Origin of the sequence: Microbacterium sp. 22215 (assembly GCF_052045655.1) — a bacterium.
GTDB classification, from domain to species: domain Bacteria; phylum Actinomycetota; class Actinomycetes; order Actinomycetales; family Microbacteriaceae; genus Microbacterium; species Microbacterium phyllosphaerae.
Genome location: NZ_JBQEPC010000013.1, coordinates 1 through 57,671 on the forward strand (window position 1 = coordinate 1; position 57,671 = coordinate 57,671).

Below are 57,671 nucleotides of genomic sequence, written 5' to 3' on the forward strand. Positions count from 1 at the left end.
GGCTTCACGCTGCAGTACCCGGTGCCCGCATCCGCGACTCCCGGCACCGGTTACACGGTGACGGCGAACGTGGGCACGCAGACCGCGACCGACACGACCGCGGTCACGGCCGCGGCGACGGTCGACGCAGACGCGACCGTCGAGGCGGGCACCGACCTCGCCGTCGCGGGCACCAACTGGCCCGCAGACACCGAGATCACGGTGCAGCTGACCGCGCCGGGTGGCGCGAACGTCGGTGCCGCACAGACGGTGACGACGGGTCCGCTCGGCGGATTCACGCTCGACTACCCGGTGCCGGCCGGCACCCCCGCGGGCACCGGCTACACGGTCACGGCGAGTGTGGGCACGCAGACGGCGACCGACACGACCGAGGTCACGGCGGCTCCGGTCGTCGTGGATGCGGCCGCGTCCGTCCCGGCGGGCGCCAACCTGGCCGTCACCGGTACGGGCTGGCCGGTGAACGCCTCGGTGTCGCTGCAGCTCACCGCCCCTGGTGGTGGCGCGGACGTCGGTGGTCCGGTGACCGCGACGACCGACGAGTTCGGCGCGTTCACCGAGAACTATCCGGTTCCGGCTGACGCAGTGCCCGGTACGGGCTACACGCTCACGGCCACCTCCGGTGCGTTCAGCGACACGGACACCACCGAGGTGACCGCGGGCGACCCGGGCGATGTCAACACGAACGCGGCGGCTTCGGCATCCGCCTCGGCTGACGCGACCGCAGACGGCGACCCGTCGGCGCAGGCGGCGGCAGAAGCGGCTGCACTCGCGGACGCGACATCCAGCGCCTCCGCGGCGGCGACGGCTGATGCGACGTCGGCGGCTGAGGCCGCGGCGACGACCGATGCGTCGACCACCGCATCCACCGACGTCACCTCGACGGCCAATGCCTCTGCGGCGGTGGCTGCTCAGGCGGCGGCGCAGGCGGATGCGTCGGACGACGTGAACGCGGATGCCTCGACGGCGGCGGACTCAAACTCGGCGGCATCGTCGGAGTCGGCGGCGACGGCGGACTCGTCGACGAACGCCTCCTCCGAGGCCTCGGCCAACACGAACGCGGCGGCTTCGGCATCCGCGTCCGCGAACGCCGATGCCTCGACCGATGCAGTCGCTGAAGCGGCGGCTCAGGCCTCCGCCTTCGCGGACGCCACGGCGGAGGGCTCGGCTGCGGCCGACCCGGCGGCAGAGGCTGCGGCGGAATCGGCGGCGACGGCGACATCGTCGACGGCCGCCACCGCGGATGCCACCTCCGAGGCGAACGCCGGTGCGGCGATCGCAGCTCAGGCGGCCGCTCTCGCTGACGCGACGACCGACACCGCGGCTGAGGCCTCGGCGACGTCGGACGCCAGCACGAGCGCCTCGTCGAACGCGAGCGCGGCGGCCATCGCCAACGCGTCGACCGATGCCTCGTCGGATGCGGTCGCCACGGCGGACGCCTCTGCGGCGGCTGACCCGTCGGCGGAGGTCAATACCAACGCCTCGGCGTCGGCTGCGGCATCGGCTCAGGCCGATGATGACAGCAACGCCTCGGTGGAGGCGGCGGCGGTCGCAGCGGCGCTCGCCGACGCGACGAGCACCGCCTCGGCGGCGGCGGATGTGACGGCGGATGCAGCGGCCTCGGCCGCCGCGACCGACGACGCGTCCACGGATGCCTCGACGACGGCCACCACCGATGCCAATGCCTCTGCGGCAGCGGCGGCCCAGGCGGCGGCGCAGACCGATGCGACCTCGACGAGCGCGGCTGACGCGTCGGCTTCGGCCGATGCCGACCCGAACGCGTCGGCGGCCGCGGCGGCCAACGCGTCATCGTCCGCCACGGCATCCGCGTCGGCAGCCGCGGATGCATCGGCAGAGGCCACGGCGGAAGCATCCGCGTCGGCGACGGCTGAGGCCTCGGCATCCGCGGATGCAGCGGCCGACCCGACCGGCGACATCGCGATCACGATCAAGGTCCCGGTTCTCGAGCGCGGTGCGAAGCAGACCGCGGTCGGCACCGGATTCGAGCCCGGCGAGGAGGTCACCGGTGTGATGACCTCGGCGCCGATCGCACTCGGCACCCAGGTCGCCGACGACGAGGGCACGGTCACCTTCACCTGGACGGTCCCGTCCGACACCGACCTCGGAACCCACACCGTGACCCTGACCGGAGCGAGCTCCGGCAGCGTGGCGGCCACGTTCCAGGTCGTGGCCTCGGGGCTCGCCACCACCGGTGGTCAAGTCCAGGGCGGATGGATCGCTCTGGCGGCCCTGCTGCTGATGCTCGGACTGGGGGCGACGCGGATCGCACGATCCCGCCGTCCGATGGTCGAGGCGGAGTAGAACGCAGTGCACGAACGCTGAGAGGTCGGAGTCGTCGCTGAGGCGGCTCCGACCTTCAGCGGTGAGAAGGATGTGAATGAGCACGATGACTGACACCTCACCGGAACAGCAGGCGGCTTCGGCTTCGGTCGCCCAGGCGCGACCCCGACCGACCTGGTGGGTGAAGCTCATCGCCTTCGCGGCGTGCCTGCTGACCCTGTGGCATGTGGGCGCGTCGTTCCTCTGGATCGCGCCGTATTCGGCGCTGCGCGAGATCCCCACGCAAGAGGTCCTCGCCGGATACATGCTGCCGATGTTCGGTCAGTCCTGGAGCGTCTTCGCGCCCGAGCCGATCAACGGCGACTACCACTTCAACGTCCGCGCCGTCATCGAGAAGGACGGCGAGGAGGTCGAGACAGGCTGGGTGAGCGCCACCGACGTCGAGCTCTCGATGATCCGCTACAACCTGATGCCGCCTCGCGCCGGCATCCAGTCCAGCGAGGTCGCCAGCGGTCAGATGAACGCGTTCAACAAGCTGAACGCGGATCAGAAGGCCGTGGCCGGACTCGACTTCGACGAGGGCGAGTGGGAGGAGTGGATGGTCCGCTCGTTCGACGAGCTCGAGGGAGACAACCCGTCGACCGAGGCCTATATGGCCGAGGAGCACCTCTCGACCGCGTACGCCACCCAGGTCGCCTATGCGATCTGGGGTGCTGACGCCGTCATCAAGGTGCAGTACCGCGTGAGCAGGCAGAACGTGGTTCCCTACGCGGATCGCAACGACCCGGGCGCGCAGCGCCCCGACCCGACGTTCTCGACGACGGGGTGGCGTCTGCCCATAGAAGAGGAAGGCCAGAGCCGCGAGAACTTCGCGGACACCTTCCGCGCACAGTTCGAGAGGATCCAGCCGTGAGCGCGCCGATCAAGACCTCGGCGCCCCGGGCGAACGCACCGAAGAAGGATGCCGCGAAGAAGGAGGCGCTGAAGAAGGAGGCGCTGAAGAAGGATCCGCAGACGCGGCCTTCGACGACGGTTCCCGCCCCGGCATCCGCTCCCTCCGCTCCGCTTCCGCCGTCGGCTCCGGCCGGAGCGCCGCCCCGCTCGTTCGTCACGCGCCTGCTGAGCTTCGCGTCGTCGATGATCGCGGGCCTCTGGTCGATGGTGCTCTCGGCCATCGACCGCATCTCGGCATTCGTCGGCGATTGGCTCTTCCACGGCAAGAAAGCCCTCTACGGGCTCGCGGTCACGCGCATCCTGTTCGGTGTCACGGCGATCGGCCTGCTCGCGGCGAACTTCGGCACTCGTCTCTACACGTTCGGCTCAGGGTCGGCGTGGAACGGCGAGATGGCCGAACCCGTCAGCGAGTTCCCGAAGATCTGGATCTTCAGTGCCTTCCACGCCGCGATGGGCAACGACGTCCTCTACACCGCGCTCTACCTGTTCCTGGGTGTGCTCGCGGTGCTGTTCGTCCTGGGGTGGCGCTTCCGCATCGTGCTGCCGATCTTCTTCTGCCTGTGGGTCGGCTTCGTCGAGGCCAACGACATGGTGGGCGATCAGGGCGACAACATGTTCCGCATCGCGCTGCTGCTGCTGTTCTTTGCCGATCCCGCAGCGCGCTGGTCGCTCGACGCGCGGCGCCGCGCGAAGCGAGGGGAGTGGTTCGCCGCGGACAGTCAGCCGGCACTGCTGGGCACGGTCTTCCACAACCTGGCGCTCGTCGCGCTCACCGCACAGGTCTGCTTCGTCTACGCCTCCGGTGCGCTCTACAAGGCAGGCGGCGCCCCGTGGGAAGAGGGGTACGCGGTCTACAACCCGTTGCAGACGGCGCGGTTCGGCACCTGGCCCGTGCTGAGCGACCTCGTCACGACGTGGGGGCCGATGGTCGTCGCGGCGACGTGGGGATCGATCATCCTGCAGGTGGCTTTCCCCCTCATGCTGCTCACGCGTCCGACGCGGCTGATCGGTCTGATCGGCATCCTCTCCTTCCACATCGGCATCGGCGTGCTCATGGGGCTGCCCTGGTTCTCGCTCACGATGATCGCGATCGACTCGATCTTCATCCGCGACCGCACCTGGGCCCGGCTGAGTGCAGGAACCAGGCGGCGGTGGGAGCAGACGAAGGCATCGCCTCCGACGGGAACGCCCGTCGCGCCCTGATCGCGGTCCGCCGCGTCGGACTGTGGTCTGACGACAATGCGGCGGGGCGACGTGCCCGCTCGGCATTGGAGGATGACCACAGGGCAGTTCGTCTCTGGTTGTGGCAGACCTACCATGGAAGCATCTTCACTCGCCTCTGAGAGGAATGCTCATGGTCGACGCCGCCGTCCGTCCGAAGACGACTCGCCCCCACACCGACAGTGCTGACGCGAACCTGACGTTCGACGTCGCCCGGGTCACCGATCTGCTGATGGGCACCTGGGCCGACACCCGCCGCGAGGCGCGCGAGATGATCAAGGATTCGGCGTTCTGGCGCAAGGACGAACTGGGCAAGGACGAGCACCGCGAGCGTGTGCTCAGCCAGCTGCATCTGCTCGTCGAGAACAAGGCCGTGCACCGCGCGTTCCCGAAGTCGCTGGGCGGCGAGGAGAACAACGGCGGCAACATCGCCGGTTTCGAGGAGCTCGTCGTCGCCGACCCGAGCCTGCAGATCAAGTCGGGCGTCCAGTGGGGACTGTTCGGCTCCGCGATCCTCCAGCTCGGCACGACGGAGCACCACGAGAAGTGGCTCCCCGGCGTGATGGATCTGTCGATCCCCGGCGCGTTCGCGATGACCGAGATCGGGCACGGATCCGACGTCGCCGCCGTCGGCACGACCGCGACCTACGACCCCGAGACCGAGGAGTTCGTGATCAACACGCCGTTCCGCGGCGCCACGAAGGAGTACCTCGGCAACGCGGCCCTGCACGGGATCGCGGCGACCGTGTTCGCGCAGCTCATCACGAACGGCGTCAACCACGGCGTGCACTGCTTCTACGTGCCGCTGCGCGGAGAGGACGGCGTCGACCTGCCGGGTATCGGCCGGGAGGACGACGGCCTCAAGGGCGGCCTCAACGGCATCGACAACGGGCGCCTGAGCTTCGACCACATTCGCATTCCCCGCACGAACCTGCTGAACAAGTACGGCGACGTCGCGGCAGACGGCACGTACTCGAGCGCGATCGACAGCCCTGGTCGTCGCTTCTTCACGATGCTCGGCACGCTGGTGCAGGGGCGGGTCTCGCTCGACGGCGCGGCCTGCTGGGCATCCGCTCTCGGGCTGAAGATCGCGATCACCTACGCCACCCAGCGCCGTCAGTTCGACGGAGCGGACGGACAGGAGGTCGTGCTTCTCGACTACGGCAAGCACCAGCGCCGCCTGTTCCCGCGTCTCGCGACGACGTACGCACAGATCTTCGCGCACGACGAGTTCCTGCAGAAGTTCGACGGAGTGTTCTCGGGTCGTACCGACACCCCCGCCGACCGCGAAGACCTCGAGACCCTGGCCGCGGCGCTCAAGCCGCTGTCGACCTGGCATGCGCTCGACACGCTGCAGGAGGCGCGCGAGGCCTGCGGCGGGGCGGGCTTCATGTTCGAGAACCGCCTCGTCGGACTCCGTGCCGACCTCGACATCTACGTCACGTTCGAGGGTGACAACAACGTTCTCCTCCAGCTCGTCGGCAAGCGTCTGCTCACCGACTATGCCAAGCAGTTCACGGGCAAGGATGCTGCGGCGCTGGCCAAGTTCGCCGTCGGGATGACCGCGGGCAAGGTGTTCCACGGTGCGGGTCTCCGTCAGTTCGGGCAGTCTGTCGTCGACCTGGGGCAGGTCGCTCGTTCGGTCGAGAACGGTCTGCGCGAGGAGCAGCAGCACCAGCTGCTCGCCGAGCGCGTGCAGCAGATGGTCGCCGACGTCGCGGGTCGCCTGCGTCCTGCGGGCAAGGACAAGGTGCTCGGCGCCCGGCTGTTCAACGAGAACCAGGCCGAACTCATCGAGGCTGCGCGGGCGCACGGCGAGCTGCTGCAGTGGGAGGCGTTCACCGACGCCGTCCACCGTGTCGACGACGCCGACACCAAGAAGGTGCTCACGTGGCTGCGCGACCTCTTCGGCCTGCAGCTCATCGAGAAGCACCTCGCGTGGCACCTCATCAACGGGCGCCTCTCGACACAGCGGGCCGCGGCGGTGTCTCGGTACATCGACCGGCTGTGCACGCGGCTGCGGCCGTACGCGCTCGACCTGGTCGACGCCTTCGGCTACGAGCCCGAGCACGTGCGCGCACCCATCGCGTCGGGTGCGGAACGCGCGCGTCAGGACGAGGCCCGCGACTACTACGCGGCGCTCGCGGCATCCGGAGACGCTCCGGTGCTCGAGAAGGTGCTGAAGAAGAACGCCAAGCGCTGACGAGGCGTTCAGCCGTTTGTGGAGCCGGTCGGGATCGTGAGGTCTCGGCCGGCTTCGTCAGTCTGGATCTGTGTGTCTGGTTCCGTCTGTCTGGCCCGGTCTGGCTCGTTCTGGCTGGGCCGGTCTGGCTCGTTCTGGCTGGGCCGGTCTGGCTCGTTCTGGCTGGCCCGGTCTCGTCCGCGCGGGCTGGATGCTCCGTGCCCTCACTGCCCGGGCTGGGGCGGGTACGGTGCGGGAGGCGGCTGTTGTCCGGCGGTCGGCGGGTACGGATGCTGCACGGGAGCCGGCGGGTATGGAGCATTCGGGTTCTGTGCATACCCGTGCGGTGCCGCGGGATACTGCGCCGCTGGGTACTGCGCCGCTGAATATTGACCCGGTGACGACGAGGAGTCGCCTGTACCCGCCGGACCTCCGCTCGCGAGTCGTGAGTGTGCGCGCACGCGCAGGAGCACGGCGGTGAAGGCGAGGTAGAGCACTCCGGCCGCCGCCCCGCCTCCGTAGAGGAGCACGGTCGGAACCACAGTGTTCATGCCGCGCGGCAGCTGGAGCAGTATCGGGAACACGGCGTCGGGAGCGGCGAGGAGCAGGATGCTGGCGACCAGCAGCACGACTGCCGGAAGGATGAGCGCGAAGGGCGACCATCTCGTCACGGCGATTCCCGCGACCACGAGCAGTGTGCCTGCGAACACCGCGAGGGACGCGCCGGGGCGGATGTCGAACTGGAACCTTTGCAGGGCGAAGAGCACCCCGTCGCCGATGCCCCAGACGATCGCCCAGGCGCCGCCGGCCAGCAGAACCGGTGCGGCGATGATGCCGATCACGCTCAGCGCAGCGCCCTTCGGCCGCGAATCCCGGCGGACCAGGGCGAGAACCAGACCCATCGTCCCGAGGATTGCGAGCACGACGAGGGGCACGCCGTAGATGAGACCGTCGCCCCACTCGCGCGGTGCGATCCGGATGAGCCATGACAGTGTCACCGGGAACACCGCGACGATGAGCGGGACGACGCTGAGGAGGCCCATGGCGATCAGGCCGGCGGAGCTCCAGATGCCCGTGAGTACGACGAGGACGAGCAGCACGAGCCCGAGCGTTTGCAGCAGCAGTGGCCCGACGAGAGGTGCGAAGTCGCCGTCGAATCCGTAGGCGAAGAAGGTGAGCGTCACCGTCTGTCCTCCGAGGGACAGGAGTATCAGGGCGACCGGCGTGAGTGCGAGAGCGATCACGATCGTGATCAGGCGGGCGGTCAAGGATGATCGGCGCATGGGACTTCCCCTCCGGAGTCGTAGCACCCACGGTATCGATCCGAGCGGTGGAACGGCACAGGTTCGCCCCGTAGTGTCGACGTGTTCCACCCGAATCGACCCGAGGAGTCTGTGATGACCCGTGTCCACGCTTACGCCGCACCCAGCGAAGCCGCGCCGCTCGAGAAGACCGTCATCGAGCGTCGAGAGCTCGGCCCGAACGACATCCTGATCGACATCGCCTTCGCAGGCATCTGCCACTCCGACATCCACACGGTGCGTGGTGACTGGGGCCCGCAGAGCTACCCCCTCGCGCCCGGGCATGAGATCGCCGGCACCGTGGCTGCCGTGGGCGCCGAGGTCACGAAGCACGCGGTCGGCGACCGCGTCGGCGTCGGATGCCTCGTCAACTCGTGCGGTGAGTGCCGCAACTGTCTGCGCGGCGACGAGCAGTTCTGCTCCAACGGCGCGATCTTCACCTACGGCAGCACCGACCGCGACGGCACCATCACCCAGGGTGGCTACTCCGAGCAGGTCGTCGTGACCGAGTCGTTCGCCGTGCGCATCCCCGATGCTCTCGCGCTCGACGTCGCCGCTCCGCTTCTCTGCGCCGGCATCACCACCTACTCGCCCCTGCGGCACTGGAACGTCGGACCCGGCACCCGCGTGGCTGTCGTCGGTCTCGGCGGCCTCGGGCACATGGGTGTCCAGATCGCGCACGCCCTGGGCGCAGAGGTGACCGTGCTGTCGCAGACGCTGAACAAGAAGGATGACGGCCTGCGCCTCGGCGCCGACCACTACTACGCGACGAGCGACCCCGAGACCTTCCGCTCGCTGAGCGGATCGTTCGACGTGATCCTGAACACGGTCAGTGCTGTCGTCGACCTGCGCTCGTACCTCGGACTGCTCGATGTGGGCGGATCGATGGTCTGCGTCGGCGCACCCGCGGAGCCGCTCGCCGTCAACGTCTCGTCGCTGATCGGTGGACGCCGCTCGCTCGCCGGATCGAACATCGGTGGCATCCGCGAGACGCAGGAGATGCTCGACTTCTGCGCCGAGCACGGCATCGCATCGGAGATCGAAGTGATCAGCGCCGCGCAGATCAACGAGGCGTACGAGCGCGTGCTCGCCTCGGATGTGCGCTACCGCTTCGTCATCGACGCGAAGACCATCGCGGACTGACGTCTCCGTGACCGTGTGATCGAAGTGGCCCCGCTCGTCGAGTGGGGCCACTTCGGTGTTCAGGGTGGCTCTTTCGTGCCGCCGTGCTGTTGTTCTGCCGGTGTTGTTGTTTTGTCGGTGTTGTCCTCCCGACGTTCTCCCGCGAACTTCGTCTGCGGTGGGCAACCTCGTGAGCTCGTCGACCGCGGGACGCTCTCGGGTTCGTGCTTCTCATCGGGACGCCTCCTCGGGACGCCTCGCGGGTACGCCTTGCCGGTACATGCTCCTGTCGCATCGGTGCTTTGGGCGCGCCCGCCTCCCTGCCATGGTGCGGCATTCCGGAAGGCTGGGATACGTGCTCTGATCTGGGGTAATTCGGGGCGGTTTTGGGGCTTCAATGTCGGTGGGGGCGGGTTGACTCAGGGGTATGAACAGCACTGTGGAGCTTCTGGATCGGGTCATCGCCGACCTCGACACGGTGCTGTCCGATGACGCGCTCGCGGGGCTGAGTGATGCGGACCGGATCACGGTGTTGCAGGGCGCGGGGGCCGCGTTCCGCCGGGTCGAAGCGGTGATCGTCGAAACGATCGCGACCGGTGATGCGGCCGACTTTCCGCATGCGGCGGGGTGCCGGGGTCTGAACGAGTTGGTGCAGCGGATGCTGCGGGTGGACGTGCGGGCTGCGTCGCGCGTCGACCGGGTCGTCGATCTGGTGCGGCGGCCGGTGAGTCTGGCGGGGGAGGGGATGCCGGCGCGGTGGGCGGAGCTGCGGCTCGCGTTGCTGGACGGGGTGGTCGGTGTGGCCGGGTTTCTCGCGGCGACGGGTCCGATCGAGAGGGTGTGGGATCGGCTCACGATCGATCAACGGTTGGCGGCGGATGTCGCGTTGGCGGGGTGTGCCCGCGGGCACGGGCTCGCGGCCGACGTGGGTGATGCCGATGGCCTGGACGCTGATGCGCCGGGTCCTGCGCCGACGGTGCAGGACTTGAAGGCTCTCGCCGAAGATCTCGCGTCGATGTTCGACCCCGATGGCGAAGAACCCAAGGATGAGGACGCGCGTCGGCGGCGAGGGATCACGATCGGCCGGTTGAAAGACGGCCTGCATGCGATCCGCGGGTACCTGACCCCGGATGCCGCCGCACAGCTGCACCTCATCCTGGACGCGATCCTCAACCCGAAAGGCGACGGCCCGCCGATGCCGGGCGTGCACTTCGCTCCGAGCGACGCTGCGGATGCCCGTCGTGGCGGTGGTGAGGCGGATGCCTATTGTGGCGGTGGTGAGGCTGGTGCGGATATGGGTTGGCCGCGCGTCGATGTCGACATTGATGTCGAAAGTGATGGTGATATCGGAAGCGACGCCGACGCCGGCGGTAGTGAGGCTGCGGCGGATGCCGGTTGGCAACGCGCAGATGTCGATACCGACTTCTATGTCGATGGTGATGGTGACGTCGGACCTGATGCCGACGACGTTGACCCGTTCAACTCTGACCCGCGCTGCGTGCTCGATGATCGCACCGCGGCGCAGAAGCGCCATGATGCTCTCGCGATGGTGTTCGGAATCGCTGCCCGTCACAAGGACATGCCCACTCTCGGTGGGTCGTCACCGGTCCTGGTCGTGAACGTCGATGCGAAGGACCTCGCCGCACACGGTGCCGCCTTCGGTGGCGCCTTCGGAGGCAACGGGTACGGAGCGAGCGGCGACCTCGGCAACGGCGGGTGGGCGACGATTCCCGGATCCGGCGCGCATCTCCCGGTGTCTGTTGCTGCGCAGGTTGCGTGCAGTGGGTTGATCCAACGAGTGCTCATGGACGAGGGGCGGATCATCGGGATCACGACCACCGATCGGGTCTTCACGGTGCATCAACGGCGGGCGATCATCGCTCGCGACAAGGAGTGCCTGATCCCCGGATGTCATGTGCCGGCGTCGTGGTGCGAGATCCATCATGTGACCGAGCATGCGAGGGGTGGGCCGACGCATACGGATAACGGTGTGCCGTTGTGCTGGTGGCATCACCGATCCCTCGGTTCCTCCGGGTGGGAGATCCGGATGGATGACGGCGTCCCACAGGTGCGGGGCCCGCGGTGGTGGGACCCCGACCAACGCTGGCGCGCCCCACGACTCAGCATCCCGAAAGAGTCTGGCCTGTTCGGCACTTCCCGCGTCCCCACGAACCTCGCTCGAACTGGGTAGTGCTTCGCTGCCGCCTCTTCTCATGGCCGCAGAGCTGCACCGCTCGTCTGTGTCTGTGTCTGTGTCTGTGTCTGTGTCTGCGTCTCCGGCCTCGCCGCGCACCAGCATGCCGCCGATCGATCGGATCCCGCTCAGTCGGACGGGTCTGACTCGCGGTAGAACTCGATGAAGTTGCTGCGGGTGGTCTCATGCAGTTCGTGGATGAGGTCACCGGCTCGTTCGCCGTCACGCTCCGCGAGCGCCGCGGTGATCGACCGGAGGAACTCCAATGCCTGCTGAGGTGTGCGCAGATTCTCTCGGGGGGTCAGGAATCGCACGAGCTGCAGCGACAGCGATTCGGCCTTCGCCCGCAGCACGGAGTTCGGCGTGGCGCGCACCAGCACGAGGAAGTACTCGCGGATGGTCCGTCCCAACGCCGCGGCATCGCCCTCGTGCGCTGCGGCCTCGACCTGCGTCATCCGTTCGGCGAACTCAGCGATCTGGGTATCGGTCAGGTCCGCCGCGCTGCTGCGCGCGATGTGCTCGTGGATCGCGCCCGTGACGAACAGGCCCTCGTTGATCGCGGCGACGTTGACAGGCGCGACCCGAGTATGACGATGCGGCACGAGTTCGACCACGTCCTCCTCGGCGAGACGGTTCAGCGCCTCGCGGATCGGGGTGCGCGAAGAGCCCAGCCACGTCATGAGCTCCTCATCATGGAGGATCTCACCGGGCTCGAGAGTGCCGTCCAGGATCGCGCCGAGGATGGTGTCGTAGACCTCATCGCGGAGCAGGCGTCGTGGCTGCGGGGCGTCTGTCGTGGGCATCACGCCACCTCGTTCTCAGTCGGCACGGCCGCAGTCGGCGTGGATGCAGTCGGGGTGGCCGCAGTCGGGGTGGCCGCAGTCGGGATGGCCGCAGTCAGTGCCGCGGTAGCCGGTGCAGCGGCAGCCGACGCGAACCCGGCTGCCGCGGATCCGTCGGCAGTGCCGCCGACCTCGGCAGCATCGCGTGCCGTGACGCTCGCCGCGCCCGCGGTGAAATAATCCCGCGTCGCGAGAGCCGCAGCATCCGCGTCTCCGGATGCCGCCGCCGCAGCGAGCGCGTCGAGTGCCGCAGACGTCTCGGTCGCGTCGAGCGCGCCCGGTCGAGCGGTGATCATGCGCGTCACGTGCGGCACCGACTTCTCGCGGATGCGCTGCACGAGGGTGTTGCGGTAGCGGTCGATGAACACGTTCATCAGCGCGTCGACGATGCGGGCTCGCTCGAGCGCGTCGGTGCTCTGACTCACCGCTCGGTGCAGATCGCGGATCTGTGCCCGGTCGGCATCCGTCAGAAGGGCCGTCGCCTCGCGCACCGTCGCCGAGTACACGACCCCGAGCATCTCCATCTCCTCTCGGAACCGGGTCGGATCCAGCGGGGCGATGCGGGTGCCTTTCTGGGGGAGGACCTCGATCAGCCCCATGCCTGCAAGGCGGTTCACGGCCTCGCGGATCGGAGTGCGAGACGCACCCAGCCACGTCTCCAACTGCTTGTCGGAGATCGGCTCGCCCGCTGCAAGATCACCGGCGACGATGGCATCCAGCAGCGTGTCGAAGATCTGGTCGCGCAGCAGCTTTCGAGGCATCCGCGCTGGTGTCTTGGGGACTGGCATGCCCCTGATGCTAATCGGAAATGCGCTAGATATCTAATATTTTGGGGTGCCGCGCCGAGGCGATGAGTGACATATCGCACGCGCTGAGAATCACCCCGTCGGCATCGCCTCTCAAGCATCAGACCGTCGCTCTCCCCGCGTCACGCGGCGAGGCCGTGGCTCGGTCGCGCACTGCGATCCGCGATGGCCGTCGCGAGGCGCGCGATTCTGGCGCTGGCGCTGCCGTCACCGTAGGGGCATGGGGCGCCGGAGAGATGATCGGATCCCTGGGAGATGAGACGATTCGCTGCCGCGGCGATGTCGAGCCCGGGGGTGACCAGCTCCGCGAAACCGGCGTCGATGGATTCGGGTCGCTCGGTGCTGCGGCGCACCACGAGCAGCGGCCGACCGAGCACCGTGCACTCCTCCTGAAGGCCTCCGGAGTCCGATACCAGGAGCGTGGCGCGCGATGCGAGTGTGAGGAACTCCTGGTGATCCGCGGACTCGGCGACGATGACCCTGTCGAGCAGATCAGCGAGGTCGAAGCGGGCGATCGCCGCACGGGTGCGCGGGTGCGCGAGCAGCAGCACCGGGGCGTCGATATCGCCCAACGCGCTCAGGACCCGGGCGAGCGCCTCTCGGGCGTCGGTGTTCTCCGGGCGGTGGATCGTCGCCAGGACGAACCGCTCGGGGACCCGCCCTTCCGGGAAGAACGCCTCCACGGGAGCGGGGCCGTGTCGCAGTGACTCGCGGGTCGCTTCGACGATCGTGTTGCCGGTGACGACGATCCGCTCTGCGGGGATGCCTTCGCGCCGCAGGTTCTCCGCGTTGTGCTCGGTCGCGGCGCAATGGACGTCGGCGAGCACGCCGACCACGAGGCGGTTGAGCTCTTCGGGCATGGCTCGGTCGTGTGACCGCAGCCCGGCTTCGACATGGATGACGGGGATGCCGGCGTAGTTGGCCGCCTGTGCGCCCGCCGACACCGCGTTCGTGTCGCCCTGCACGATGACCGCCCGTGGCGCCTGACGGGCGAAGAGTTCGGTGAGGGCGCTGATCGCGGTCGCGATCTGCGTGCCGCGGTCCCTCCCGCCGACGCCGTCGAGCACGACGTGCGGCTCGCCGATGCCGAACTGCTCGAAGAAGCGTCCCGACAGCTCTCGGTCGTAGTGCTGTCCGGTGTGCACGATCAGCGCTCGATCCCCCAGCTCCCTGATCACGGGGGCGAGCTTGATGATCTCGGGTCGGGTGCCGAGCACGATCGCGATGTCCTTCTTCGTCATGGCTTCTCTCAAATATTAGTGGATTTGTGATTACTACTTAAGTATGTCATCCTCTAATAATCCAATATGTTAGTTTGATGAGAGAGGCGAGATCATGTCGATGGGCTCCCTGGAAGAGCAGCTGCGCCCGCAGCTGCTCAGCGGTCTTGCCTACGAGCGGCTCCTGGAGGAGATCGTCAGCGGACGGCTTCCACGTGGGCATCGACTGCGCCTCGACCTGCTCGCGCACAGCTGGGCGGTGTCGCGCACTCCGGTCCGAGAAGCGCTCCAGCGCCTCGCCGACATGCGCTTCGTGCACGTGTCGCCCAACGCGGGCACGCGCGTCGCCGAGTGGTCGGCGATCGACATGATCGAGCGCGCTCGGATCGTCGGTCGGCTGCTCGCGGGGGAGTCGTCGTGCCTCTCCACCGCATCGGATCCGCAGCAGACGATCGTCACCCGCGCTCCCGCGTGCGAACTGCGGGGCTATCTCGATCTCGCCTCGCATCTGATCGAGCGCGAGTTCGGTCGACTCGGCCCGCGCATCGTGCGTGAATACGTCGAGCCGCTGCGTCTCTTCGTGGACCCCGACACCGCAGCCGCGCACGGCATCGATCTCGAACGCGGCCGCGACCGGCGACACGAGCTGCTGAACGCGGCTCGTGCGGCGCTCCACCGCGACGATCCGGCAGCGGCGCGGGATGCCCTCGCCGCGCTCTCCGCCCAGGTCATCGGTGCGCTCGAATCCTCCGCTCCTGCGCCCGAGCGATCGGGTGCTCCTCAATCCCCCCGGAAGAAAACGCACGACTCCGTGCACAAGTCCGCTCTCGGTGCCGCGCACCGCGAGCTCATGCGAAAGGCAACACCATGAACAAGACCATGAAGATCACCGCAGGGTTATTACTCGGCGGCGTCGCCCTCTTCGGCGCGGTCGCACCGGCGAGCGCTCAGACTCCCGAAACGGCGGTCGGCACCCTCGCACAGGGCGCGTTCACGCTCGACGCGTTCGTGCAGGGCGCGCAGCCGACGCTGAGCCCGACGGGCTCGGCCGTCGTCTCGATGCCGGCAGTGGGCGCCACCGGCACCATCAGCAGCGGTGGCCTGTGCCTCGACTACGCCGGCACCGGTGAGCCGATCGCGGCCGTGTGCAACGGCTCCGCGAACCAGCTGTTCAGCGCCGAGCGCAGCGCCGACGGCTCGACCTTCTCGCTCAACGCGGTCAACCGCCCTGTCGACACACGCCGCCTCACGCTCGGCTCCTCCGCCACCGAGGGCAAGCTCATCCTGCGCTCGTACACGACCGCCGGCACTCCGTGGCTGAAGAGCGGGCTCACCGCCAGCCACTCGTCGGTCTCGCTCGACGGCGCCTCGGGCGGCCTCAAGCCGACGTTCTCGGGCATCGGCGAGCCCGGCCTCACGGTCGAGGTCCGTGGGCAGGACGGCACGCTGCTCGTCACCGCCACGGTCGCGGCGAACGGCACGTGGAGCGCTCAGTCGACCGTCGACCTCCCCGAGCAGTCCTACACGGTCACGGCCGTGCAGAACGACGGCACCGACACCAGCACCGATGACCTGACCTTCACGGTGGTCGCCGCACCCGTGGCCGACCCGCTGCTCGCAGGCGGCGCCGGCATGCTGCTCGTCGTCGGCGCTGCGGCGGTCTACGCCGCGAAGCGTCGTCGCACCGCGCAGGTCACTTCCTGAGTGCCGGTCGCGCGGATGCCCGCTCACCGCACCGCATCCGCGCGACCCCATCCTGGCCGAGGATCGCTCAGATCCTGACCGTCTCGGCCACACCCTCCCGTGGCACTCGCCGAAACTCCCACTTCCCGAAAGAAAGAAAGAAAGAAAGGAACCCCTGCGCATGTACGGAGCGAATCCTCCCATCGTCGGCACCGCGCTCAGCGGCACGCTCGCCGCGACAGGTGCCGACCCCACCTGGCCCCTCATCATCGTCGCCGTGTGCCTGACCGCGGGTGCTCTCCTGATGATCCGCGAGTCCTATCTGCGCCGCTCGGCAGACTCGCTCGTCGACGCCTGACACGGCGAACCGACCCCATGAACGGGGCGTGCGGTGAACTCCCCTTCGCCGAACGCCGCCCTTCGATCGGCACCCCACATCGTCGATCGAGCGTCCGCAGCGCCGGTCCCGGCCGTGGCCGATCTCCCCATCGGCCCGGTCGAATCGCTGAGCGATCCCCTGACCGCCGCACAGGACATCGGGTGCGGGCGAGCACATGCTCGTCCGCACCTTTCACCACGACCTTTCACCACGACCTTCTCCTCGAGACGAGTACACCGATGACCACCGCACTGCCCGCCGTGTCCGCCCAGCCCCAGGGGCGGCGCCATCGCAGGCTCGCATCCTCCCCGCGACCACGGCCGCGATCGCGGGCCGTCGACCGCGCAGCCCGCATCGTCTTCGCCGCCGCTCTCGTGGGGGCGATCGTCTGGATGCTGCTCCAGGCCGACGTGGTTCGGGCGGGCGAGGCACACCTCGCCGCCCGGTGGATGGATCTCTGGATGCCCCGCGGCGTCACCGCGTTCGAGGACACCTACATGCTGTGGATCAACGAGAACCATCTCGTCGGGTTCCAGGTGACGGCCGAATGCACGGCGATCATCCTGCTCGCTCCCCTCCTCGCACTCGGGGCCGTGATGATGCTCTCGACGAGAGTGTCCTGGTTCCGCGGAGTCGCAGGGATCGCCGCATCCGCCGCAGTGATGCTCCTGGTCAACCAGCTGCGCCTCGCGCTCATCGGCTGGTCGACCCAGCAGGGCGGCCTCGACGCCGGCTACGAGATCGGACACCGCTTCGCAGGTTCCGTCGTCGGCATCGCGGGCTTCGCGGCGGGGCTGATCGTGCTCATCGCGGTGGCGGGCGTCCGTCGTCGTCGACGACCGGCACGGCCCTGACGACCGAAGACAGAACGACTCCGCGACCGAAGACCCCCCAGGACAGATCCCGCTGACGGCCTCACGAAAGGACCTCTGATGCTCTCCCTCCTCGGCTCCATCTCGCTCGTCCTCACGGTGATGTTCCTCGCCTACATGACGTTCATCCTCATCCCCTACGTCCGGCACAGGAAGGAGAAGCCGGGGGACCCCGCGCTCTTCGACTGGCACATCTTCGTGCCGTGCCGTGACGAGGCCGCCGTCATCGCCACCACGATCGCGCGCCAGCGCGAACGGTTCCCGCAGGCCCACCTCTGGGTGATCGACGACGACAGCGACGACGAGACCTCGGCGATCATCCAGGCGCACGCGGATGTCGACCCGTTCGTGCACCTGGTGCAGCGCCGGCGACCCCTCGCGCGCACGGGGAAGGGCGATGCCCTGAACAGCGCGTACGACGCACTCAACGGATGGCTGCCGACCGACGCCGACCGCGACCGCATCATCGTGACGGTCGTGGATGCCGATGGAGAGATGGCGGAGAACGCGCTCGCGGCGGTGGCAGCCGACGACTGCTTCGGCGACCCGGTGGTGGGAGCCGCCCAGATCACCGTCTGGATGAAGAACCGCGACGATCGCACGCCGTATCCCGAGAAGGGGAGGCTCGCGAACGCATTCGCCCGCTATCTGATCCGGATGCAGGACGTGGAGTTCCGCACGGTGATCCTGGCGATGCAGTCGCTGAGGTCGAAGACCGGCACGGTCGGACTCGGCGGCAACGGGCAGTTCACGAGGCTCTCGGTGCTCGACCGGATCGGAGAGGGGTACGGCGCACCCTGGCACGGGGCACTGCTCGAAGACTACGAGCTCGGGCTGCACGTGATCCTGGCCGGCTACGAGAATCGCCAGGTCCATGACACGTACGTCGCGCAGGAGGCGCTGCCGAGCCTTCGGCGTCTGCTCGCCCAGCGCACGCGCTGGTCGCAGGGCAACATCCAGTGCGTGAAGTACATCAAGGACATCGTGCGCTCACGCCACTTCGACAGCTCCGGCGTACTGGAGTGCCTCTACTACCTGTTCCTTCCCTTCCTGCAGATGATCGGTCTGATCGTCATCCTGCTCACGCTGGCATTCCACGGCGCGGGCGTGATCGCCGATCCGGCAGCGCTCGACGGACTCGTCGACAATGCGTGGGCGTTCGTCTTTCTCGGGATGCTGTTCGGCGTCGGACCGTTCGTGATCTGGGGCATCCTGTACAAGCTGCGCTGCGAGCCGGGTTCGAGCTGGTTGCAGGCGGTGAGCTGGGGAGCCGGCCTCTTCTTCTTCGTGCAGTACATCCTCGTGTCGGTGACGCGGGCCATGCTCCGTGTGGTGCTCGGCCGCAACGGGTGGGCGAAGACCCGACGCAACGCCGAGACGCATGTCGTCGGTCCGGTCGCTGTCGATGTCTGAGCGTTCGGCATCCGTCCCCGCGTTATCCGTCGAGAGCACGGTCGGCCCGGTCGTGGCGGGGACCGTCGCCGCGCTCCTGGACGCCGCGGCGGTGGTCGGCTGCGCGAGCATCCTCTGGAACGGGGGAGGCTCGACCGTCGTCGACGGCTCCTGGGTCTCGCAGGCCGGATGCCTTCTGCTGGCCTCATCGCTGCTGCTGATCCGGCTCGCGCTCTCTCTGTCGCTCGCCGTCGAACGGGTGGTCGTCGCGATCGACATCGCCGTGCTCGCCGCGCTGGTGTCGGCATGGGGTCTGTCCTCGCGCTATTTCGTCGGCTGGCTCGCCACATATGGAGCTCTCGTGCTGCTCCTCGCCTCGCTGTGGCATCTGCTGGCGATCCTCGTCACACGGCACCGCGTGGACGGGGCCGACGGGACGGTGGCCGCTCTGCGCGCCGGATGCGTGGGCGTCGCGCTCGTCGCGCTCGTCGTGGTGTCTCCGATCCATGCGTGGAGCCCTCGGATCCTCAGCGGTCTGGTCGTGCTGATCAGCGGCGCCGTGCTCTTCGCGTTCGTGCTGCGGATCTGGATCAGGGCACTGCGCAGGGTCGGCTGAGGGCTTCGGCTCGGCCGATCCCGGTGTCGGTGCCGCCGGATAACGTGGGTGCATGACTTCGCTGATCGCCGGCCCCGACCACCGCGAGCGCTGTGCGTGGGTGGGCGACGACGCCGAGTACCGCCGGTATCACGACGAGGAGTGGGGAACACCGCTGCACGGCGACCGGGCACTGTTCGAGAAGACGGCGCTCGAGGGATTCCAGGCGGGGCTGTCGTGGATCACGATCCTGCGCAAGCGGCCGCGGTTCCGCGAGGTGTTCGCAGGATTCGAGCCCGAGGCGGTCGCGGAGTTCGACGAGTCCGATGTCGAGCGGCTCATGGCGGATGCGGGGATCATCCGCAACCGCGCCAAGATCGAGGCCACGATCGGCAACGCACGCCTGGTCCGAGCGATGCGCGACGGCGAGCTGGATGCCCTGATGTGGTCGTTCGCGCCGGCGCCCGGCATCCGCCCCACGTCGTTCGCCGACGTCCCCGCGGTGACGCCCGAATCCACCGCCATGAGCAAAGAGCTGCGGCGCCGCGGGTTCCGGTTCGTGGGTCCGACGACCATGTATGCGCTGATGCAGTCCGCGGGCATGGTCGACGACCATATCGAGGGGTGTTGGCGAGCGGTCTGATCTCGCCGACGCGGGTCGGGGGAGCAGTGGACAATTCTCCCCATCGTGGCCGGTATTTCGGCCGGTTAGGATGAACGGGTGCGCCGTGCACGCTGAGTGCATCGGCCGAGAGTCTGCGGATGTACGACCCTGGGGGGAACCGGGCATGAAGGCGTTGTCATGGATGCGCGCGCGACCGAAGACATTGGCGTCGGCGGCAGGGGTGACGGTCGGTGTCGTGGCCCTCACCACCATGGCCTTCACGTATGACGGTTTTCCCACCACCAAGGTGGATCTCAACGACGGCGGCGTCTGGATCACCAAGGCGTCCAGCCTGCTCGTCGGGCACTTCAACCACGAGTCCACGGTGCTCGACGGCGGACTCCGCACGACCGGCGAGAACTTCGACATCCTCCAGGACGAGACCAACATCCTCGTCACCGACACCAGCGCCTCGACCGTCACGTCGATCGATCCGGCGCGGGTGACGCTGGGCGACAGCGCCCGCATCCCGACATCGGCCAAGGTCGCCCTCGGGCACCAGACGGCCGCGATCCTCGACCAGAAGTCGGGCGATCTGTGGGTTCTGCCCGTCAAGGGCATCGCCGGTTTCAAGATCGAGGCCACCGACCCCGTCGCCGAGCTCGGGCCCAACGCCGACGTCGCCGTCGCCGAAGACGGCACCGTGTTCGGTCTGTCGTCGGAGCGCGGCGAGGTCGTCACCGTCCCGGTCGACAACGAGGGTGAGGCGCTCGATCCGTCGGCCGCGTCGGTCGGCGAGATCGACGACTCCGAGGCGCCGCACATCACCGCCGTCGGCCGCACTCCTGTCGTGCTCGACGCCGCCGCCGGCGTCGTCACGACTCCCGGCGGATTCCGCACGGAGATCAGAGACGCAGCGGATGCCGTGCTCCAGCCCGCCTCCGCCACGAACGACGCGGTCGCGCTGGCGACGAAGTCGGCCCTCATCACCGTGCCCTTCGACGGTGGCGAAGCCGTCGTGAAGGACGTCGGGGGCGACGGCTCGCCCGCGGCTCCCGTCTCGCTGCGCGGATGCACCTATGCCGCCTGGGCCGGTACGGCGACGTTCCTCCGGGAGTGCCCGGGCGAGGCCAACGACGTGAACGAGCGCATCGAGGGCGCCGAGCAGTCCCAGAGCCTCACGTTCCGCGTGAACCGCGACGTGATCATCCTCAACGACGCCGTCGGCGGAGCCGCGTGGATGGCGAACGAGAGCCTGCAGCGCGTCGACAACTGGAACGATCTCACTCCTCCCGAGGGTGAGACCGAGAACGAGGACGACTCCACCGAGGAGACGGTGGAGACCACCCTCCCCGACCGCAAGGAGGAGAACACTCCTCCGATCGCCGAGGACGACGAGTTCGGCGTGCGCCCCGGTGCATCGACGCTGCTCCCGGTTCTCGACAACGACAACGACCCCGACGGCGACGTGCTCGTCGCCGCCCTCGCCGAGAAGCAGCCGTCGATCGGCACGGTGCAGCCGATCCAGAACGGCGGCTCGCTGCAGATCGCGGTCGACGAGAAGGCGACCGGATCCACCACCTTCCAGTACGAGGCCAGCGACGGCCGCAAGGGCAAGGACACCGCGACCGTCACACTGACCGTGCACGACTTCGATGTGCACAACGCCCCGGTGCCGAAGCGCAAGACGACCCTCACGGTCGAATCCGGCGGCACCATCTCGTACAACGTCCTCCCCGACTTCATCGATCCCGACGGTGACGACATCTATCTCAAGGGCGTCGAGCCGGCGCCGGGTGACGAGGTCGACTTCAGCACCGACGGCCAGATCACCTACAAGGCCACCGCGAGCCTGCAGGGTCGCAAGGAGGTCGGCGTGACGGTCGCCGACGGCTACGGCGAGACCTACGTGGGCACGATCACCCTCGATGTGCGTCCCGCCGGGTCGACCGACCCCAAGACGAACGCCGATCACGTGATCACACGGGTCGGCGAGCAGGTCTCGGTGGCACCCCTCACGAACGACACGAGCTCGGGTCGCGAGTCGCTCCGCCTCGGCAACGTCGATGAGGTGCCCGGTGCGACCGTGACCCCGGACTACACGAACAAGACGTTCCTGTTCTCGGCGGAGGCGCCCGGCACCTACTACGTGCAGTACCTCGCGACGGCCGGACCCAAGAGCGCTCAGGGCCTGGTGCGCGTCGACGTGCAGGAGGCGAGCGAGAACGATCTGCCCCCGGTCGCGGTGCGCGATGTGGCGCTGGTGCCGAGCGGCGGCGACGTGCTCGTCGGCGTCCTCGCCAACGACACCGACCCGGCCGGCGGGATCCTGGTCGTGCAGTCGGTGAGCCTCGAGCCGAACAGCGGGATCTCGGTCTCGGTGATCAACCACGAGACCCTCCGGATCACCGATCAGGGCGCGCTCAAAGACCAGGTGCGCGTCAAGTACCGAATCTCGAACGGCTCGAAGTCCGCCGAGGGCGAGGTCGTCGTGATCCCGATCCCGGCACCCGACAAGATCATGCCGCCGGTGGCCGCACCCGACAACGTCTACGTGCGAGCGGGCGACGTCGTCACGATCCCGGTGCTCGACAACGACACGCACCCCAACGACGACGTGCTGCACGTGGTCCCGGAGCTGGTCGAGACGCCCGAGCCCGAAGACGGCGAGGCGTTCGTCTCGCAGGACACCGTGCGGTTCAAGGCGGGGCCGGAGGCGAAGACGGTCTACCTCACCTACGAGGCCGTCGACTCACGGCAGCAGAAGGCCGCCGGGTACGTGACGATCCAGATCCTGCCGATCGACGCGAAGACCAACGCGGCGCCTCGCCCGCAGGACATCGTCTCGCGAGCGCTGGCGGGCACCGAGCTCAACATCGCCGTCCCCCTCGACGGCATCGACTCGGACGGCGACTCGGTCGAACTGCTCGACATCGCCTCCAGCCCGAGCAAGGGCCGGATCACCGAGACCGGCGCCAACTACTTCAAGTACGAGGCGTTCGACGGTTCCGCCGGTGTCGACACGTTCAAGTACCGCGTGCGCGACCGCCTGGGCAAGGAGGGCATCGCGACGATCCGCGTCGGCATCGCCCCCGCCGAGGAGATCAACCAGCCCCCGTATGCGGTGAAGGATGCCGTCGTCGTACGGCCCGGGCGCGAGATCGCCGTGCCGGTGCTGGCCAACGACTCCGACCCGGAGGGTGACGAGATCATCCTCGTCAGCGAGAAGAACGGTGGACTCGAGGTCCCTGAAGAGCTGACGGCCCGAGTCTCGGGCGACCGTGTGCTCGTGCAGGCGCCGAACGAGGAGATCGAGACCTCGCTGCAGTACACGATCCGCGACGCCCGCGGGGCGACGGCCTCGGCGACGCTCCAGGTCACGGTCGACGAGAACGTGCCCCTGCAGGCGCCCGTCGCGCGCGACGACCGCGTGCGGCCCGAGGATCTCAAGGACGGCACGCTGACGGCCGACATCGCGATCCTCAAGAACGACGAGGACCCGGACGGCACGACGGACGCGCTCGACGTGACGCTCGGCGACGGTGCGACCGCGCTCGAGAACGGATCGGTGCGAGTCACGGTGGGTGAGGAGCAGCAGCTCATCCGCTACACGCTGACCGACCGCGACGGCCTTGAGGCGTCGGCGTTCATCTTCGTGCCGGCCGAGTCGGGGCTGCGCCCCATGACCGACCTGACCAAGCCGGTCGAGGTCATCAGCGGCGAGACCAAGGTCCTGCCGCTGTCGGAGTACGTCACCGTCGCCGGTGGTGGCACGGCGCGGATCACCGAGCACTCCAAGGTGAGCGCCGTGCACGCCGATGGCGCCGACCTCGTGAAGGACGAGAAGACTCTCGTCTACACCTCGAAGGACGGCTACTTCGGCCAGGACGCGATCACGTTCGAGGTGACGGACGGCACGGGCCCCGATGACCCCGAGGGGCGCAAGGCGACGCTGACCATCCCGATCGACGTGCTGCCGCCCGACAACCAGCAGCCGGTGTTCGTGAACAGCCAGATGCAGGTCGCGCCCGGTGAGGATGCGTCCTCGCTCGATCTCGCCGCACTCACGACGGATCCCGATCCCGAAGACCAGGACAACCTCGAGTTCACCTTCGTCGACGGAGACGGCGACGGGGTGACGGCGGACGTCAAGGGATCCGAGCTGCTGGTGAAGGCGTCATCGGATGCCAAGAAGGGCACCGCGATGACGCTGAACGTGCGCGTCACCGACGGCGAGACCGAACCGGTCGACGGCACGGTGACCGTGACCGTGTCGGCGTCGACGCGCGCGATGCCCACGGCCAACACCGACACGATCGCCGAGGCCGATCAGGGCAAGTCCGTGACGGTTCCGGTGCTCGCCAACGACTACAACCCGTTCCCTGACACGCCTCTCAAGATCGTCTCCCAGAACGTCGAGGCCGGAATGGGCACGGTCGAGCGCCAGGGCGATGAGCTCGTCGTGACTCCGGCGGCCACCTTCGTCGGGACGATGGTCGTGCGCTACCGCATCCAGGACGCCACGAAGGATGTGGAGCGTGAGGTCAACGGGCAGGTCGTGCTCACGGTGCAGGGTGTGCCGGATGCGCCGGGAGCCCCCGTGGTGACGAGCGTGCAGGACCGCACCGTGGTGCTCTCGTACTCGGCCCCGTCGAACAACGGCGCCGAGATCACGAAGTACACGGTCAAGTCGGTCGGAGGCAATGCGTACTCGAAGGAGTGCCAGTCGACGACGTGCACCCTGGACGGCCTGACCAACAACGTCAAGTACACCTTCCAGGTCACGGCGACGAACCGCGTCGGCGAGAGCAAGCCCTCGGGCACCTCCGGAGAAGCGCGCCCCGACGCGCGCCCCGACACCCCCAACCCGCCCACGCTGAAGTTCGGCGACAAGTCGCTCACCGTGAACTGGACGACGCCCACGACCCCGGGCTCCCCGGTCGAGAGCTACACGCTCGAGATCTCTCCCGCGCCGCCGTCCGGCGTCGCGCAGAAGGAGGTCACCGGGAACTCGGTCGTCTGGAACGGACTCGAGAACGGGTCGAACTACCAGGTGCGGGTGCAGGCGCACAACCTCGCGCCCGAGCCATCGAGCTGGAGCAACTGGTCGGCATCCGAGATCCCCGCGGGTCCGCCGATGCAGCCGGGCGCGCCCACCACGACCGAGCTCGCGCCGGTCGGCAGTCAGGCCCAGATGCAGGTGAACTGGGCGGCGCCGAACTCGAACGGTGACGCGATCGACGGGTACACGCTCGAGGTCTACGAAGGCTCGACCCTGCGGAACACCATGACGCCCGGAGCAGGTGCCACCTCGCAGGCGGTGACCGTGCCGACGTCCGAGACGCCGTACACGTACCGCATCCGCGCGCACAACAAGGCGGGCTGGGGCGAGTGGTCCGGGATGTCGGCCCCCCGTCGAGGAGTCGTCGCGCCGGGCGCGCCGACCAGTCTCGCCGCGGCACCGCATGACCGCTACGTCGATGTGACGTACAACCCCGGGTCGCGCAACGGCGCCAGGGAAGGCGAGATCAGCTACCAGTACTCGCTCAACGGCGGAGGATGGCAGGGCCTGCAGGGCAACCGCATCGGCGGTCTCTCCAACGGCACGACGTACAACATCCAGGTCCGGGCCGTCGCCAATGTGGATGGCGGCACCTACGCCGGTGCCGCGTCGAACACGGCGAGTGCCGTGCCGTACGGCCCTCCGTCGGCTCCCGGGGCGGGCGCGCAGAACCTCGGCACCCAGGTGAAGCTCACGTGGAACTCGAACGGATCCGGCAACGGCCGCGCGATCCAGCTGACGCAGATCGACATCGGCAACGGCTGGCAGGACGTGCCGCAGAGCGGTGAGCGGATCGTCGGCAACGGGTACCAGCAGACGCACAGCATCAGGGTGCGGGCTCAGGACTCCGCAGGCCAGTGGACGCCCGTCGCCTCCGCATCCGCTCGCACGAACGACCCGCCCGCGGAGGTCCTGAAGACGGGCAAGGGCGCGTCGGGCAACTGGCCGGGCGAGTGCACTCACTCATCCTGCGCCTACGTGACGCTGAAGGTCGAGAACTTCCGCAGCCCCGGCACGTACACGCTCCGGTGCGACGACGGCGGACAGTTCGGCAACTCTCGGAGGACTGTGCCGGAGAACGGCACCGTGCAGCTGGGCTGCTTCTACGGCAATCCCGGCAACTCGATCCGCGTCTACATCGTCGAACTCAATCGCTACGCCGACGCACTCAGCTGGTACTAGCGCGCCGGAGACGGCGCGACCCCGATGACCTTCACAGAACAGGGAAACCCACACTCATGAGCATGACCCCCGAACAGGCCGCCTGGTTCCAGGGCACCTTCACCCGCCTCGTCGACAACATCGACAGGGCCGTGCAGGGAAAGCGCGAGGTCGTCGGTCTCGTGCTGTCGGCGATGCTGGCCGAGGGACACGTGCTGCTCGAGGACGCCCCCGGCACGGGCAAGACCAGCCTCGCGAAGGCGCTGGCATCCACCGTGCAGGGCACCAGCACGCGCATCCAGTTCACGCCCGACCTGCTGCCGTCGGATGTCACGGGTGTCACGATCTACGACCAGCAGTCGCATCGCTTCGAGTTCCACAAGGGACCGATCTTCGCCTCGATCGTGCTCGCGGACGAGATCAACCGCGCCTCGCCGAAGACGCAGTCGGCTCTGCTCGAGGTCATGGAGGAGTCGCGGGTCACGGTCGACGGCGTCACGCACGAGGCCGGGCGCCCGTTCCTCGTGATCGCGACGCAGAACCCGATCGAGCAGGCCGGAACCTACAAGCTCCCCGAGGCCCAGCTCGACCGCTTCCTCGTCAAGACGTCGATCGGCTACCCCGATCTGGCGGTCACGGAGAGCATCCTCGCCGGTGCCTCCGACCGCAACCCGTCGGCCGGACTCTCGGCGATCATCACCACGAGCGCCGTCGCCGACATGGCCGACCTCGGTGCGTCGGTGCACGTCGAGCCCGCTGTGCTCCGCTACGTCGCCGAGCTCGCTGAGGCGACCCGTGAGGACTCGGCGATCAGGCTCGGTGTCTCGGTGCGTGGCGCGATCGCGATGATCCGCATCGCCAAGGTCCGCGCCGCCTCGCAGGGCCGCCACTTCGTGCTCCCCGACGACATCAAGGCCCTCGCGCGGCCGGTGTGGCAGCACCGCCTGCTGCTCGACGCTGAGGCCGAGTTCGCGGGCACCTCGAGCGACACCGTCATCGCGCGAGTCCTCGAGAACGTCGCGGCACCGCAGGCCCGAGCAGCGGCCTGATGACCACGGAGGCATTGCCGGCTGCGACCGCGCCGATCGACCGCGACGCCGGCTGGCGTGACGTCGCGGCGGTCATCGGCGCGCGCATCCTGGTCCGCCTCCGCATGATCACCGCCGCCATCCGACCGCTGGCGTGGGTGCTGATGGCCCTCGCCGTCGGATTCTGGATCCTCGGTCAGATCGCCGGCTGGGCCGAGTTCACGATCGCCGCCGTGGTCATCGCCATCACCGTCGGTCTGTGCGCTCTCTTCCTGATCGGACGCACCGCGTACGACGTCTCGCTCGACCTCGCTCGCTCCCGCGTCGTCGTGGGCGAGCGGGCCGTCGGTGCGCTGACCCTCGCGAACCGCGGCGCCAGGGCGATTCTGCCCTCGCGCGTCGTGCTTCCCGTCGGCTCCGGCCGAGGAGAGTTCGGCATCCAGCGCCTCGCGCCGGGCGAGGAGGCGGAGGAGCTCTTCGCGATCCCCACCCAGAGGCGCGGCGTCGTGAAGGTCGGGCCCGTGAGCGTCGTCCGCGGCGACCCGCTCGGTCTGTTCGAGCGCGCGCACCGGCGCGAAGATCCGGTCGACCTCTACGTGCACCCTCGCACGGTGCTGTTCGACGGGCAGTCGCTGGGCTACCTGCGTGACCTCGAGGGTCTGCCCGCCGCCGATCTGTCGCGCGACGACGTCTCGTTCCACGCGCTGCTCGAGTATCAGCCGGGCGACGACCTTCGCCACGTGCACTGGCGGTCCACGGCTCGCACCGGAACGATGATGGTGCGCCAGTACGAGGAGACCCGTCGCTCGCACTTCGTCATCGGACTCTCGCGGTCGACCGGCGACTATGCGACCGACGACGACTTCGAGCTCGCGATCTCGGCAGCCGGCTCCATCGGGCTCCGCGCGATCCGCGACTCCCAGCGCGTCGACGTGCGCGTGCAGGGGCGCGAGCTCGCCGCCGGCACCGGCAAGCAGCTGCTCGACTCGCTGTCCGCGGTCGAGAACTCGAAACCTCGCGACGGCGGCATCGACCACCTGGCGGGAGTGCTGGCCAGGACCATGCCGCTCGCCAGCGTCGTCGTGCTCGTCTGCGGATCGAAGGTCAGCACCGACGACCTGCGACTCGCGTGCGCTCGCCTGCCCTACGGGGCCAAGGTGCTCGCGGTCGTCGCCGACCGCTCGGTGTCGGCTCCGGCGCTGCGATGCATCGGCGACGCGGATGTCGTCACGATCGGCGCTCTCGAACAGGTTCCCCTCGCACTGCAGAAGGTGCTCGCATGACCCTCTTCACGACAGAGAAGGCCGGGCTGCCGCTGCGTCGGTGGATCCTCGATCTGACCGCGTCGGCTCTGCTGATCCTGGTCTCGATCGTGGGGTTCTGGCCGACCTTCGCCGGCCCGTCGTATCTGCCCGCCGCGATCGGCGCCCTGCTGCTCGGACTCGCCGTCGCCACGGTCGCGACCTGGCGTCGATGGGGCATCCTCATCGTGACGGGTCTGACGATCGGCGTCTACTTCGTCTTCGGCGGTGCGCTGGCGCTGCCGCACACCACCATCCTCGGGGTCATCCCCACGCTCGACACTCTGCAGCGGCTCGCGGTCGGCACCGTGACGTCGTGGAAGCAGCTGCTCACGACGGTCGCTCCGGTGGCCGCGGCCGACGGGCATCTGCTCGTGCCGTTCCTGCTCACCCTCGTGGTGACCGTGCTGACGGCATCCCTCGCACTTCGGCTGTCGCTCGTGGCGTGGGCTCTGCTTCCCGCCGGTGCGATGCTCGTCATGGTGATCGCTCTCGGCACCCCGGAGCCGGCTTTCCCCGTCGCTCAGGGACTCCTCTTCGCCGTGCTGGCGGTCGCGTGGCTGGCCCTTCGGCAGCTGTGGGCTCCGCAGAACGCCGCCGTCTCGGTGAGCGAGGTCGATCCGTCCCGCGCCTCGCACATGCGCATGAGGCGTCTGCTGGCGGGCGCCGCCGTGCTGGCGATCGCCGGGGGAGCGGGCGTCGTGTCGAGTGCCGTCGCCGCCCCGGAGCAGCCCCGCCACGTGTTCCGCGATGTGATCATCCCGCCGTTCAACATCCGCGACTACCCGAGCCCGCTGCAGGCGTTCCGCAAGAACGTGCGCGATGAGGCCTCAGACACTCTCTTCACGGTGAGCGGACTGCCCAAGGGGTCGCGCATGCGCATCGCCGTGATGGATCAGTTCGACGGCATGGTCTACAACGTCACCGACGGCGGAGTGGACTCGTCGAGCGCGTTCGGACCCATCCGCTCGAACATGTCTCCCGATGCCGAGGGCGTCCCCGTGACGCTGAAGGTCGAGGTCGACGGGTATCGCGGTGTCTGGCTGCCCGATGCCGGCTCCGTCTCGGAGATCGACTTCACCGGGGATCGCGCGGAAGAGCTGCGCCGCACCGCGTATTACAACGGCGACACCGGCACGGCGGTCGTCACCTCGAAGCTCACCAAGGGAGACGCCTACACGGTCGACACCGTCATCCCGGCCGATCTCGACGACACCCAGCTCGCCGATGTGCAGTTCGGCAAGGTGCCGCTGCCCACTCAGAGCAACGTCCCGGAAGAGCTCACATCGCTCGCGTCGGAGACGGTCGCCGAGGCCGAGACTCCGATCGAACAGGTGAGGGCGCTCGAGACCTTCCTCGCCGACGGCGGCTTCTTCAGCCACGGGCTCGAGGGAGAGGTGCTGTCGCGTGCCGGGCACACCTCGGAGCGCATCTCGACGCTGATCGGCGGCGATCAGATGATCGGCGACGACGAGCAGTATGCGGTGGCGATGGCGCTGCTGGCCCGCGAGGTCGGCATCCCCGCCCGCGTGGTGATGGGCTTCTACCCCGATGAGGACAAAGAGGGCGAGGCGGTCTTCACCGCCACGGGCGGAGACGTGCACGCCTGGGTCGAGGTGAACTTCGAGGGGGTCGGCTGGCTCGAGTTCAATCCCACCCCGCCCGAAGACAAGGTGCCGAACGACCAGAACACGAAGCCCAGGGTCGACCCCAAGCCGCAGGTGCTGCAGCCGCCGCCCCCGCCGCAGGAGCCGGTCGATCTTCCCCCGACTCTGCCCGACGACCGCAAGGGCGACGACGAGACACTCAACATCCTCGGGATCATCGGCGCCATCCTCGCCATCGGCGGCATCTCGCTCGCGGTTCTCGCGGTGCTCGCGTCTCCGTTCATCGTGATCGGCGCGTGGAAGGCGGCGAAGCGTCGCTCGCGTCGGCAGGCAGCTCGCACGGCCGACCGCATCAGCGGCGGATGGGATGAACTCGCCGACAGGGCGGTCGACTACGGTGCGAGGCTCGCCCCCGGCGGCACGCGTGTCGAGGAGGCGGCGACCGTGGCCGCGACGCTCACGCTGCCGCAGGTGACGACGCTCGCGCAGCGGGCGGATGCCGAGGTCTTCGGCCCCTCGGAGCCCACCACCGAAGACGTGGAGGCCTTCTGGACGGAGGTCGACACGATCGTCGGCGGCCTCGGCAAGGAGGCCGGATTCTGGAAGCGCACCAAGGCGCGACTGAGCCTGAGGTCGCTGATGGGCGGGACCGCCGTGTCGGCCGGCCTGCAGAACCTCAGAGAGGCCGCGGTCGCGCGAGTCCGACGCGAACCTGGCACCATCAAGAGCAGCAACAGTACGACGACGTCCACCTCAGCCGAGAGCGAGACACCATGACTCAGGTCCCGTTCGGCCAGATCGCGCCGATCTCCCGACGCGCGATCGGCTACCTGATCGACGCACTCGTCGCCGGGGGCCTCGCCACCGTGCTGACGATCCTGGTCGTGATCAGCGCGAACCTCACCGGATCCGTCGAGGGTGCCGTCGGCGTGCTCGCGATCGGGCTGCCCCTCGTCAGCCTCGTGCTGCTCGGATGGTTCGTGTTCTACACGTTCATGCAGGCCGGTGCGGGGTCGATCGGCATGCGGTCGCAGGGCCTCCGCCTCATCGCCGAAGACGGCAGCCCGCTCGGCTTCGGGCGCACTCTGCTGCGCAACGTGACCTTCGGACTCGCCGCGGGCATCGTCGTGGGGTACTTCACCCCGTTGTTCGACGGTTCCGGCCGCTTCCAGGGGTGGCACGACAAGGTCGCGAAGTCGCTGATGCTGGATGCTCGCGGCGCCGACGCTGCCGATCGGGCCCAGCCGATGAACGCTGCCGGGGCGCAGGCTCCCGCACCCGTGCGCGGTTTCGCGGCGCCCGGAGTGCCGTTCACCCCCGGGATGACTGAAGCCCCTCATGCTCCCGCCACGCAGGCCTTCACCGCGATTCCCGGGATCCCTGCGCCGCACTCGGCGCCGGCGACTCCGTTCGGCGCGCCCCCCGTTCCGCAGACACCGCCGTTCGGTGCGGACGCTCCCGTGATGCCTCATGCTCCGGCGCCTGCTGCCACGCCGGCATCCTGGCCCGCCGCGGCCCCGGGAGTGCCCGCTGTGCCGGGAGCTCCCGAAGCCCCCGCAGCCGAACCGGCCTATCCCGCACCTGCGTACGCCGCGCCCGACGCCGCGCCCGCCTATGCCGCACCGGCACCCGCCGCTGCACCTGCCGCTCCGCCGGCACCTGCCGAGCAGGCGCCGCTCGCGACGACTCCGGCTGCGCCCGCGGACGACGACGGACTCATCGCCTACGTCCCCGGGATCACGCTGGATGCCCCGCCTCAGCGCTCCGTTCCGGACGCCGCACCGACCGAGCACGCCGCGCCCACCGAGCAGCCCTCGTCGGTCGAACCCGTCGCGCCCGCACAGTGGGTCGTGCCCGAGCGCCCGGCCGCTCCCGCTTTCCCCGTCGTGCCACCGGCGCCCGCGTTCACCGCCGCGCCGGCCGATGAACTCGCCGCACCGGCGACGGCCGCGCCCGATGCGGCCTCATCCGCGGAGCCCGCGCTGTCAGCCGACAGCGTCGACGACGACCTCGAGGAGACCCGCATCAGCATCCCGGGTCACCGTCTGGTGTTCACCTGGGACGACGGCACCCGCGTCACGGTCTCTCGCCGCACGGTCTTCGGCCGCAACCCCGCGCCGGAAGACGGAGCCATCATCGTGCCCGTACGCGACGAGACGCTCTCCCTCTCGAAGACTCACTTCGAGGCCGCGGCCTCGACCTCGGGCGGCTGGGTGCTCGACCGGTTCTCGACCAACGGCATGACACTCGTGCGCGAGGGGCAGCGCATCGCCTGCCCGGCCGGTCAGCGCGTGCCCGTCCGACTCGGCGACGCGATAGAGATCGGCGACCGCATCGTGACCATCGGCGGATACGCATGAGCGTCGCGCTGGCGGTCTCGACGGGGGCGGCGACGCACACGGGGCTGCGCCGAACCCTCAACGAAGACGCCTTCCTCGCCAGCGCGCCGATCTTCCTCGTCGCCGACGGCATGGGCGGCCACGAGGCGGGGGAGCGCGCCAGCGCCGCCGTCATCACCGAGTTCTCGCGTCACGTCGGGCAGCCGGCCCTCGCCCTCGACGAGGTGCGCGATGCCGTCGCCGTCGCACGCGCAGAGGTCGAAGCGCTGTCGACGACGAGCAACGGCCGGGCGGGCACCACACTGAGCGGTGTCATCATCGCGACGGTCGACGGCATGGGCTACTGGCTCGTGCTGAATATCGGCGACTCGCGCGTCTACCGCCTCGAGGACGGCGACCTCGAGCAGGTGAGCGTCGACCACTCGGTCGTGCAGGAGCTCATCGAGGCGGGCGAGCTGCGCCCGGAGGACGCCCAGACCGACCGTCGTCGCAACATCATCACCCGGGCCATCGGCGCGGGCAGCGACGGCGAGGTCGACTACTGGCTGTTCCCCGCCGAGATGGGCGACCGGATGCTGATCTGCTCGGACGGACTCTCGTCGGAACTCAGCGACGGCGCGATCCGCGAGATCCTGATGGTCGAGTCCGATCCCCAGCGCGCCGCGGACTTCCTCGTCTCGAGCGCGGTGCACGCCGGCGGACGCGACAACGTCACGGCTGTCGTGATCGATGCCGTCTCGGTCGCATCGAGGCCCGGCACCCTCGTCGAGACCGATGAACCAGACATCGCGGACACGCGTCCGCGTGAGGCAGCAGGAGGAGTCCGCTGATGCGTGTGAACTATCGCCCCGGCACGTGGAACGCGCTGATCCGCGAGCATGCGCTGCTCGTGCTCCCGGCCACCGCCGATCCGGCGCTGGTCGCCGATGCGTGGAACGGATTCGAGGGCATCCGCGAACTCGGCCCGCTGGTCGACCTCCTGGCCGTGCGCTCCGGAGGCTCGCTGTCGTCAGTGCCCGACTTCGCGGCCGTCGTCGTCGACGGCGACGACGTGCGGGTCGCCGTCCGCGGAGTCCCCGAGATCATCGTCGAGACCGCCGACGGGCAGACGCGCATCACCGGTGCGGAGGTCACGACGTGGAGCGAACGTCTCGTTCGCGGCGCCACCCGCGTCGATGTGGTCGTCGAGAGCGCCGACGACGCGGAGCTGCCGATCCTCGGCGGTGTCGTGCGCGCCGCGACCGTCGCGATCGACCCGACGGCCGAGGCCGCCCTGTCCGCCATCGAGAGCGCGCCGGCGCGCACTGTCTCCCCGGAACCGTCCCCGGAACCGACTCCGACACCGACGGCGGACGATCTCGGCGCCGCCGCGGTGGCCCCCGTCGCGGTTCCCGCCGTGGTCGTGCCTCCCGCGCCCATCGGCCTGCCCTCCGTCGGTGGCGTGCCACCGATCCCTCCCGTGCCTCCACTGGCTGCCGTGCCCCCGCCCGCCAGCACACCCCCGTCCACCGACGCACCCGCGACCGCCGACGCACCCGCGTCCACCGGGACCGCTCAGGACGAGGTCGAGGACGAGCCGGATCTGTCCGACACTCTGCTGCCGGAACCCGACATCGCCGACACGGTGATGCCCGACGACGAGTCGAGCACGGATGACTCCGACGGAGCCGACGAGCTCGATGAGTTCGAGATGCTCTTCGGACAGACCATCCATCGCCCGGCGTCCGAGTCCGCCGCCCCTGCGGATGCCGGTCTCGCCGGCGATCACGACGGAGCGACGATCTCGGCCGCCGAGGCTCGTGCGCTGCGCAAGGATTCACCCGTCTCGCCGGACGCGCCGACCGAGGCGCTGCCCGTGGCGGCCGGCGGCGGGCGCATCCGTGTGTCGACAGGTCAGGTGGTGACACTCGATCGCACCGTCATCATCGGGCGGAGGCCGCGGTCCACGAGGGCGAGCGGTGCGAACCTGCCGCACCTCGTCGCCGTCGAGAGCCCGCAGCAGGACATCTCACGCAGCCACCTGGAGGTGCGCCCCGAGGGTGACACCGTCGTGGTCATCGATCTGCACACGACGAACGGCTCGACCCTGCTGCGTTCCGGAGCCGACCCTGTGCGTCTGCACCCGGGGGAGCAGACGATCGTGCTGTCGGGTGACGTGATCGACCTCGGCGACGGAGTCACCGTCGCATTCGAGGATCTCCCATGAGTCGTCGCCCGTCCCCTCCCCCCGAGCTGCCCGGATTCACGTATCTGGAGCCGCTCGGAACGGGTGGCTTCGCCGACGTCTTCCTGTACGAGCAGCAGATGCCGCGCAGGCGCGTGGCCGTGAAGGTGCTCCTCGCCGATCGCCTCACCAGCAGCGCCGCCCAGGAGTTCGCCGACGAGGCGAACGTGATGGCGATGCTCTCGACGCATCCGGCGATCGTGACGATCTACCAGGCCGGTGTCGCGGGTGACGACCGTCCATATCTGGTGATGGAGTACTGCCCTCGGCCGAATCTGCAGCTGCGCGCCCGCAAGGAGCCGTTCTCGGTCGCTGAGGCGCTGCGCGTCGGCGTGCAGGTGGCGGGTGCCGTCGAGACGGCGCACCGCGCGGGTGTGCTGCACCGAGACATCAAGCCGGCGAACATCCTCGTCACCGAATACAACAGGCCGGCGCTGACCGACTTCGGGATCGCGTCGACGACGGGCGCGACGGGTGAGGCATCCGGCATGTCGATCCCGTGGTCGCCGCCCGAGTCGTTCGCGGATCCGCCCCAGAGCGGCCCCCGCACCGACGTGTGGGCACTGGGTGCGACGCTCTACACGCTGCTCGCCGGCCGTTCGCCGTTCGAGCGACCGGGCGAGCGCAATTCGAGTGCCGATCTCATCGAGCGCATCGAACGGGCGGCTCTGCCGTCGCTCGCCCGCCCGGATTCGCCGGACAGCCTGCAGCGGCTCCTCGACCGGTCGATGGCCAAGAACCCCGATGATCGGTATCCGAGCGCGGTGGCGTTCGCGCGCGCGCTGCAGAAGGTGCAGATCGAGCTGTCGCACTCGGTGACGCCTATCGACATCGTCGACGACCACCCGCCGGCAGAGGATCTGGATGACGACGGCGACGGTCTCACCCGCGTCCGCGAGATCGTCAGCATCGACCCCGACGTCGCGTCGTTCACCCGTCCGTCCGCGGCCACGCAGCCGAAGGGGTCTCTGTTCCCGTCGCCCGACGTGCCGCGCTTCGACAGCCCCGACCCGGTCGACGAGGCCACGCAGCTGCGTGCTCCCGGCGCACCCGCGGCCCCGGCGACTCCGGAGGACGACGATCGCACGATCGCACGCGGTCCGACGGTCGTGGTGCCGCACGCGGCCACGCCGGGAGCATCCGCAGCGTCGCCGTCGTTCACGTCCCCGGCGCCGTCTCGGGCGCCGTCTCCGGCCGCGTCGCCGACGGCCGGAGCGGCCTCCGCACAGCCGCAGGGGCAGCCGACGAGCGGAGCCGCGGCCGATGAGAAGCCCCGCAGCCGCAGGGGGCGGACGATCGGTCTGATCGCCGCGGGGGTCGTGGTCGTCGTCGGCGCGATCGTCGGTCTGAACCTCATGGTCGCGAACCTGCCCACGCCGGAGCCGGTCGCGACGGGCGACGAGGTGGACCCGAAGGACATCGTCTCTGACGTGGTTCCGAAGGTCTCGGATCTCGAGGGCAGCCGCTCGGGCGACCAGGTCACGTTCACCTGGACGAACACCGACGAGCTCGAGGGCGACAGCTTCATATGGGTGCCGGTCGATCTGAGCGGCGAAGGAGCTCCTTCGACGACGACCGACACCACAGTCACGATCGACGACGCCGCCTCGGGTGAGGTGTGCATCGACGTGGCGCTGCGTCGAGATGACGGGCGCGCGTCAGAACCGGTACGGGGGTGCGTGAAATGACGGGTACGGGTACGGGTACGGGCACGGGCACGGGTACGGGCGCAGGCACGGGGACGGTGACCGTCGAGTTCGCCGGCGAGTACTTCAGCGTCGAACCGGGCAGCCGGTTCACCGCCGGGCGCGAGGGCGATCTGGCGATCGACGACAACCTGTTCCTGCACCGCAACTTCCTCGAGATCGCCGAGTCGGCCGGTCTCTGGTGGCTGTCGAACATCGGCACGCGCCTCACGGCATCCGTCACCGACCGCACAGGCGGCGTGCAGGCATGGCTGTCTCCCGGGGCTCGCCTGCCTCTGGTCTTCGACGCGACGACGGTCGTCTTCAGCGCGGGGCCCACCACCTACGAACTCGTCGTGCACGCCACGCAGCCGGCGTTCCGTCCGACCCAGCGCGAGAGCGCCGGCGGAGACTCGACGATCGGCGACGTGCCGCTCACGCAGTCCCAGCGCCTGCTGATCCTCGCCCTCGCCGAGCCGCAGCTGCTGCGCGACGGCACCGGCATGAGCGAGATCCCCACGTCGGCGAAGGCCGCCGCCCGCCTCGGATGGACGGTCACCCGTTTCAACCGCAAGCTCGACAACGTATGCGACAAGCTCGACCGCATCGGGGTGCCCGGTATGCGCGGCGGGCAGAGGTCGTTCGCGACCAACCGGCGCGCTCGGCTCGTGGAGTACACGATCGCCACGCGGCTCGTCACCCGCGAGGATCTCGCAGAGCTCGATCGACCGCAGGGCGCCGGAGAAGACGAGGATGCCTGATCGTCACGTGTCCTGTCGGCGGATGACGGCGGATGCTCCGTGCACGAGCTGAGCGCCCTGGGACTCACCTCCGCGCAGGAGGACGAGTGGCGCGACTTCTTCGGCAGCGGCAGGGTGTTCGTCGCTCCTCTCGATCGCACAGCGGTGCGACGGCGCCTGCGGGTCAACGCGGTCGTGATCGGTGTGGCGGGGGTCGTGCTGCTCTCGACCGTCGTGACGTTCTTCGCGGTGCTCTTCCTGCACATCGGCGGCCCGGTGACCGTGCTGCTGCTGGCGCTGCTCACGATCGCGGCGATCGTCCTCCTCGTGCGCTTCGTGCTGCTGCGTCGCCGTCTGCGCGCGGGGCGTGCCTCGACCGATGACTTCCTCGTGGTGAGCGCGGAGGGGATCCGTCTCGCCGGGCATGTGGACCTGCCCTGGACCGCGGTGATCGGCGGGGTCGGCTTCGATGAACGTGGTGCGGCCTTGCCGCTGCTGCGCGGCCCCGCTGCCGCGATCGAGCGCTCCGCGGGCCGCGTGCAGTCCGAGTTCGTGCTCGGAGTGCGCGGAGTGCGCGCCCTGCGCGACGCCGCTCCACGCGATCTGCACGGGATCTTCGAGGTGATCGGCGCCCACGGCGGCATCCGGGTGCCGGTCGATACGATGGTCGCGGCCGAGAACGTCAGGGCCGCGCTCGCGGCGATCTGCATCGCCGGTGTGCGCAGCGCGGTCGACGTCGAGGTCACCTCCGACAGATCCACGATCTACACCAGAACGCTCGCCCTGCTCGGGCCTGAGAAGCCTGCCCCGTCAGGGCAGGGATGAGAGGGAGATGATGGCCGATCTTCGTGCCAGCCGATGCGAACAGCTCGTCGACCCGGTGACGGCGCTGACCGTCGCGGTCGTGTCGTGCAATGAGCGCATCCCGCAGAGCTTCACCGACATCATCCGCGCGGCCGAGGACGTGCGGGCCATCGCCGAACTCGGTTCGGAGGGGGTCGGCAGCAGCGACTACGTCGAGTGGGCGGCCGGTTCACCGCGGACGCTCGACGCCCTGATCGAGGCGGCCGAGGCGAAGAACACCACGGGCGTGTGGGAGGCCTTCTCGCATCCGCAGTACGGTCTGCACCGCGTCGCCGCGGCCTGCAACGGGCTGCCGCGCTGGGCGCCCCCGGAGGGCTCGGAGTTCGTCTGATCCCCCGCGGGGTCTTCAGCAGCCCGCGGCGGAGTCGAGATCGGGGAGATCCACCGGATCGCCCCACCCCGAGAACTCCAGCTGCAGGCTGCCGGCGATGTCGGCGCGCGTGATCGACGCGGGCAGTGCCGGACCCTGCGTCTGCACGCTCAGTGCGCCGAGAGTGCCGTCGGCGCCCAGGATGAGATCGACCGCGTCGTCAGCCGGCGCACCGAGCGCCGAGGCGTCGGAGGTGTGCTCGGCGAGTGCCTGAAGCGGATGCAGCAGCGATCCCCAGCGCGTCACCGCGGGGTCGTCGTCGGCGACGCAGGAGTACTCGTCGGAGGTGAGGCCGTCGCCCGCCGTGGCCTCGGAGGGTCGGACGTACGCCTGCCCGTCGCTGATCGCGACCGAGGTCGACTGCCCGTCGACCGTGAACTCGGCGACCGTCTCCTCGCTCGAGCCGTGCACGGAGACCGTCAGAACCCGCCCTGCGGTGTTCGTGAACGTGCCGGTCATGGTCACGGGTCCCGCCTCGCGGACCGCGCTGAGCACGGCCGACCTGGCGGTCGCGGCATCCAGCAGCACGATGCCGTTGCCGTCGGTCTCCTCGTCCCAGGCGCCCAGGTCGATGTGCGTCGGGCTGGGGGCGGGCTCGGGTGGCTGTGCGGCTCCCGACGAGCATCCGGTGAGCAGCAGGGCGGAACCCAGGATGACGGCCGTCAGCCGCAGGTCACTCCGTCGAGGCATCGGTGACACACCCCGAGACGGCGCCCTGTGCGTCGAGCGTGGCGCGGTCGAGCTTGACCTCGGCCTTCTCGTTGCCCTCGGCGGGGCGCACCACGATGCACGAGCCGTCGTCGACGATCGCCGCCGCCCGCGGCAGCCACGCCTCGGTGCCCGTGACGAGCTGCGACACGTCGAGCGTCGGACCCGAGGGTCCGTCGACGACGATCACCTGGTACGGCACGTCAGGGCCCGACCAGTCGGCGCGCACGACGTTGTCGGTGACCTCGAGGGTGAGGTCGGTCGCCTTCGACGAGCCCGACAGGCCGCCGACGATCACGAAGACCACGAACGCGATGAGGGCGAGCACGGTCGTGCCGATGGAGATCAGGAAGGCGGGATGCCGCCACAGCGGACGCTGCTTCTCGGGGGCCTCCTCGAGCTCCGGCAGCACGTCGCCGGAGGTCTCGAGCGTGCGGATGGAGCCGGGAGCGACCTGCATGCTCGGGCGAGGCGAGTCCCAGCCGAGCTGACCGTCGAGCGCTGCGGGTGCGGCTGTGCGGGCGGAGGTCCAGGGCACGGGCGCGGCCGTGATCATGCCGTTCGCCGGTCGCTCGCCGACCGACGCAGCGTTCTGCTGCCGGCGTGTGCGCGGGATGTCGCTCATCGATCTGTGCAGATTCTCCGTCGTGGTCGGGCGCGTCTATCCTAGTCATGGCCCGCCGCCGATCCTGGAGTCTCATGACCTCGACGCACCGACGCCGGCGACGAGCTCTCGCTCTCGTCGCACTGCTGGGTGCCCTCACGGTGTGGCCCGCGATCACGGCCGCAGCCGCCGACACCGCGACGGAGGCAGCCGCACCGCCCCAGGGCGGGGCCGTCGAGGTCTCGTACTCCGACGTGACCGAGATCCGCCCCGGCGAGGGGTGGCTGATCGACTGCTCGGGCGTCGGAGATCTCGACGGCATCGAGGTCAGCTGCGCCGACGACTCCGTGACGCTCGTGTCGGCCGGCTTCGACACCGAGCTCGGCGAGCAGACGCTCACCGTGCCGCAGGTCTCGGGATCCACGACCATCTCGGTCGCCTACCGCGTGCGCCTCGAGCCCCCGCCGATCCCCGAGGTCGCCCTCGGACGCCTCGACCTTCCGATCGTCGTCGGAGAGCAGACCCTCGTGCCTCTCTCGGCCCTCGGCATCACGTGCGCGGTCTGCACGACCGACGGGGGAGCGAGCATCCGCATCGACACCCTCCCCGCCGGAGTCTCCGCCGGGGTCAGCGAGACGCATCTCGCGCTCCGAGGGGAGAAGGCCGGTGACGCGATCGTTCCGCTCACGATCACCGACGATGCGGGGCAGGCCGTCTCGGTCGAGCTGACCGTGACGTTCGTCGGCGCTCCCGCGCCGACCCTCGGTGCGCTGCACGTCACCGGGGATGCCGAGAAGCTCGACATCGTCGATCTGATCTGGGGCGGCGATGCCACGGTCGTCTGCAGCTCACCCCAGTCCATCGGTCTGCGGTGCACCGAAGACGGTGCCGTCGAACGCACCGGCAAAGGTCCGGCACAGCTGTTCTTCCGCGCCGTCGACGATGACGGCCGTCTCACCTGGGGCAGCATCACCGATGACGCCGACGCGGATGTCACCGAGCTCGTCGCTCCCTCGTGGGAGAGTGAAGCGCCGCTGTCTCTCGTCTCGGCCCCCGTCGACGAGCAGCAGGCCGACGACGCAGTTCCGCTCGCCGGCCTGGCCCGGCTTCTGGAAGGGATACCCGCATCATGAGCCTTCGGCTGACCGTCGCCGACCGCCCCGGCGCACCCCAACCCGAATCGTGGATCGTCAAGGTCGATGAGGCCACCACGATCTCCGAGATCGGCGAGTCGCTCGACGTCCCCGCCGACGAGCTCGCGCCCGGCACCGACCCGGCGTCGGCCTTCACCGTCTCCGGCATCCGCAGCGGTGTCGTCGTGCCCTCCCGTCATCCCGTGGTGCTCGAGCCCGGCGCACTGCGTCTCGAGTTCGTCGCGGGCCCGTTCGCCGGCGAGTCCGTGCCGATGACCCCCGGCGTCGCGACGACCATCGGTCGCGGGTCGACCGCCTCTGTGCGCGTCGCAGACCCCCACCTCAGCGAGGAGCACGCGACGATCACCGTCTCGGGCGGCATCGCCGACGACGGGTCGCTGCTGCCCCTGACCGCGCACGTCGAGCTGACCGCACCCGAGGCGGAGCTCGTCGTCAACGGCACGACCGACGCCCGGTCCGCCGACATCGTCCCCGCCGACCTGATCCAGCTCGGCAGCAGTGTGATCCGCATCGGTGCGGCACCGGCATCCGACGCCGACATCACGATCGACGAGGTCGGCGCCCGCGCGTTCAACCGACCGTCGCGCATCCGCCCGTCGCAGATCCCGCCCGTGATCACTCTCCCCGGCGACAAGCCGGAGGAGCAGGATGCGTCTCCGCTGCCCTGGCTCTCGGCGATCGTGCCCGTGGTGCTCGGCATCACTCTGGCCTTCGTCTTCCAGCGGCCGATCATGCTGCTGATGGCCGCCGCATCGCCCGTCATGGTGATCGGCTCGTTCTTCGCGAACAAGAAGCTCGCCCGCCGCAAGGGCGAGCGCAGCGAGGCCGACTGGATCGAGGAGATCGACTCGGCGCGCAAGCGCATCGCGGTGCATGTGCGTCAGCAGCGGCTGACGAGCTGGTACCACCACCTCGACCCCGTGTACATCCGCGATGTGGTCACGCGTCCGCTCTCGCGTCTGTGGGAGCGGCGCCGGGGCGAAGAGGATGCGCTGCGCGCGCGTGTCGGCGTCGCCGACGTGCCGCTGGAGGTGCGCTTCGAAGGCGGGCCCCAGAAGGAACGACGAGACGACAGGCGGGTCGGCGTCTCACCCTCGCCCGTGGCCGTCGACCTCGCCTCCGGTCCCGTCGGCGTCGCAGGTCCGTCGGATGTGGCGACCGGCGTCGTGCGCGCCATGCTCACCGCGCTCGTCTCGCTGCGCTCGCCGCGCGACCTCCAGGTGGCCGTGCTCTGCGATCGCGACCAGGAGCACGCCTGGTCGTGGGTGCAGTGGCTCCCGCATGCGCAGCCGGGCATCGGCCCCGTCGCCCTCATCGGCAACACCGACCTCACCCGCCGCGAGCGCATCCGCGAGATCGGATCCCTGCTCGACATCCGCATGCGGATCGGCAAGGACCGCCGGCTCGACTCCGAGTCGCAGATCGTCCTCGTCGTCGACGGTGCGCGTCGATACCGGATGCTGCCGGGCATGGTGACGATCCTCGAGCAGGGCGCCGCGTACGGCATCCACGTGATCGCGATCGACTCCGACCGCTCCCGTCTGCCCGAAGAGGCGACGACGGTCGTCGTGGCCGACCCGGGCGACCCGTTGCTGGGTCGTGTGGAGTCCGGCGACGCCTACCACTCGCCCGTGCTGCTCGACCAGGTGAGCGTCGGCTACGCCGAGGAGATCTCCCGCGCGCTGTGCTCGATCGAGCACGTGCGCGGTGTCGGCGACGATGCGACGGTGCCCAGCAGTGTGCGCTACACCGAGCTGCTCGGTATCGATCTGACCGATCCGCAGCCGATCATCGATCAGTGGCAGGTCGTTCCGCGGCAGTCGTACGTCGTCATCGGCGCCGGCGCCGAGGGCGAGTATGCGATCGACATCGCGACCGACGGTCCGCACGCGCTCGTCGCCGGAACCACGGGTTCGGGAAAGTCGGAGTTCCTGCAGGCGCTGGTGATCTCGCTCGCTCTGGCCAACCGGCCGGATGCCCTGAACTTCGTGCTCATCGACTACAAGGGCGGATCCGCCTTCGCCGACTGCGCCCGTCTGCCGCACACGGTCGGCATGGTGACGAACCTCGATGCCCGCGAGACCGAGCGTGCCCTCGCCTCGCTCGACGCCGAGCTCAAGCGACGCGAGCGGGTGCTTCGCGACGAGATCGGCGCGAAAGACGTCGACGCCGCGTGGGAGAAGGATGCCGAGGCCGCAGCACGCCTCGGCCTCGCCCGTCTGATGATCGTGGTCGACGAGTTCGCCGAGCTGAAGACCGAGCTGCCCGACTTCATCAACGGTCTCGTGCGCATCGCCCGTGTCGGGCGTTCGCTCGGGGTCAACCTCGTGCTCGCCACGCAGCGTCCCTCGGGCGTCATCACGCCCGAGATGCAGTCGAACATCAACCTGCGCATTGCGCTGCGTGTGACCGACCGCGCCGATTCGACCGACATCATCGGAGTCCCCGACGCCGCACTGATCTCGGCGGCCACCCCCGGCCGCGGCTACGTGCGCGCGGGCCTCGACGCCGCGCCCGCACCGTTCCAGACCGCGCGCGTGGCGGGGCTCCGCATCGGGCATCAGCGCACGACGCGCGTGCTGCCGCCGGCCGCGCGCTTCGACTGGCAGACCGTGGGCCTGCCGCCCCGGTTCCCCGCCGCAGAGACGCAGTCGCACCGCCCGGACCAGGACGACACCGACCTGCGCGGTCTCGTGCAGCTCGCCGGTCAGGCGGCTGCCGCCCTCGGCATCGAACGCAGCCCGTCGCCGTGGCTGCTGCCGCTGCCGGATCTGCTTCCGCTCGATCGCTTCGACGAGTCGTCGGCCCCCGACGGCGGGCTCGTGCTCGGCCTCGTCGACGTGCCCTCGAAGCAGAACCAGCGTCCGCTCGTCTGGAACCCGCTCACCGGCTCGCACCTGCTCTTCTTCGGCGGCAGCCGATCCGGGCGCACGACCGCGGTGCGCACGCTCCTCGCGCAGGCCGTGCAGCGGTTCACCCCCGCAGACCTGCACATCTACGCGGTCGACTACGGCACCGGAGCGCTGCTGCCGTTCGCCGACGCCCCGCACACGGGTGCGGTGATCACGCCGCAGGACGCCGGTCGTCTGCCACGACTGCTCGATCGCCTCGGCATGGACCTCTCGCGTCGACAGGCGCTGCTCGCCCGTGCGGGCGTCGGCAGCATCGGAGAGCAGCGGAGGCAGGCGGATGCTCGTGACGCGCTGCCCTACAACATCGTCGTCATCGACGGCTGGGAGCGCCTCGGTGCCTCGATGAGCGCCGATGACATGGTGCTCGTGCGAGACCAGGTCATGCGCCTGCTGCGCGAGGGACCGGCCGTCGGCCTGCGTCTGATCCTCACCGCCGATCGCTCGATCTCGGCGGACAAGGTCTCGACGTTCATCGACACCCAGTACGCGCTGCGGATGCGCGACATCAACGACTACCGCGGCGCCGGCATCATGATCCGCGACATCGCGCCGAACATGCCCGCGGGGCGTGCGCTCTTCGGCTCGGAGGGCACCGAGGCCCAGTTCGCCGTGCTCTCGGCCGACCCGAGCGGTGAAGGGCAGACGGCCGCAGCCCGCGGCATCGTCGAGTACGTCAGGGGACACTTCGGGCAGTTCCCGCAGCTCGCCGAGCTGCCGCAGCCCATGCGTGTCGACCCGCTGCCCTCGCGCATCGGCCTCAGCGTGGTGCACTCGCTGCCGGTCATGGGAGGCACCGCGTCCGAGACACCCGTCGTCGCGGTCGGCGGCGATCAGCTCTCGCGAGTGACCATCGACTGGCCCGGCATCGGCGGCTTCGTCGTCGCCGGTGATCGGCGCAGCGGCAAGACGCACACGCTCGCCGCGATCGCGCATCAGCTCGGCTGGCACAAGACCCCGATGATCGTCGTCGCACGTGACGGGTCGATCCTCGCCGAGGTGGCGAAAAGCCACGGCGTGACGGTGCTGTCGCCGCGCACCCCGGATGAGGAGATCACCGAGGCCCTCGCGCCCGCCGACCAGCCCCTCACGGTCGTGGTCGACGACAGCGAGTCGATCAGGGACACGTCGCTCGACCGCGCGCTGGGCGCTGCGCGCTCGCACGCGCGCTTCATCGTCGGAGTCGGCGCCGAGTCGGCCGGTTCGTCGCTCACGATCGCGTTGACCGAGGCCAAGAAGGGCCGCGCCGGCATCCTGCTCTCGCCGCCGTCGACGATCGTGGGCACCCAGGTGTTCGGCGTGCAGCTCGCTCGCACGCATGTCGGTCGTGCGGCACCGGGCAGCGGTGTGTTCTTCAGTGACGGGTCGTACATGCCGGTGCAGGTTCCCGACCTGACCGCCTGAGGATCCCGGGTCCGGCAGGCGGGATAGACTGACGCGGGCGCTGTGGCGGCGATCGCGGCTGCCACAAGACCACAACGGGGGAGAGAGAAAGTCGATGAGCACTCAGTGCCGGTTCTGCGGCGAGGCCGTGCGACCGGACAGCATGTTCTGCCCGTCGTGCGGACAGCTCATCGGCATGGCCGGCAACGCGGTTCCTCCGTTCCCCGGGGGCGGGAAGCCCTCGTCCTCCGCCGCACCCGTCGCGCAGCGGCCCAGCGAGCCGCTCGCTCCCGTGCCACTGCCCGCGCCGCTGGCAGCCGACGCTCCGCCGTCGGCTCCGGCTCCGCAGTCGGCTCCCGCACCCACGCCCGTCGCTGAGCCTCAGGCGGCACCGGCGCGGCCCGCGGACGCGCAGCCCGCGGTCGCGCAGCAGGTGGAGGCGCCGCAGGTGGAGGCTCCTGCTCCGGCGCTCGCCTCGACCGTGACGCTGCCCGACGGTCAGCGCCTCGGCCTCGATCAGATCCTCGTCTTCGGACGCTCTCCCGAGCGCGGAGCGGCGGCGTACCAGGGCGTCCCCATCCGTCTCGACGACCCGGCCCGCGCCATGTCGCGCGTGCACCTGGTGCTGGCACCCGCATCCGGCGCCGTGATCGCGACCGACCCCGGCTCGGCGAACGGCACACTCCTCGAGCGCGAGGGCGTCCAGTACGGGCTCGTGGCCGGCACGCCCACTGCGCTGGTCCCCGGCGATCGACTGCTGCTCGGAGACGCCGTCCTGCTCGTCGCCTGACCCTGCGGGAGGCCCATGGGGAGTTCTCCCCATCGGCTCAGGACACCCTCGTGTGTTACGAATGTACCCGGACCAATTCCGCGGCATCGCCGCACAAGCAGGGGGTATGACATGGCTGAGATCAAGGTAACTTCCGAGTCGCTCGCAGGCGTCGCGAACCAGCTCGCATCGGGTGCGACGTCGATCGAGTCGCAGCTCGGAAACCTCAAGTCGCTCGTTCAGGGCCTCATCGCCGGCGACTGGGGCGGATCCGCTTCGCAGACGTTCAACGAGCTCTACGAGCAGTGGGACGCGGCGGGCATCCAGCTCAAGGAGTCGCTGAACGGCATCAGCGACCAGCTCTCGAAGGCCGCACTCGCCTACGAGGAGTCCGAGAACAACATCGGCAACAGCTTCCGTTCGTAAGTCCATCGGCCCGGTGCGCCGGGTCTGCTGATGTGAGGGGGGTGCCTCGTGGTGCAGTTCCATGTGTCCACACCGGCGCTGGGGTTCTCGGCGTCGTCCATGACCGGAGCGGTCGCGCAGTTCGACGCGCAGCTCGCACAGGTCACGGCCGCGGTGAACGCGGTCGTCGGGTCGACCTGGACGGGGAGCGCAGCTGACGCGTTCCTCGCGGAGTGGACGGAGTTCCTCAACAGCGCGGGGGTGACCCGCGAGGCGCTGATGAGCATCGCGGTGCGCCTGCAGAGCGGGCAGAGCACCTACGACGGCAACGAGGCCCAGTTGACTGCCGCCTCGCGGTCGTCGAACGTCAACATCCGCATGCCCGGCAGTGGCGGCGGAGGCAGCGGCGGCGCCCCTCAGGCGTCTGCCGCGACGGCATCCTTCACCACCGAGAACGTGCAGGCCATGCCTGCCGATGTGACCATCGACGCCAGCGTCACCAGGGGAGACAGCGCATGAGCGGCCTGCACACGTACGAGACGGCTGACATCCGCGGACTCGAGTCCGCACTGAAGCAGCTGCACGGCTACTGCACCGAACTGCAGACGCACGCGGCCGGGGCGACCGGCGCGGTGAGCGCGCAGTGGAGCGGCATCGCGAACACCGAGTTCGTGAACTGCGTGCAGACCTGGCAGGTCGGCGCCTCCCTGCTCACCTCCTTCGCCGAGTACCTCGCCGCCTGGGCCGGTGAAGCCGCCACGCAGTACGAGACGGCGCAGTCGTCGGTCGGCAGCATGTGGGGCGGCGGCGGCGGTGGCGCCGGTGGCGGCGGCGGACCTGTGGCGGTGTGATCCGATGGTGAGAATCGACCCCGCGAAGTACTCCGCGGCAGCAGACGCATTCGACGGCATCTCCCAGCAGGCGCTCAACTACGCGATCGAGGCGCGCGGTTCGCTCAGCGGCTTCGGCGGCATCGCCGGAACCGACCCCGGAGGCGAGTCCTTCGCAGAGTCCTACGACCAGATGGCGGCGGCTGCCTTGCAGACGCTCTACGACATCGCCGTCGCGACCCGCGGCCTCGACAGAGCGCTCATGGCGTCCGGCGGAACCCACGCGCAGGCCAACGCGAACGCCGAGCGCATCGTCTACGACGCGTCGGCCGCATTCGTGCTCCGCCCGGAGATCGCCGAGTCCAGCGTCGCTCCTCCGCCCTCCGCGTTCGGCGGTCGACCCGACACCATGGTGCAGGGCCTCGACAGTGCGGCCGTGTGGGTGTGGGATCAGATCCTCAACTTCATCGGCACGCTGTTCCCCGACGGCGACCCCGAGCAGCTCGAAGCAGCGGGGCGGGCCTGGTCGGGCATCCTCAGCGACATCCAGAGTCTGCGCACCGACATCCGTCTCGCGGACAACTCGCTGGCGGGTATCGACAGCGGCGAGATCGCGGCGATCCAGCAGAAGGTCGACGACTTCGCCGATGGCCTGACCACCTTCCTCAGCGCTGACGAGGGCATCGGTCAGATCGACGACATCTGCGCCGAGTACGCGCAGACCATCCGCGACACGCTCGAAGAGACCCGTCAGATGCTCGCGCAGCTGGTGATCGAGGTCATCGCCGGCGCAGGCCTCAGCTTCGCGCTGTCGTTCGTGACCTTCGGCGCCGCAGGCGTCGCGGGTGCCGCGGCCATCACGGCTCGCGTCATCGCGGTGGGCGGACGCATCGGTGCGCTCGTCGCCCGATGCGTGGCCACCGCCACGCGACTCGCGATGCGGCTCCGCGCGATCGTCCCCGGGCTCGCCCGTGCCGCGACGAAGTTCCCGAAGCTCACGCGTGTCGGCATCGAAGTGGTCTCCGGCACCGGCTCGTCCGTCATCGCTGAGACCGTGCAGGGCGGCGAGGCGAACTACGGTGCGGCCTTCCTCTCCGGCTTCGCCGGCAGCTCGGTCACCGCTGCGCTCACCGCTCCGTTCGGCAGGGCCGGCGAGCGTTTCGTCGTGCAGGCGCTGGCCAACGGAGCCGGTGGGGCAGGCGGCACGGTGGTCGACCTCGCCGTACGCGGCGAAGACATCACCGGTGCGGCCATCGCCATGGGCACCGGACTCGGCGTCGCCGGCTCCGCGCGGCTCCCCGGCCGTCGCAACCCCGGCGCAGCGTCGGGCGGCAACGGCGGCGGTGGCGTGCACGTCAACGACTATGACGGCCCCTCGGGGACCGGCGATGCTGCGAACGCCTCGGGTGGCGACGGCGGTGCTCCGCCCCGCTCCGACTACGACGGTCCCAGCGGCCAGGGCGGCGACGTCAGCGGAAGCGGTGGCGACGGCGGAGCTGCGTCGTCGAACCACGGTGACGCGCCGGCGGCGACCGACATCCACGTCACGCCCGAGAGCAACGGCGGCACGTCCGGCGGCGACAGCGGAACGACCGGTGGCGGCGACAACAGCCCTGCTCCCGACAACAGTCCGGCTCCCGACAACAGCCCGGCTCCCGACAACAGTCCTGCTCCCGACAACAGTCCTGCTCCGGAGAGCACCTCGACGGGCGGCGACTCGTCGAGCTCGACCTCGGGCTCCGACGGCAGTGGCTCGACCACGACCGACGCCCCCGCAGCGCCGGTGGGCAACGGCGGCAACTCGTCGTCGCTCGGAGGTTCGGGCGACTCCGCTCCCGCCGGATCGGGTGATTCCGCTCCCGCGGGTTCGGGCGACTCCGCTCCCGCTGGCTCGGGCGACTCTGCTCCCGCGGGTTCGGGCGACTCCGCTCCCGCCGGATCGGGTGATTCCGCTCCCGCGGGTTCGGGCGACTCTGCTCCCGCTGGCTCGGGTGACTCCGCTCCCGCTGGCTCGGGTGATTCCGCTCCTGCCGGTTCGGGCGCCGGAGGCTCGACGGGCACCGGTGCGGGCACGGCGGGCGACTCCGCCTCGCCCGAGGGCGGCCCGTCGTCGCACGGCGACTCCACCGCGCCGACCGACGTCGACCTCGACCTCGACACCGCGCCCCCCGTCGATGCGGACGGAGACCTCGGCGTCGATCCCACCGCTGACGGCACTGCCGACAGCACCGGCGACGGCGGCGACACCGACGGCGCGGACCCGACGGCCGACGGTGCGGATGCCGACGACGCCCCCGTCCACAGCCCGGCCGACGCCGGTTCGTCGACCGGCGACCAGCCGACGCAGTGGGGCGACGGCGGTCCGGCGCAGGACGCGCACGGACGCGACTACCTCGAACGCGAGGATGGCCGCCGCACCCTCGAGGGCGACCCCGCCGACACGTATCGCGATCGCACCGGTCGTCTGCACGACGAGGACACGCACCAGTTCGTGCCCGACAACAACCGGCCCGACGTCGATGACATGCCCGTCGACCGTGCCGTGCGCGGCGAGACCACGGAGGTCACCCTCGACGGCGACGCGCAGACCGCGCACGATGCCCGGGTCGATCAGCGCAACGATCTGCAGGCCGACGCGAGCGCCGCAGCCACGCGGCTCGACGAGCTCGCCCATGCCGCAGGCATCGACCCGCACGTCCTGCGAGGACGCTCGGAAGACGCCTTCAACACGATCGCCGATCTGCGGACCAGCGGAGACATCACGCCTCGTCAGGCTGCAGATCTGCAGCGATCGGTGAGCGAGGCGCGGACGGCGCTCGCTGACCTGCGCGGATCGTCGGAGTCCCTCGGCGACCAGGCGGCCGGTTCCGTGTCGGCAGCTCGAGGAGAGACGACCATCATCGCCCCGGGCGGTGCGGGCGCGGGCCAGTTCGACCACGTCACGGTCACGGGCGATCCCTCGCCGACCCTGCACGTCTACGAAGCGAAGGGCGGCGGTTCGTCGCTCGGCTACCGTACGGTCGACGGCGTGCGCGCCGAGCAGGGAACGACGTCGTACCTCAACGACATCGCCGGCCGTGACACGCGTCTGCAGGACAACCTCGACGCGTATGTGAACAGCCCGGACGCTGATCCTCGGGTGGTGGAGGCGATCCGCAACGGCACGCTGGACGTGCGCTACGAGCTGGTTCAGGCACGCCCTGACGGCAGCATCCGTGTGACCGAGTTCCAGATCGATCGCAGTCAGGTCCGCGTGCCCGGTTCCGACGCCTCCGCCACGCTGCCGCACGGCAGCGCAGCGAGCGGCACGTCTCCGAGCACTCACGCAGCGGGAACGGCGGCACCGGCTGTCGACGCCGACGTCCGCCCTGCGGCGGCTGCAGACACGACGCACGCACCGCACACCACGCAGGATGCCGGATCCGCGCACACCACGACGGACGGCGCCGCATCCGGTGCGGCTGAAGGCCCCGCCACCGAGGCGACGCCGAGCGGCGGTGAGAACGCCAGCGGTGCGACCGACGGCGACCTCGACGGCGCCGACGGCGGAGACCCCGTCGATCCCGCGAACGGCGGCGGACACGGCGGTGGGCCGGACCGCAGCTCCGACCAGATCATCCGAGACTTCGCGGACGAGCACGGGCTGTCCAACCAGGACCTCCACGACCTGCGGCACACGCCGGCGTCGCAGCTCTCGCAGGACCAGCGCGCTCAGCTGCTCGAGCTTCGCAGCCTCATTGACGCTCCGACGCCGGACACGCACCTGGTCAAGGTGATCCCGTTCGACGATGTCAGCCGCTACCAGTACGGTGAGTACGGGCCGCAGGTCGGCGGATTCGTGGCCCGAGCGAGTGACCTGAACCCGTGGGGCGGACTCGATCAGGTCGTCGCCGACGCCCGTCTGGACTACACGCCCAACAGTGGCCAGACCAACCCGTACACGGTGCCCGGTGCCGACTCCTACGGCTTCATCGAGTTCCAGACGCAGGACGTCGACCTCCTGGGTGTGCCGTTCTCTCCGGAGTTCGGGGGCACCGCCGAGTACGACCAGCCGTTCGCCGGGTCCGGGTTCCTGCTGAACCGCGACGACGTCTGGCGGCCGGAGTACGAGGCGTCCGCGCGGATGGATCTGTCCGAGGGGGCGCGTCTGTGGGCTGTCGGACCCGACGGTCCGCGTCTGGTCGGCATCTACATCCCCGGTCGCGGATTCTTCGCCCCCGGCTCGGGCTCGTGACCGGCGCGCTGGAGAAGCGGGGGCTGCACGCCCGGTGGAAGGGTGCCGACTACCGGCTCGAGCGGAAAGGCTCCGGGTGGGTGCTGCAGACAGACAGGGCGACGGCCGGATTCGAGAAGGTCGCCTTCACGAAGCATGCGCCCGAGCGTTTCGAACGGAAGATCGATCCGACGGAGAAGCTCGAATGCTTCCGGATCTCGCACGCCGGCGTCTACCGCAGGATCGCGGTCGAACTCTCTCCGAGCAACCAGGGTCGAGTCATGGCGGTCACCAAGGATCCGAGGGCGCCCGAGAACGGGTTTGATAGCTTTGAGCGCGACGCCTGGGTGAAGCTCATCCCGGCGGACGATCGGGATCTGCGCATCACCGAGACTCGCACCCCGGTGCCCGCACCGTGGCTGACCGCCCCCGGAGGAAGACCATGACCGAACTCATCCTGGCCGTGACGCCCTCGCGAGGTCGCGCGTGGTTGAGCCAGGGGCTCGGGTGGGTCGCAGGATACGTCGTGCGTCGCGACGACGTGGCGTCGGCGAAGACGCCGTCCGCGCTGTTCGCAGAGCTCGGTCTGGGCTTCCCCGGCTCGCCGTTCACCGCCGACGCCCCGTACATCGACACGCTCCGGATACCGGCCGCGTCGTACCTCGCGCTCGAGTCGCCCGGTACCGGCGACGTCATCCCGCCGTTCCGCGACCACCCGCCGCTCAGCGGCACAGGATTCGTCGAGAGCGCGTCCGCCATGGTGCCGTACTGGTGGCTCGCGCCGAGCGCGCTGCCCGCAGGGACGAGCCTGTGGCGTGCGCACGCCGACGGCCGCGAGGAGATCCTCGCGGGCTATGCCCACGTCGCCGTCGGCTGGGTGTCGGTCCGTCCGGACTTCGGACTCCCGACCGTCCCGCTCCGTTCACCCGAGCTGGTGGGGATCTGGGCAGAGGCTGACGGTGAACGCCTGCTGGCCGATGTGCTGCCCGATGGCACGATCATCCTGTGCTCGCCCGAGCAGCGCGAGGGTATGCAGCAGTCCCCGCGCGGGGTCTGGTGGGCCGCGACGTCGCGCGACCGGGTCGACCGCGTCTACGCCGTGCGCGTCGTCGGACGCTGGCAGAATCGCCGTGTGCAGCTCGTCGGGCTCGAGCGAGGCGAGTCGGGGGATCGTGCGCACATCGTCTTCCTCGGACACGATGCGATCGACGCCGAGTCCCTGGGGCTGACCAAGTCGGACGCCGGCGTCTACGAGGGTGTCGTCTCGGCATCCGAGATCTCAGGCCTCGGCGAGGAGCAGACCGAGATCCTCACTGACGCCGCCGCAGGCGCAGCGGAATGACCGTCGTCAGCAGACGTGATCGATAGGGTTCTTCTATGAGCTGGAAAGCAATGACTCCCACCGAGGTCTGCGACATCGTCGACTTCTGGACAGCCGCTCCGTGGCCGCTGACCGAAGACGAGGCGCAGCAGCTGGCCGTCGAACGCCTCGGCTGGAGCATCGAGGTCGAGAACGGCACGCGGTATCTGATGAACACCGTGACGGGGCTGACCGTGCCGGACGTGATGACGATCGCCGTCAAGGATCAGATGCGAGAGCTCTCCTTCGACACCACCGACACGATCCGCGACGTCACGCCCGAGTCGACGGCATTCCTCGGCGACAACTTCGCCCTCATGGTGCGCGAGGGTGAGGCCCGCTGGGGCAAGCCCGATCTGCGGAGAACCGACAAATGGACCACGGCGCGCTGGGACGCCGCCGGGGGGTCGCGCGTCGCGTTCAACTTCCTGCCGCGCGGACTGAACGTGCGCTTCGAGACGCCGCAGGGCGCTGATGTCGAGCGGAAGCTCGGTGATCGCTGATGTCGGACTGGGATGACTTCGGGACGCGACTCGCGTCGACCTTCCGCCACGTGTCCGACCGGGTCTTCCTGATCGTCGCCTCCGAAGCCGATCCTGCGCGCTACGTGCAGTTCGCCGGACAGGCCGATCGGCTCGACGCCGAGGCTCCGGCGACGGACGTCGTGGCGGATGCCGACGAGTCGGTGCTGAGCGCCGCCGGCTGGACCGCGCCGACCGTCGCGCAGCCGAACTGGTCGTCGTCGCTGGGCCTCCCCGCCCTCACCTCCGAGTACGCGCAGCTGGCGGAGCGCTGCGTCGTCGCGCTGCGGGATGCCTACGGTGTCGACAGCCCCGACGAGCTCGGCTATCGCGCCTGGCGCGAGGCGGAGCGCATGCCGGAGGGTGAGACGTGGTCCGCCGAGCGCGTCGAGCGGATGGACCGTGGCGTCGAATCGCTCGAGCTGCTCGGTCTCGGGCTCGCCTCGAGCTGATCGGCCCCGAACCGCCCGCAGCGGTCAGCGGGTCGCGTCTGCCAGGTGACGGGCGTTGTGGTTCAGCACCTTGACGATGATGCCGTGGCTGCGGAGGTCTTTCGCGGTGCGAGCACCCTCTTCGGCATCCCGGCCGAGGGCGTTGATGTTCGCGACGACGAGCACGTCGCCGGGCTTCAGCGTGGCGATGAGCCGCGTGAGTCGATCGCTCCAGCTCTCGAGGATGTCGGGCGCGGGATGACGGAAGCCTTCGATCGGCACGCCGAACCGGGTCAGGTCGTCACGCTGCTCGACCACCGACGGCATTCCCTCGCGTGCCACCACGAGTCCGACCAGGCGTGACCCGTCGGGGCGGGCGAGCCAGAAGTCACGGTTCTGCTGCAGCTCGGTGAAGCACTTCGGGCACTCCGCAGCGGCGTGCGGCAGGTGCAGCGGGCTCGTCAGGGCATCCTCGACGGATGCCGTCGCCTTCATCGGATCGATCGTCTCGCTCATCGCGCACCTCCGGCATCCATTCTGCCCTGCCCGGCCCGTGCGTGGTGACCTTTCAGAGCATCCCGAGGGCTCGAACCGCGTCGCGCTCCTCGACGAGCTCGGCGACCGAGGCATCGATGCGCGCCCGTGCCCGGTCGCTGATCTCGAGTCCCTCGACGATCCGCCACTCTCCGTCGACCGAGCGCACCGGGAACGACGAGATCAGGCCCTCCGGCACGCCGTACTCGCCGTGCGACACGACGGCTGCCGACGTCCAGTCGTCGGTGCCGCGCACCCAGTCGCGCACGTGCTCGATCGTCGCGTTGGCGGCGGATGCGACGGACGAGGAGCCGCGCACCTGGATGATCTCGGCACCGCGCTTGGCGACCCGGGGAATGAACGTCTCGTCGAGCCACGTGGGCACGTCGCCCACGATGGCCTCGAGGGCGTCGTTCACCGGTCGCCCGCCGACCGTCGCGTACGTCACGTCGGGGAACTGCGTGGCCGAGTGGTTGCCCCAGATCGACACGCGTCGCACCGTGTCGACCGGCACCGCCAGCGCCTGTGCGAGCTGCGCCCTGGCGCGGTTCTCGTCGAGGCGGGTGAGCGCGGTGAACCGTTCGGCGGGGACGCCGTCGGCGGATGCGGCGGCGATGAGCGCGTTCGTGTTCGCCGGGTTCCCCACCACGGTCACGCGCACGTCTGATGACGCGTGGGCGGCGATCGCCGCACCCTGCGGTCCGAAGATCCCGGCATTGGCCGCCAGCAGGTCGCCTCGTTCCATGCCGGGTCCGCGCGGGCGCGCGCCGACGAGCAGCGCGAGGTCGCAGCCGTCGAAGCCCACGGCGGGGTCGTCGGTCACCTCGACGTGCTCGAGCAGCCCGAAGGCGCCGTCCTGCAGCTCGAGCGCGGCGCCCTCGGCGGCGCCCAGACCCTGCGGGATCTCGAGCAGTCGCAGCCGCACCTTCTCGTCGGGGCCGAGCAGGTCTCCGGCGGCGATGCGGAAGAGCAGCGCGTATCCGATCTGTCCGCCTGCACCGGTCAGCGTGATCGTGGTCGTCATGACACGAGCCTACGACCGTGAGCGGGCCGTGTCGCAGAGTACCCTCGTGGCATGACCTTCAACCCAGATGCCGATGTCTCGGGCAACACCGCCCGCCGTCGAGGCCGCGGCGCCGTCGTCGCCGGAGCCGGCGGAGTCGGCCTGCTCGCAATCATCGCGCTCATCGCCGGTCCGCTGCTCGGCATCGACCTGACCGGGTTGCTCGGCGGAGGCGGCACGACCGGCGGCGGGTCGGAGCCGCAGGGCGGCAGCGTGATCGAGAACTGCCTGACTGGCGAGGACGCCAACGAGAACGTCGACTGCCGGGTGGCGGCCTCGCAGCTGGCCCTCGACGGCTTCTGGGAGGACGAGGTCGACCCGTACCGCGCGCCTCAGCTCGTGATCGTCGACGGTGCGACCTCGACCGCGTGCGGCACCGCCTCGAACGCCGTGGGTCCCTTCTACTGCCCGCCGGACGAGACCGTCTACATCGACCCCACGTTCTTCGACCTCATGCAGCAGCAGTTCGGAGCATCCGCGGGAGACCTCGCCCAGCTCTACATCGTGGGGCACGAGTGGGGCCACCACATCCAGAACATCACCGGCGTCATGACGGATTACCCCAACAACGGCACCGGCCCAGACAGCAACGGTGTGCGCATCGAGCTGCAGGCCGACTGCTACGCCGGAGCGTGGATCGGGCAGATGACCAGGGAGAAGGACAAGAACGGCGTGCCCTACCTCCTCGCACCGACCGAGACGGAGCTCGAGGATGCTCTGAACGCGGCGAACACGGTCGGCGACGACAACATCCAGCAGCAGTCGTCGGGCACGGTCAACCCCGAGAGCTTCACGCACGGCACCAGCGTGCAGCGCAAGGCGTGGTTCGCGGACGGATACCAGAACGGCCTCCAGGTGTGCGGGCAGCCTCTCACCGTGTCCGGAGACGAGCTCTAGAGGTCGCTCACCTCAGACGCCGTCGATGCTCGTCTTGCCGAGCGATGCGGCCAGGTCGTGCTTCTTCGCGTCGAAGTAGCGATCGGGCGCGATCGCGAAGGGCTCGGTGTCGATCCAGAGCTTGTCGTCGCCGTCGACGCGGATCAGGCCGACGTACATCGCGCGATCCGCAGCCGATGACCAGATCGTGAGCAGACGCTGGTCGCCGGCATCCTTCTGCACCGCTCGGAGCGCGGAGATCACGCCTGCGCTGTCGGCGCTGCCCTGGCGAAGCGCTGCGAGCACCTGCTCGATCGGGAAGCCGGGGCTGTAGCTGTGGATCACGGGGTTCAGCAGCACCCCGCCGCCCTTCACCCGCCACCGTCGAGCGCCGACGAAGATCATGACGATGCTGGCGACGAAGATCACCGGCGGCAGCGCGAACGCGGCGGCGATGGCGAGACCGCCCCTGATGCGCCCGCCCAGCAGCTCGACCGTCCCACTCGGGTTGAGGTAGACGAGCAGCGCCAGCACCACCATGATCCCGGCGACGATTCCCCAGCCCATGGTCTTGCGCGGCGAACGCTCGGGCTCGAACAGGTCGGGGCGCGTGGCGAACCAGGTGTACAGGTTGCGCGACTTGGAGCGCAGGGGCGTGAAACTCATCTGATCACGCTAGCGTGGTCTCTGTTGGACTGCTTTGACCCGGGGGTCGATGACGATGAGCCTGGATGCGCTGTATCCGCCGATCGAGCCGCACGAGAGCGGCGAGCTGCTCGTGGGCGACGGGCACCGGATGTACTGGGAGGTCAGCGGCAACCCCGAGGGCAAGCCCGTCGTGTTCCTGCACGGCGGCCCCGGAAGCGGCACGTCCGCCTGGCAGCGCCGGTTCTTCGACCCCGAGGTGTATCGCATCGTGCTGCTCGACCAGCGCGGCTGCGGACGCAGCACCCCGCACGCGAGCGCGCCCGACACCGACCTCCGCTTCGTCACCACCGCGCACCTGATCGCCGACATCGAGCTGCTCCGACGCAACCTCGGCATCGAGAGGTGGCAGGTGTTCGGCGGGTCATGGGGGAGTGCGCTCGCGCTCGCCTATGCGCAGGCGCATCCGGATGCCGTCAGCGAGCTCGTCCTGCGCGGCATCTTCACGCTGCGTCGCGAAGAGCTGGAGTGGTTCTACGAGGGCGGTGCCGCGGCGCTCTTCCCGGACCTGTGGGAGGAGTTCCTCGCTCCGATCCCGGTGCTCGAGCGCTCGCACATGATCGAGGCCTACCACCGGCGCCTGTTCGATCCGGATCCCGCCGTGCATGAGCCGGCGGCGGTCGCGTGGTCGCGGTGGGAGGCGTCGACCGTCACCCTGCGCCCGGACGCGGCCCAGATCGAGGCGATGTCGGACCCGCGCACCGCGACAGCGTTCGCCCGCATCGAGAACCACTTCTTCGTGAACCGCGGATGGTGGTCGGAGGGGCAGCTGATCGCCGGGGTCGACGCCATCCGGCACATCCCGACCGTGATCGTGCAGGGCCGCCACGACGTGTGCACGCCGATGATGACCGCATGGGATCTGCACACGGCCTGGCCGGAGGCGGAGTTCGTCGTGGTCGACGACGCCGGTCACTCAGCCGCCGAGCCCGGCATCCAGCGCGCGCTGCGCGCCGCGACCGACCGCTTCGCGCACTGAACCGACGCTGCCGGAGGCGACCGGGCGCGGTGAGCGGGAGCGATCGGCGGGCGCGTGTCAGGCGCGCAGTGCCTTCGTGAGCGTCTTCAGCAGCCCGACGGTCCCGCCGTTCGCGCGGAATCGGGTGAGGCCCTCGCTCACCTCGGCCCCGGTGCGTGCGGACACGAACCACGGCGGTTTC

At 69.6% G+C, this 57,671-nt stretch carries 46 protein-coding genes and 1 pseudogene (1 of these 47 running past the window's edge); 37 read left to right on the forward strand and 10 right to left on the reverse strand.

What is annotated here, in order from left to right; all coding sequences use genetic code 11:
- From ACTJKH_RS16905 to ACTJKH_RS16920, 4 genes and pseudogenes are all read left to right on the forward strand, one after another.
- A pseudogene (locus ACTJKH_RS16905) lies at positions 1-2,319 on the forward strand (hypothetical protein); the annotation flags it as partial.
- A gap of 76 nt (positions 2,320-2,395) precedes the next feature.
- Positions 2,396-3,211 carry a DUF5819 family protein gene (locus ACTJKH_RS16910; protein ID WP_440737873.1) on the forward strand — a complete coding sequence of 272 codons (816 nt, stop codon included), beginning with the start codon at positions 2,396-2,398 and terminating at the stop codon, positions 3,209-3,211.
- Entirely contained in the window at positions 3,208-4,455 is a 1,248-nt protein-coding gene (locus ACTJKH_RS16915) for an HTTM domain-containing protein (protein WP_440737874.1), read from the forward strand. The genes ACTJKH_RS16910 and ACTJKH_RS16915 overlap by 4 nt, the downstream gene beginning before the upstream one ends.
- Positions 4,456-4,606: 151 nt before the next feature.
- Entirely contained in the window at positions 4,607-6,676 is a 2,070-nt protein-coding gene (locus ACTJKH_RS16920) for an acyl-CoA dehydrogenase family protein (RefSeq protein WP_440737875.1), read from the forward strand.
- 203 nt (positions 6,677-6,879) lie between these two features.
- Here the strand turns inward: ACTJKH_RS16920 and ACTJKH_RS16925 are convergent, their stop codons facing one another.
- Positions 6,880-7,938 (reverse strand): hypothetical protein, encoded by a 1,059-nt coding sequence (locus tag ACTJKH_RS16925; protein ID WP_440737876.1) that lies wholly within the window; start codon positions 7,936-7,938, stop codon positions 6,880-6,882.
- A gap of 114 nt (positions 7,939-8,052) precedes the next feature.
- Here ACTJKH_RS16925 and ACTJKH_RS16930 point away from each other — a divergent pair, with 114 nt between their 5' ends.
- Both ACTJKH_RS16930 and ACTJKH_RS16935 read left to right on the forward strand, forming a co-directional pair.
- Positions 8,053-9,099, forward strand: coding sequence for an NAD(P)-dependent alcohol dehydrogenase (locus tag ACTJKH_RS16930; RefSeq protein ID WP_440737877.1), 1,047 nt, complete (start codon positions 8,053-8,055; stop codon positions 9,097-9,099).
- Between the two features lie 406 nt (positions 9,100-9,505).
- Positions 9,506-11,269, forward strand: a complete 1,764-nt coding sequence (locus tag ACTJKH_RS16935) for an HNH endonuclease signature motif containing protein (protein ID WP_440737878.1) — start codon at positions 9,506-9,508, stop codon at positions 11,267-11,269.
- A gap of 131 nt (positions 11,270-11,400) precedes the next feature.
- Here ACTJKH_RS16935 and ACTJKH_RS16940 read toward each other — a convergent pair whose 3' ends face one another.
- From ACTJKH_RS16940 to wecB, 3 genes are all read right to left on the reverse strand, one after another.
- Positions 11,401-12,075: a GntR family transcriptional regulator gene (locus ACTJKH_RS16940; RefSeq protein ID WP_440737879.1), complete on the reverse strand. Its 675-nt coding sequence runs from the start codon at positions 12,073-12,075 to the stop codon at positions 11,401-11,403.
- Positions 12,075-12,902, reverse strand: coding sequence for a GntR family transcriptional regulator (locus ACTJKH_RS16945; protein ID WP_440737880.1), 828 nt, complete (start codon positions 12,900-12,902; stop codon positions 12,075-12,077). Before ACTJKH_RS16945 ends, ACTJKH_RS16940 begins: the two co-directional genes overlap by 1 nt.
- Positions 12,903-13,042: 140 nt before the next feature.
- Positions 13,043-14,161 carry a non-hydrolyzing UDP-N-acetylglucosamine 2-epimerase gene (gene wecB / locus ACTJKH_RS16950; RefSeq protein ID WP_440737881.1) on the reverse strand — a complete coding sequence of 373 codons (1,119 nt, stop codon included), beginning with the start codon at positions 14,159-14,161 and terminating at the stop codon, positions 13,043-13,045.
- Between the two features lie 94 nt (positions 14,162-14,255).
- Between wecB and ACTJKH_RS16955 the strand changes: the two genes are divergently transcribed.
- The 18 genes from ACTJKH_RS16955 (at position 14,256) to ACTJKH_RS17040 (ending at position 38,007) form a co-directional block, all read left to right on the forward strand.
- The gene (locus tag ACTJKH_RS16955; protein ID WP_440737882.1) at positions 14,256-15,011 is read left to right on the forward strand and encodes a GntR family transcriptional regulator; all 756 of its coding nucleotides are present in this window, start codon (positions 14,256-14,258) and stop codon (positions 15,009-15,011) included.
- Positions 15,008-15,844, forward strand: a complete 837-nt coding sequence (locus ACTJKH_RS16960) for an Ig-like domain-containing protein (protein ID WP_440737883.1) — start codon at positions 15,008-15,010, stop codon at positions 15,842-15,844. Before ACTJKH_RS16955 ends, ACTJKH_RS16960 begins: the two co-directional genes overlap by 4 nt.
- A 160-nt stretch (positions 15,845-16,004) precedes the next feature.
- Positions 16,005-16,181, forward strand: coding sequence for a hypothetical protein (locus tag ACTJKH_RS16965; RefSeq protein WP_210096899.1), 177 nt, complete (start codon positions 16,005-16,007; stop codon positions 16,179-16,181).
- Between the two features lie 260 nt (positions 16,182-16,441).
- Positions 16,442-17,056, forward strand: coding sequence for an archaeosortase/exosortase family protein (locus ACTJKH_RS16970; protein ID WP_440737884.1), 615 nt, complete (start codon positions 16,442-16,444; stop codon positions 17,054-17,056).
- Between the two features lie 78 nt (positions 17,057-17,134).
- Entirely contained in the window at positions 17,135-18,487 is a 1,353-nt protein-coding gene (locus ACTJKH_RS16975; protein WP_440737885.1) for a glycosyltransferase, read from the forward strand.
- Positions 18,480-19,082, forward strand: a complete 603-nt coding sequence (locus ACTJKH_RS16980; RefSeq protein WP_440737886.1) for a hypothetical protein — start codon at positions 18,480-18,482, stop codon at positions 19,080-19,082. The genes ACTJKH_RS16975 and ACTJKH_RS16980 overlap by 8 nt, the downstream gene beginning before the upstream one ends.
- 52 nt (positions 19,083-19,134) lie before the next feature.
- Complete coding sequence (locus ACTJKH_RS16985) at positions 19,135-19,704, forward strand: DNA-3-methyladenine glycosylase I (RefSeq protein ID WP_440737887.1); 570 nt, start codon at positions 19,135-19,137, stop codon at positions 19,702-19,704.
- Positions 19,705-19,849: 145 nt separating this feature from the next.
- The gene (locus tag ACTJKH_RS16990; RefSeq protein ID WP_440737888.1) at positions 19,850-25,909 is read left to right on the forward strand and encodes an Ig-like domain-containing protein; all 6,060 of its coding nucleotides are present in this window, start codon (positions 19,850-19,852) and stop codon (positions 25,907-25,909) included.
- Between the two features lie 56 nt (positions 25,910-25,965).
- Positions 25,966-26,937 carry an AAA family ATPase gene (locus ACTJKH_RS16995; RefSeq protein WP_210096905.1) on the forward strand — a complete coding sequence of 324 codons (972 nt, stop codon included), beginning with the start codon at positions 25,966-25,968 and terminating at the stop codon, positions 26,935-26,937.
- A complete protein-coding gene (locus ACTJKH_RS17000; RefSeq protein WP_440737889.1) occupies positions 26,937-28,199 on the forward strand; it encodes a DUF58 domain-containing protein in 1,263 nt (420 codons plus the stop codon). Before ACTJKH_RS16995 ends, ACTJKH_RS17000 begins: the two co-directional genes overlap by 1 nt.
- Entirely contained in the window at positions 28,196-30,601 is a 2,406-nt protein-coding gene (locus tag ACTJKH_RS17005) for a transglutaminase family protein (RefSeq protein WP_440737890.1), read from the forward strand. Before ACTJKH_RS17000 ends, ACTJKH_RS17005 begins: the two co-directional genes overlap by 4 nt.
- Complete coding sequence (locus tag ACTJKH_RS17010) at positions 30,598-32,184, forward strand: RDD family protein (RefSeq protein ID WP_440737891.1); 1,587 nt, start codon at positions 30,598-30,600, stop codon at positions 32,182-32,184. The genes ACTJKH_RS17005 and ACTJKH_RS17010 overlap by 4 nt, the downstream gene beginning before the upstream one ends.
- On the forward strand, positions 32,181-32,993 hold the full coding sequence (locus ACTJKH_RS17015) for a PP2C family protein-serine/threonine phosphatase (RefSeq protein WP_210096909.1): 813 nt from the start codon (positions 32,181-32,183) through the stop codon (positions 32,991-32,993). Before ACTJKH_RS17010 ends, ACTJKH_RS17015 begins: the two co-directional genes overlap by 4 nt.
- Positions 32,993-34,369: an FHA domain-containing protein gene (locus ACTJKH_RS17020; protein ID WP_440737892.1), complete on the forward strand. Its 1,377-nt coding sequence runs from the start codon at positions 32,993-32,995 to the stop codon at positions 34,367-34,369. Before ACTJKH_RS17015 ends, ACTJKH_RS17020 begins: the two co-directional genes overlap by 1 nt.
- The gene (locus ACTJKH_RS17025; RefSeq protein ID WP_440737893.1) at positions 34,366-36,075 is read left to right on the forward strand and encodes a serine/threonine-protein kinase; all 1,710 of its coding nucleotides are present in this window, start codon (positions 34,366-34,368) and stop codon (positions 36,073-36,075) included. The genes ACTJKH_RS17020 and ACTJKH_RS17025 overlap by 4 nt, the downstream gene beginning before the upstream one ends.
- Positions 36,072-36,833, forward strand: coding sequence for a hypothetical protein (locus ACTJKH_RS17030; protein ID WP_440737894.1), 762 nt, complete (start codon positions 36,072-36,074; stop codon positions 36,831-36,833). Before ACTJKH_RS17025 ends, ACTJKH_RS17030 begins: the two co-directional genes overlap by 4 nt.
- 39 nt (positions 36,834-36,872) lie before the next feature.
- Positions 36,873-37,637: a hypothetical protein gene (locus tag ACTJKH_RS17035; protein WP_440737895.1), complete on the forward strand. Its 765-nt coding sequence runs from the start codon at positions 36,873-36,875 to the stop codon at positions 37,635-37,637.
- Positions 37,638-37,644: 7 nt separating this feature from the next.
- Complete coding sequence (locus tag ACTJKH_RS17040; protein ID WP_440737896.1) at positions 37,645-38,007, forward strand: hypothetical protein; 363 nt, start codon at positions 37,645-37,647, stop codon at positions 38,005-38,007.
- A 15-nt stretch (positions 38,008-38,022) separates the two neighbouring features.
- On the opposite strand, the gene ACTJKH_RS17045 is transcribed toward ACTJKH_RS17040, so the two are convergent.
- Together ACTJKH_RS17045 and ACTJKH_RS17050 are read right to left on the reverse strand one after the other, a co-directional pair.
- On the reverse strand, positions 38,023-38,736 hold the full coding sequence (locus tag ACTJKH_RS17045) for a hypothetical protein (protein ID WP_440737897.1): 714 nt from the start codon (positions 38,734-38,736) through the stop codon (positions 38,023-38,025).
- On the reverse strand, positions 38,720-39,379 hold the full coding sequence (locus ACTJKH_RS17050) for a hypothetical protein (protein ID WP_210096916.1): 660 nt from the start codon (positions 39,377-39,379) through the stop codon (positions 38,720-38,722). The genes ACTJKH_RS17045 and ACTJKH_RS17050 overlap by 17 nt, the downstream gene beginning before the upstream one ends.
- Before the next feature lie 74 nt (positions 39,380-39,453).
- On the opposite strand from ACTJKH_RS17050, the gene ACTJKH_RS17055 reads away from it, so the two are divergent.
- The 11 genes from ACTJKH_RS17055 (at position 39,454) to ACTJKH_RS17105 (ending at position 53,354) form a co-directional block, all read left to right on the forward strand.
- Entirely contained in the window at positions 39,454-40,491 is a 1,038-nt protein-coding gene (locus ACTJKH_RS17055; RefSeq protein WP_440737898.1) for a hypothetical protein, read from the forward strand.
- Positions 40,488-44,825: an FtsK/SpoIIIE domain-containing protein gene (locus ACTJKH_RS17060; protein WP_440737899.1), complete on the forward strand. Its 4,338-nt coding sequence runs from the start codon at positions 40,488-40,490 to the stop codon at positions 44,823-44,825. Before ACTJKH_RS17055 ends, ACTJKH_RS17060 begins: the two co-directional genes overlap by 4 nt.
- 94 nt (positions 44,826-44,919) lie before the next feature.
- Entirely contained in the window at positions 44,920-45,594 is a 675-nt protein-coding gene (locus tag ACTJKH_RS17065; protein WP_440737900.1) for an FHA domain-containing protein, read from the forward strand.
- 111 nt (positions 45,595-45,705) lie between these two features.
- Positions 45,706-45,999 carry a WXG100 family type VII secretion target gene (locus ACTJKH_RS17070; protein WP_060928559.1) on the forward strand — a complete coding sequence of 98 codons (294 nt, stop codon included), beginning with the start codon at positions 45,706-45,708 and terminating at the stop codon, positions 45,997-45,999.
- Between the two features lie 63 nt (positions 46,000-46,062).
- Positions 46,063-46,497, forward strand: a complete 435-nt coding sequence (locus ACTJKH_RS17075) for a WXG100 family type VII secretion target (RefSeq protein WP_343848362.1) — start codon at positions 46,063-46,065, stop codon at positions 46,495-46,497.
- Positions 46,494-46,829: a hypothetical protein gene (locus ACTJKH_RS17080; RefSeq protein WP_440737901.1), complete on the forward strand. Its 336-nt coding sequence runs from the start codon at positions 46,494-46,496 to the stop codon at positions 46,827-46,829. The genes ACTJKH_RS17075 and ACTJKH_RS17080 overlap by 4 nt, the downstream gene beginning before the upstream one ends.
- A gap of 4 nt (positions 46,830-46,833) precedes the next feature.
- Positions 46,834-51,042 (forward strand): hypothetical protein, encoded by a 4,209-nt coding sequence (locus ACTJKH_RS17085; RefSeq protein ID WP_440737902.1) that lies wholly within the window; start codon positions 46,834-46,836, stop codon positions 51,040-51,042.
- Positions 51,039-51,467 (forward strand): hypothetical protein, encoded by a 429-nt coding sequence (locus tag ACTJKH_RS17090; protein ID WP_440737903.1) that lies wholly within the window; start codon positions 51,039-51,041, stop codon positions 51,465-51,467. Before ACTJKH_RS17085 ends, ACTJKH_RS17090 begins: the two co-directional genes overlap by 4 nt.
- Positions 51,464-52,363 carry a hypothetical protein gene (locus ACTJKH_RS17095; protein ID WP_440737904.1) on the forward strand — a complete coding sequence of 300 codons (900 nt, stop codon included), beginning with the start codon at positions 51,464-51,466 and terminating at the stop codon, positions 52,361-52,363. Before ACTJKH_RS17090 ends, ACTJKH_RS17095 begins: the two co-directional genes overlap by 4 nt.
- Positions 52,364-52,398: 35 nt before the next feature.
- Positions 52,399-52,884, forward strand: coding sequence for a DUF6301 family protein (locus ACTJKH_RS17100; RefSeq protein WP_440737905.1), 486 nt, complete (start codon positions 52,399-52,401; stop codon positions 52,882-52,884).
- Entirely contained in the window at positions 52,884-53,354 is a 471-nt protein-coding gene (locus ACTJKH_RS17105; protein WP_259160538.1) for a TY-Chap domain-containing protein, read from the forward strand. The genes ACTJKH_RS17100 and ACTJKH_RS17105 overlap by 1 nt, the downstream gene beginning before the upstream one ends.
- A gap of 24 nt (positions 53,355-53,378) precedes the next feature.
- On the opposite strand, the gene ACTJKH_RS17110 is transcribed toward ACTJKH_RS17105, so the two are convergent.
- Positions 53,379-53,849, reverse strand: coding sequence for a recombinase family protein (locus ACTJKH_RS17110; protein ID WP_259160537.1), 471 nt, complete (start codon positions 53,847-53,849; stop codon positions 53,379-53,381).
- Between the two features lie 52 nt (positions 53,850-53,901).
- Positions 53,902-54,891 (reverse strand): malate dehydrogenase, encoded by a 990-nt coding sequence (locus ACTJKH_RS17115; RefSeq protein ID WP_440737906.1) that lies wholly within the window; start codon positions 54,889-54,891, stop codon positions 53,902-53,904.
- Positions 54,892-54,942: 51 nt separating this feature from the next.
- Here ACTJKH_RS17115 and ypfJ point away from each other — a divergent pair, with 51 nt between their 5' ends.
- The gene (gene ypfJ / locus ACTJKH_RS17120) at positions 54,943-55,827 is read left to right on the forward strand and encodes a KPN_02809 family neutral zinc metallopeptidase (protein WP_440737907.1); all 885 of its coding nucleotides are present in this window, start codon (positions 54,943-54,945) and stop codon (positions 55,825-55,827) included.
- A gap of 12 nt (positions 55,828-55,839) precedes the next feature.
- On the opposite strand, the gene ACTJKH_RS17125 is transcribed toward ypfJ, so the two are convergent.
- The gene (locus tag ACTJKH_RS17125) at positions 55,840-56,472 is read right to left on the reverse strand and encodes a hypothetical protein (RefSeq protein WP_440737908.1); all 633 of its coding nucleotides are present in this window, start codon (positions 56,470-56,472) and stop codon (positions 55,840-55,842) included.
- Positions 56,473-56,521: 49 nt separating this feature from the next.
- Between ACTJKH_RS17125 and pip the strand changes: the two genes are divergently transcribed.
- Positions 56,522-57,490 (forward strand): prolyl aminopeptidase, encoded by a 969-nt coding sequence (gene pip / locus ACTJKH_RS17130; RefSeq protein ID WP_440737909.1) that lies wholly within the window; start codon positions 56,522-56,524, stop codon positions 57,488-57,490.
- Positions 57,491-57,547: 57 nt separating this feature from the next.
- Here the strand turns inward: pip and ACTJKH_RS17135 are convergent, their stop codons facing one another.
- On the reverse strand, positions 57,548-57,671 hold the 3' portion of the coding sequence (locus tag ACTJKH_RS17135) for an aldehyde dehydrogenase family protein (protein WP_440737910.1). 1,631 nt of this gene lie beyond the right edge of the window; 124 of the gene's 1,755 nt are visible here — the last part of the coding sequence; its start codon lies beyond the right edge, outside the window — the gene reads right to left on this strand; its stop codon occupies positions 57,548-57,550.

Coding starts and splice junctions, on each gene's coding strand:
- ACTJKH_RS16910 (WP_440737873.1), top strand. CDS start 2,396: ATGAGCACGATGACTGACACCTCACCGGAACAGCAGGCGGCTTCGGCT.
- ACTJKH_RS16920 (WP_440737875.1), top strand. CDS start 4,607: ATGGTCGACGCCGCCGTCCGTCCGAAGACGACTCGCCCCCACACCGAC.
- ACTJKH_RS16925 (WP_440737876.1), bottom strand. CDS start 7,938: ATGCGCCGATCATCCTTGACCGCCCGCCTGATCACGATCGTGATCGCT.
- ACTJKH_RS16930 (WP_440737877.1), top strand. CDS start 8,053: ATGACCCGTGTCCACGCTTACGCCGCACCCAGCGAAGCCGCGCCGCTC.
- ACTJKH_RS16935 (WP_440737878.1), top strand. CDS start 9,506: ATGAACAGCACTGTGGAGCTTCTGGATCGGGTCATCGCCGACCTCGAC.
- ACTJKH_RS16940 (WP_440737879.1), bottom strand. CDS start 12,075: ATGCCCACGACAGACGCCCCGCAGCCACGACGCCTGCTCCGCGATGAG.
- ACTJKH_RS16945 (WP_440737880.1), bottom strand. CDS start 12,902: ATGCCAGTCCCCAAGACACCAGCGCGGATGCCTCGAAAGCTGCTGCGC.
- wecB (WP_440737881.1), bottom strand. CDS start 14,161: ATGACGAAGAAGGACATCGCGATCGTGCTCGGCACCCGACCCGAGATC.
- ACTJKH_RS16955 (WP_440737882.1), top strand. CDS start 14,256: ATGTCGATGGGCTCCCTGGAAGAGCAGCTGCGCCCGCAGCTGCTCAGC.
- ACTJKH_RS16960 (WP_440737883.1), top strand. CDS start 15,008: ATGAACAAGACCATGAAGATCACCGCAGGGTTATTACTCGGCGGCGTC.
- ACTJKH_RS16965 (WP_210096899.1), top strand. CDS start 16,005: ATGTACGGAGCGAATCCTCCCATCGTCGGCACCGCGCTCAGCGGCACG.
- ACTJKH_RS16970 (WP_440737884.1), top strand. CDS start 16,442: ATGACCACCGCACTGCCCGCCGTGTCCGCCCAGCCCCAGGGGCGGCGC.
- ACTJKH_RS16975 (WP_440737885.1), top strand. CDS start 17,135: ATGCTCTCCCTCCTCGGCTCCATCTCGCTCGTCCTCACGGTGATGTTC.
- ACTJKH_RS16980 (WP_440737886.1), top strand. CDS start 18,480: ATGTCTGAGCGTTCGGCATCCGTCCCCGCGTTATCCGTCGAGAGCACG.
- ACTJKH_RS16985 (WP_440737887.1), top strand. CDS start 19,135: ATGACTTCGCTGATCGCCGGCCCCGACCACCGCGAGCGCTGTGCGTGG.
- ACTJKH_RS16990 (WP_440737888.1), top strand. CDS start 19,850: ATGAAGGCGTTGTCATGGATGCGCGCGCGACCGAAGACATTGGCGTCG.
- ACTJKH_RS16995 (WP_210096905.1), top strand. CDS start 25,966: ATGAGCATGACCCCCGAACAGGCCGCCTGGTTCCAGGGCACCTTCACC.
- ACTJKH_RS17000 (WP_440737889.1), top strand. CDS start 26,937: ATGACCACGGAGGCATTGCCGGCTGCGACCGCGCCGATCGACCGCGAC.
- ACTJKH_RS17005 (WP_440737890.1), top strand. CDS start 28,196: ATGACCCTCTTCACGACAGAGAAGGCCGGGCTGCCGCTGCGTCGGTGG.
- ACTJKH_RS17010 (WP_440737891.1), top strand. CDS start 30,598: ATGACTCAGGTCCCGTTCGGCCAGATCGCGCCGATCTCCCGACGCGCG.
- ACTJKH_RS17015 (WP_210096909.1), top strand. CDS start 32,181: ATGAGCGTCGCGCTGGCGGTCTCGACGGGGGCGGCGACGCACACGGGG.
- ACTJKH_RS17020 (WP_440737892.1), top strand. CDS start 32,993: ATGCGTGTGAACTATCGCCCCGGCACGTGGAACGCGCTGATCCGCGAG.
- ACTJKH_RS17025 (WP_440737893.1), top strand. CDS start 34,366: ATGAGTCGTCGCCCGTCCCCTCCCCCCGAGCTGCCCGGATTCACGTAT.
- ACTJKH_RS17030 (WP_440737894.1), top strand. CDS start 36,072: ATGACGGGTACGGGTACGGGTACGGGCACGGGCACGGGTACGGGCGCA.
- ACTJKH_RS17040 (WP_440737896.1), top strand. CDS start 37,645: ATGATGGCCGATCTTCGTGCCAGCCGATGCGAACAGCTCGTCGACCCG.
- ACTJKH_RS17045 (WP_440737897.1), bottom strand. CDS start 38,736: ATGCCTCGACGGAGTGACCTGCGGCTGACGGCCGTCATCCTGGGTTCC.
- ACTJKH_RS17050 (WP_210096916.1), bottom strand. CDS start 39,379: ATGAGCGACATCCCGCGCACACGCCGGCAGCAGAACGCTGCGTCGGTC.
- ACTJKH_RS17055 (WP_440737898.1), top strand. CDS start 39,454: ATGACCTCGACGCACCGACGCCGGCGACGAGCTCTCGCTCTCGTCGCA.
- ACTJKH_RS17060 (WP_440737899.1), top strand. CDS start 40,488: ATGAGCCTTCGGCTGACCGTCGCCGACCGCCCCGGCGCACCCCAACCC.
- ACTJKH_RS17065 (WP_440737900.1), top strand. CDS start 44,920: ATGAGCACTCAGTGCCGGTTCTGCGGCGAGGCCGTGCGACCGGACAGC.
- ACTJKH_RS17070 (WP_060928559.1), top strand. CDS start 45,706: ATGGCTGAGATCAAGGTAACTTCCGAGTCGCTCGCAGGCGTCGCGAAC.
- ACTJKH_RS17080 (WP_440737901.1), top strand. CDS start 46,494: ATGAGCGGCCTGCACACGTACGAGACGGCTGACATCCGCGGACTCGAG.
- ACTJKH_RS17085 (WP_440737902.1), top strand. CDS start 46,834: ATGGTGAGAATCGACCCCGCGAAGTACTCCGCGGCAGCAGACGCATTC.
- ACTJKH_RS17095 (WP_440737904.1), top strand. CDS start 51,464: ATGACCGAACTCATCCTGGCCGTGACGCCCTCGCGAGGTCGCGCGTGG.
- ACTJKH_RS17100 (WP_440737905.1), top strand. CDS start 52,399: ATGAGCTGGAAAGCAATGACTCCCACCGAGGTCTGCGACATCGTCGAC.
- ACTJKH_RS17105 (WP_259160538.1), top strand. CDS start 52,884: ATGTCGGACTGGGATGACTTCGGGACGCGACTCGCGTCGACCTTCCGC.
- ACTJKH_RS17110 (WP_259160537.1), bottom strand. CDS start 53,849: ATGAGCGAGACGATCGATCCGATGAAGGCGACGGCATCCGTCGAGGAT.
- ACTJKH_RS17115 (WP_440737906.1), bottom strand. CDS start 54,891: ATGACGACCACGATCACGCTGACCGGTGCAGGCGGACAGATCGGATAC.
- ypfJ (WP_440737907.1), top strand. CDS start 54,943: ATGACCTTCAACCCAGATGCCGATGTCTCGGGCAACACCGCCCGCCGT.
- ACTJKH_RS17125 (WP_440737908.1), bottom strand. CDS start 56,472: ATGAGTTTCACGCCCCTGCGCTCCAAGTCGCGCAACCTGTACACCTGG.
- pip (WP_440737909.1), top strand. CDS start 56,522: ATGACGATGAGCCTGGATGCGCTGTATCCGCCGATCGAGCCGCACGAG.